56 protein-coding genes and 1 pseudogene (1 of these 57 running past the window's edge) are annotated in these 57,671 nt (G+C 39.4%); 34 read left to right on the top strand and 23 right to left on the bottom strand.

Annotation, left to right across the window (positions count from 1 at the left end):
- Positions 1 to 919 carry the 3' portion of an NAD(P)(+) transhydrogenase (Re/Si-specific) subunit beta gene (locus MKL33_RS07160; RefSeq protein WP_233734423.1) on the top strand. It extends 536 nt beyond the left edge of the window, so the window shows 919 of its 1,455 coding nt (coding positions 537-1,455); the start codon falls outside the window, past its left edge; the stop codon is at positions 917 to 919.
- A 54-nt stretch (positions 920 to 973) separates the two neighbouring features.
- Here MKL33_RS07160 and MKL33_RS07155 read toward each other — a convergent pair whose 3' ends face one another.
- The 6 genes from MKL33_RS07155 to MKL33_RS07130 all read right to left on the bottom strand — a co-directional run bounded on the left by MKL33_RS07155 (position 974) and on the right by MKL33_RS07130 (position 7,866).
- Positions 974 to 1,795: an SDR family NAD(P)-dependent oxidoreductase gene (locus tag MKL33_RS07155; protein ID WP_270906722.1), complete on the bottom strand. Its 822-nt coding sequence runs from the start codon at positions 1,793 to 1,795 to the stop codon at positions 974 to 976.
- Between the two features lie 208 nt (positions 1,796 to 2,003).
- Complete coding sequence (gene rsfS / locus MKL33_RS07150; protein WP_001047580.1) at positions 2,004 to 2,405, bottom strand: ribosome silencing factor; 402 nt, start codon at positions 2,403 to 2,405, stop codon at positions 2,004 to 2,006.
- A gap of 81 nt (positions 2,406 to 2,486) precedes the next feature.
- Positions 2,487 to 3,281 (bottom strand): hydroxypyruvate isomerase family protein, encoded by a 795-nt coding sequence (locus tag MKL33_RS07145; RefSeq protein WP_033849301.1) that lies wholly within the window; start codon positions 3,279 to 3,281, stop codon positions 2,487 to 2,489.
- A gap of 16 nt (positions 3,282 to 3,297) precedes the next feature.
- On the bottom strand, positions 3,298 to 4,164 hold the full coding sequence (locus MKL33_RS07140; protein WP_270906721.1) for an NAD(P)-dependent oxidoreductase: 867 nt from the start codon (positions 4,162 to 4,164) through the stop codon (positions 3,298 to 3,300).
- 12 nt (positions 4,165 to 4,176) lie between these two features.
- Positions 4,177 to 4,965, bottom strand: coding sequence for a crotonase/enoyl-CoA hydratase family protein (locus MKL33_RS07135; RefSeq protein ID WP_019767978.1), 789 nt, complete (start codon positions 4,963 to 4,965; stop codon positions 4,177 to 4,179).
- Between the two features lie 93 nt (positions 4,966 to 5,058).
- Complete coding sequence (locus MKL33_RS07130) at positions 5,059 to 7,866, bottom strand: GacS-like sensor histidine kinase (protein WP_270906720.1); 2,808 nt, start codon at positions 7,864 to 7,866, stop codon at positions 5,059 to 5,061.
- Positions 7,867 to 8,038: 172 nt separating this feature from the next.
- On the opposite strand from MKL33_RS07130, the gene cysM reads away from it, so the two are divergent.
- The 4 genes from cysM to MKL33_RS07110 are packed head-to-tail and all read left to right on the top strand — an operon-like array spanning position 8,039 to position 13,540.
- A complete protein-coding gene (cysM, locus tag MKL33_RS07125) occupies positions 8,039 to 8,971 on the top strand; it encodes a cysteine synthase CysM (protein WP_002117176.1) in 933 nt (310 codons plus the stop codon).
- Between the two features lie 12 nt (positions 8,972 to 8,983).
- On the top strand, positions 8,984 to 9,802 hold the full coding sequence (locus tag MKL33_RS07120) for a 3'-5' exonuclease (protein ID WP_270906719.1): 819 nt from the start codon (positions 8,984 to 8,986) through the stop codon (positions 9,800 to 9,802).
- A gap of 9 nt (positions 9,803 to 9,811) precedes the next feature.
- The gene (gene rlmD, locus MKL33_RS07115; RefSeq protein WP_270906718.1) at positions 9,812 to 11,203 is read left to right on the top strand and encodes a 23S rRNA (uracil(1939)-C(5))-methyltransferase RlmD; all 1,392 of its coding nucleotides are present in this window, start codon (positions 9,812 to 9,814) and stop codon (positions 11,201 to 11,203) included.
- Between the two features lie 30 nt (positions 11,204 to 11,233).
- Positions 11,234 to 13,540: a RelA/SpoT family protein gene (locus MKL33_RS07110; protein WP_002117181.1), complete on the top strand. Its 2,307-nt coding sequence runs from the start codon at positions 11,234 to 11,236 to the stop codon at positions 13,538 to 13,540.
- Between the two features lie 46 nt (positions 13,541 to 13,586).
- Here MKL33_RS07110 and MKL33_RS07105 read toward each other — a convergent pair whose 3' ends face one another.
- Positions 13,587 to 14,360 (bottom strand): SDR family oxidoreductase, encoded by a 774-nt coding sequence (locus tag MKL33_RS07105; protein WP_017399923.1) that lies wholly within the window; start codon positions 14,358 to 14,360, stop codon positions 13,587 to 13,589.
- Positions 14,361 to 14,472: 112 nt separating this feature from the next.
- Here MKL33_RS07105 and mazG point away from each other — a divergent pair, with 112 nt between their 5' ends.
- The 9 genes from mazG to yjgA all read left to right on the top strand — a co-directional run bounded on the left by mazG (position 14,473) and on the right by yjgA (position 21,107).
- Entirely contained in the window at positions 14,473 to 15,279 is an 807-nt protein-coding gene (gene mazG / locus MKL33_RS07100) for a nucleoside triphosphate pyrophosphohydrolase (protein ID WP_075383316.1), read from the top strand.
- Positions 15,248 to 15,652: a ComEA family DNA-binding protein gene (locus MKL33_RS07095; protein ID WP_060465331.1), complete on the top strand. Its 405-nt coding sequence runs from the start codon at positions 15,248 to 15,250 to the stop codon at positions 15,650 to 15,652. Before mazG ends, MKL33_RS07095 begins: the two co-directional genes overlap by 32 nt.
- Positions 15,653 to 15,777: 125 nt before the next feature.
- Positions 15,778 to 17,241, top strand: coding sequence for a polynucleotide adenylyltransferase PcnB (gene pcnB / locus MKL33_RS07090; protein ID WP_002117192.1), 1,464 nt, complete (start codon positions 15,778 to 15,780; stop codon positions 17,239 to 17,241).
- Complete coding sequence (gene folK, locus MKL33_RS07085) at positions 17,238 to 17,720, top strand: 2-amino-4-hydroxy-6-hydroxymethyldihydropteridine diphosphokinase (RefSeq protein ID WP_002117282.1); 483 nt, start codon at positions 17,238 to 17,240, stop codon at positions 17,718 to 17,720. The genes pcnB and folK overlap by 4 nt, the downstream gene beginning before the upstream one ends.
- A gap of 45 nt (positions 17,721 to 17,765) precedes the next feature.
- A complete protein-coding gene (gene panB / locus MKL33_RS07080) occupies positions 17,766 to 18,575 on the top strand; it encodes a 3-methyl-2-oxobutanoate hydroxymethyltransferase (RefSeq protein WP_270906717.1) in 810 nt (269 codons plus the stop codon).
- A 3-nt stretch (positions 18,576 to 18,578) separates the two neighbouring features.
- Positions 18,579 to 19,427, top strand: coding sequence for a pantoate--beta-alanine ligase (gene panC, locus MKL33_RS07075; RefSeq protein ID WP_032057513.1), 849 nt, complete (start codon positions 18,579 to 18,581; stop codon positions 19,425 to 19,427).
- Positions 19,428 to 19,450: 23 nt separating this feature from the next.
- The gene (gene rapZ, locus MKL33_RS07070) at positions 19,451 to 20,302 is read left to right on the top strand and encodes an RNase adapter RapZ (protein ID WP_002117179.1); all 852 of its coding nucleotides are present in this window, start codon (positions 19,451 to 19,453) and stop codon (positions 20,300 to 20,302) included.
- Complete coding sequence (locus MKL33_RS07065; RefSeq protein WP_000567533.1) at positions 20,299 to 20,568, top strand: HPr family phosphocarrier protein; 270 nt, start codon at positions 20,299 to 20,301, stop codon at positions 20,566 to 20,568. The genes rapZ and MKL33_RS07065 overlap by 4 nt, the downstream gene beginning before the upstream one ends.
- A gap of 2 nt (positions 20,569 to 20,570) precedes the next feature.
- Positions 20,571 to 21,107: a ribosome biogenesis factor YjgA gene (gene yjgA / locus MKL33_RS07060; RefSeq protein WP_161282889.1), complete on the top strand. Its 537-nt coding sequence runs from the start codon at positions 20,571 to 20,573 to the stop codon at positions 21,105 to 21,107.
- A gap of 48 nt (positions 21,108 to 21,155) precedes the next feature.
- On the opposite strand, the gene MKL33_RS07055 is transcribed toward yjgA, so the two are convergent.
- On the bottom strand, positions 21,156 to 22,793 hold the full coding sequence (locus MKL33_RS07055; RefSeq protein WP_014208402.1) for an acyl-CoA synthetase: 1,638 nt from the start codon (positions 22,791 to 22,793) through the stop codon (positions 21,156 to 21,158).
- Between the two features lie 393 nt (positions 22,794 to 23,186).
- On the opposite strand from MKL33_RS07055, the gene thrS reads away from it, so the two are divergent.
- The 4 genes from thrS (at position 23,187) to MKL33_RS07035 (ending at position 26,998) form a co-directional block, all read left to right on the top strand.
- Positions 23,187 to 25,109 (top strand): threonine--tRNA ligase, encoded by a 1,923-nt coding sequence (thrS, locus tag MKL33_RS07050; RefSeq protein ID WP_002117224.1) that lies wholly within the window; start codon positions 23,187 to 23,189, stop codon positions 25,107 to 25,109.
- 5 nt (positions 25,110 to 25,114) lie between these two features.
- Positions 25,115 to 25,666 (top strand): translation initiation factor IF-3, encoded by a 552-nt coding sequence (gene infC, locus MKL33_RS07045; RefSeq protein ID WP_075383312.1) that lies wholly within the window; start codon positions 25,115 to 25,117, stop codon positions 25,664 to 25,666.
- A gap of 229 nt (positions 25,667 to 25,895) precedes the next feature.
- A complete protein-coding gene (locus tag MKL33_RS07040; protein WP_002117212.1) occupies positions 25,896 to 26,516 on the top strand; it encodes a glutathione S-transferase N-terminal domain-containing protein in 621 nt (206 codons plus the stop codon).
- 53 nt (positions 26,517 to 26,569) lie between these two features.
- Complete coding sequence (locus tag MKL33_RS07035) at positions 26,570 to 26,998, top strand: YqaA family protein (protein WP_270906716.1); 429 nt, start codon at positions 26,570 to 26,572, stop codon at positions 26,996 to 26,998.
- A gap of 40 nt (positions 26,999 to 27,038) precedes the next feature.
- Here MKL33_RS07035 and nreB read toward each other — a convergent pair whose 3' ends face one another.
- Positions 27,039 to 28,289 carry a nickel resistance MFS transporter NreB gene (gene nreB / locus MKL33_RS07030; protein ID WP_032056076.1) on the bottom strand — a complete coding sequence of 417 codons (1,251 nt, stop codon included), beginning with the start codon at positions 28,287 to 28,289 and terminating at the stop codon, positions 27,039 to 27,041.
- 38 nt (positions 28,290 to 28,327) lie between these two features.
- On the opposite strand from nreB, the pseudogene MKL33_RS07025 reads away from it, so the two are divergent.
- The 5 genes and pseudogenes from MKL33_RS07025 to MKL33_RS07005 all read left to right on the top strand — a co-directional run bounded on the left by MKL33_RS07025 (position 28,328) and on the right by MKL33_RS07005 (position 30,306).
- Positions 28,328 to 28,542: pseudogene (locus MKL33_RS07025) on the top strand (hypothetical protein).
- On the top strand, positions 28,530 to 28,724 hold the full coding sequence (gene rpmI / locus MKL33_RS07020) for a 50S ribosomal protein L35 (protein ID WP_002054552.1): 195 nt from the start codon (positions 28,530 to 28,532) through the stop codon (positions 28,722 to 28,724). Before MKL33_RS07025 ends, rpmI begins: the two are co-directional and overlap by 13 nt.
- Before the next feature lie 11 nt (positions 28,725 to 28,735).
- Positions 28,736 to 29,095, top strand: a complete 360-nt coding sequence (gene rplT, locus MKL33_RS07015; protein WP_000124858.1) for a 50S ribosomal protein L20 — start codon at positions 28,736 to 28,738, stop codon at positions 29,093 to 29,095.
- Positions 29,096 to 29,187: 92 nt separating this feature from the next.
- Entirely contained in the window at positions 29,188 to 29,745 is a 558-nt protein-coding gene (locus MKL33_RS07010) for an NADAR family protein (RefSeq protein WP_069036423.1), read from the top strand.
- A gap of 57 nt (positions 29,746 to 29,802) precedes the next feature.
- The gene (locus MKL33_RS07005; RefSeq protein WP_161282891.1) at positions 29,803 to 30,306 is read left to right on the top strand and encodes a GNAT family N-acetyltransferase; all 504 of its coding nucleotides are present in this window, start codon (positions 29,803 to 29,805) and stop codon (positions 30,304 to 30,306) included.
- A gap of 3 nt (positions 30,307 to 30,309) precedes the next feature.
- Here the strand turns inward: MKL33_RS07005 and MKL33_RS07000 are convergent, their stop codons facing one another.
- Positions 30,310 to 31,302, bottom strand: coding sequence for a hypothetical protein (locus tag MKL33_RS07000; protein ID WP_069036421.1), 993 nt, complete (start codon positions 31,300 to 31,302; stop codon positions 30,310 to 30,312).
- 158 nt (positions 31,303 to 31,460) lie between these two features.
- On the opposite strand from MKL33_RS07000, the gene pheS reads away from it, so the two are divergent.
- From pheS to MKL33_RS06985, 3 genes are read left to right on the top strand one after another with little or no spacing between them, the layout of a single operon-like run.
- On the top strand, positions 31,461 to 32,441 hold the full coding sequence (gene pheS, locus MKL33_RS06995; RefSeq protein ID WP_002117277.1) for a phenylalanine--tRNA ligase subunit alpha: 981 nt from the start codon (positions 31,461 to 31,463) through the stop codon (positions 32,439 to 32,441).
- Positions 32,442 to 32,473: 32 nt separating this feature from the next.
- Positions 32,474 to 34,855, top strand: a complete 2,382-nt coding sequence (pheT, locus tag MKL33_RS06990) for a phenylalanine--tRNA ligase subunit beta (protein WP_119684575.1) — start codon at positions 32,474 to 32,476, stop codon at positions 34,853 to 34,855.
- A complete protein-coding gene (locus tag MKL33_RS06985; RefSeq protein WP_000126166.1) occupies positions 34,852 to 35,148 on the top strand; it encodes an integration host factor subunit alpha in 297 nt (98 codons plus the stop codon). The genes pheT and MKL33_RS06985 overlap by 4 nt, the downstream gene beginning before the upstream one ends.
- A gap of 164 nt (positions 35,149 to 35,312) precedes the next feature.
- Here MKL33_RS06985 and MKL33_RS06980 read toward each other — a convergent pair whose 3' ends face one another.
- Positions 35,313 to 35,573, bottom strand: a complete 261-nt coding sequence (locus MKL33_RS06980; RefSeq protein WP_270906715.1) for a hypothetical protein — start codon at positions 35,571 to 35,573, stop codon at positions 35,313 to 35,315.
- Between the two features lie 94 nt (positions 35,574 to 35,667).
- Between MKL33_RS06980 and MKL33_RS06975 the strand changes: the two genes are divergently transcribed.
- Entirely contained in the window at positions 35,668 to 35,793 is a 126-nt protein-coding gene (locus tag MKL33_RS06975; RefSeq protein ID WP_002117184.1) for a hypothetical protein, read from the top strand.
- 190 nt (positions 35,794 to 35,983) lie between these two features.
- Here the strand turns inward: MKL33_RS06975 and rho are convergent, their stop codons facing one another.
- A complete protein-coding gene (gene rho / locus MKL33_RS06970) occupies positions 35,984 to 37,252 on the bottom strand; it encodes a transcription termination factor Rho (protein ID WP_002117304.1) in 1,269 nt (422 codons plus the stop codon).
- A gap of 322 nt (positions 37,253 to 37,574) precedes the next feature.
- The gene (trxA, locus tag MKL33_RS06965; protein WP_002054512.1) at positions 37,575 to 37,901 is read right to left on the bottom strand and encodes a thioredoxin; all 327 of its coding nucleotides are present in this window, start codon (positions 37,899 to 37,901) and stop codon (positions 37,575 to 37,577) included.
- Positions 37,902 to 38,176: 275 nt separating this feature from the next.
- On the opposite strand from trxA, the gene ppx reads away from it, so the two are divergent.
- From ppx to MKL33_RS06940, 5 genes are read left to right on the top strand one after another with little or no spacing between them, the layout of a single operon-like run.
- Positions 38,177 to 39,697 (top strand): exopolyphosphatase, encoded by a 1,521-nt coding sequence (ppx, locus tag MKL33_RS06960; protein WP_019767962.1) that lies wholly within the window; start codon positions 38,177 to 38,179, stop codon positions 39,695 to 39,697.
- Positions 39,698 to 39,715: 18 nt separating this feature from the next.
- Positions 39,716 to 40,537: an acetyl-CoA carboxylase carboxyltransferase subunit alpha gene (locus tag MKL33_RS06955; protein WP_005066304.1), complete on the top strand. Its 822-nt coding sequence runs from the start codon at positions 39,716 to 39,718 to the stop codon at positions 40,535 to 40,537.
- A 56-nt stretch (positions 40,538 to 40,593) separates the two neighbouring features.
- Positions 40,594 to 41,874, top strand: coding sequence for a tRNA lysidine(34) synthetase TilS (gene tilS, locus MKL33_RS06950; protein WP_394899816.1), 1,281 nt, complete (start codon positions 40,594 to 40,596; stop codon positions 41,872 to 41,874).
- A complete protein-coding gene (gene proC, locus MKL33_RS06945) occupies positions 41,849 to 42,685 on the top strand; it encodes a pyrroline-5-carboxylate reductase (protein ID WP_005804294.1) in 837 nt (278 codons plus the stop codon). Before tilS ends, proC begins: the two co-directional genes overlap by 26 nt.
- A gap of 21 nt (positions 42,686 to 42,706) precedes the next feature.
- Positions 42,707 to 43,276, top strand: coding sequence for a YggT family protein (locus tag MKL33_RS06940; protein ID WP_000501183.1), 570 nt, complete (start codon positions 42,707 to 42,709; stop codon positions 43,274 to 43,276).
- Positions 43,277 to 43,328: 52 nt separating this feature from the next.
- Here MKL33_RS06940 and polA read toward each other — a convergent pair whose 3' ends face one another.
- A complete protein-coding gene (polA, locus tag MKL33_RS06935; protein WP_270906713.1) occupies positions 43,329 to 46,100 on the bottom strand; it encodes a DNA polymerase I in 2,772 nt (923 codons plus the stop codon).
- A gap of 154 nt (positions 46,101 to 46,254) precedes the next feature.
- Between polA and MKL33_RS06930 the strand changes: the two genes are divergently transcribed.
- Positions 46,255 to 49,059 (top strand): DUF2339 domain-containing protein, encoded by a 2,805-nt coding sequence (locus MKL33_RS06930; protein ID WP_161282896.1) that lies wholly within the window; start codon positions 46,255 to 46,257, stop codon positions 49,057 to 49,059.
- Here the strand turns inward: MKL33_RS06930 and MKL33_RS06925 are convergent.
- A complete protein-coding gene (locus tag MKL33_RS06925; protein WP_005066312.1) occupies positions 49,049 to 49,966 on the bottom strand; it encodes a mechanosensitive ion channel family protein in 918 nt (305 codons plus the stop codon). The two genes, MKL33_RS06930 and MKL33_RS06925, sit on opposite strands and share 11 nt — an antisense overlap.
- A gap of 9 nt (positions 49,967 to 49,975) precedes the next feature.
- Complete coding sequence (locus MKL33_RS06920; RefSeq protein ID WP_005804297.1) at positions 49,976 to 50,797, bottom strand: hypothetical protein; 822 nt, start codon at positions 50,795 to 50,797, stop codon at positions 49,976 to 49,978.
- 96 nt (positions 50,798 to 50,893) lie between these two features.
- Here MKL33_RS06920 and gspE point away from each other — a divergent pair, with 96 nt between their 5' ends.
- A complete protein-coding gene (gspE, locus tag MKL33_RS06915; protein ID WP_270906712.1) occupies positions 50,894 to 52,384 on the top strand; it encodes a type II secretion system ATPase GspE in 1,491 nt (496 codons plus the stop codon).
- A 56-nt stretch (positions 52,385 to 52,440) separates the two neighbouring features.
- On the opposite strand, the gene MKL33_RS06910 is transcribed toward gspE, so the two are convergent.
- The 7 genes from MKL33_RS06910 to MKL33_RS06880 all read right to left on the bottom strand — a co-directional run bounded on the left by MKL33_RS06910 (position 52,441) and on the right by MKL33_RS06880 (position 57,389).
- Positions 52,441 to 52,872 (bottom strand): organic hydroperoxide resistance protein, encoded by a 432-nt coding sequence (locus MKL33_RS06910; protein ID WP_005066315.1) that lies wholly within the window; start codon positions 52,870 to 52,872, stop codon positions 52,441 to 52,443.
- A gap of 88 nt (positions 52,873 to 52,960) precedes the next feature.
- Complete coding sequence (locus MKL33_RS06905; RefSeq protein WP_005804299.1) at positions 52,961 to 53,398, bottom strand: MarR family winged helix-turn-helix transcriptional regulator; 438 nt, start codon at positions 53,396 to 53,398, stop codon at positions 52,961 to 52,963.
- Between the two features lie 165 nt (positions 53,399 to 53,563).
- Positions 53,564 to 53,938, bottom strand: a complete 375-nt coding sequence (locus MKL33_RS06900; RefSeq protein WP_005804300.1) for a DUF4951 domain-containing protein — start codon at positions 53,936 to 53,938, stop codon at positions 53,564 to 53,566.
- Positions 53,939 to 53,952: 14 nt separating this feature from the next.
- On the bottom strand, positions 53,953 to 54,777 hold the full coding sequence (locus tag MKL33_RS06895) for a carbon-nitrogen hydrolase family protein (RefSeq protein ID WP_270906711.1): 825 nt from the start codon (positions 54,775 to 54,777) through the stop codon (positions 53,953 to 53,955).
- A 29-nt stretch (positions 54,778 to 54,806) separates the two neighbouring features.
- Complete coding sequence (gigB, locus tag MKL33_RS06890) at positions 54,807 to 55,328, bottom strand: anti-anti-sigma factor GigB (protein ID WP_002117273.1); 522 nt, start codon at positions 55,326 to 55,328, stop codon at positions 54,807 to 54,809.
- 102 nt (positions 55,329 to 55,430) lie between these two features.
- Positions 55,431 to 56,399 (bottom strand): RsbU family protein phosphatase GigA, encoded by a 969-nt coding sequence (gene gigA, locus MKL33_RS06885; RefSeq protein WP_002117221.1) that lies wholly within the window; start codon positions 56,397 to 56,399, stop codon positions 55,431 to 55,433.
- A gap of 111 nt (positions 56,400 to 56,510) precedes the next feature.
- Positions 56,511 to 57,389: an MlaA family lipoprotein gene (locus tag MKL33_RS06880; RefSeq protein WP_032035251.1), complete on the bottom strand. Its 879-nt coding sequence runs from the start codon at positions 57,387 to 57,389 to the stop codon at positions 56,511 to 56,513.
- Positions 57,390 to 57,671 lie beyond the last annotated feature (282 nt).

Genomic DNA, 57,671 nt, shown 5'->3' with positions numbered 1-57,671 from the left:
ACCTGTTCAAGCACTTATCTTTGTTGCGATGTTGGCTTGTGGTTTCTACTTCTTTACAACTGGCAACATGACTGCTTTCTGGGCAATGACAGCACTTGCACTTGCATTTGGTTGGGTTTGGATTGCGCCAGTGGGTGGTGGTGATATGCCTGTAGTGGTATCACTTCTTAACTCATTCTCTGGTTGGGCAGCAGCAGGTATTGGTTTTACACTTGAAAACAACATGTTGATCGTTGCTGGTTCGCTTGTAGGTTCATCTGGTGCGATTCTGTCGTACATCATGTGTAAAGCAATGAACCGTTCGATCATCAATGTATTGTTTGGTGGGGCAATGGGTGGTGCAGCAGTTGCAGCTGCAGATAAAGGTGAACAAGTTCAACGTAACTATCGTTCAGGTTCTGCTGATGATGCTGGCTTCTTGATGTCAAATGCGGACAGCGTTGTGATTGTACCGGGTTATGGTATGGCGCAAGGTCGTGCTCAAAATGCGGTAAAAGAGTTGTGTGAACTTTTGAAAGAACAGGGTGTAACGGTTCGCTTTGCAATCCATCCGGTTGCAGGTCGTATGCCTGGTCATATGAACGTACTACTTGCTGAAGCGGACGTGGCATATGAAGACATCTTGGAAATGGATGAGATCAACTCAGACTTCCCTGCAACTGACGTAGTACTTGTAATTGGTGCAAACGACGTTGTAAACCCAGCTGCAAAAGATGATCCAAGCTCACCAATTTATGGTATGCCGATTCTTGAAGCTCATAAAGCGCGTACAATTATGGTGATTAAACGTTCTATGGCAACTGGTTATGCAGGTTTAGATAACGATTTGTTCTATAACGAAAAAACAATGATGATCTTTGGTGATGCCAAGAAAGTTGTGGAAGATATGACGAAAGCAATTAATGGTACAGGCCACTAAGCTGCTTTGAAGTAAAAAACCACCTTCGGGTGGTTTTTTTATTTACCTCTATTTTTAAAGAAATTTTTCTACAAGATCCATAGATTGTTGATAGAGGTCACGTGCAAGTTGCTGATTTTTAGCATGTGATGATTTCCAGTCTGGCATATGTGCGCTGACATATTCGCCATTACGGTTCTGCCATGCCTCAGAAGTTGCCATTTCTGTAATGAGCTTTGCTGGAACTGAGGTTGGGACTAGGCCTAATTTCATCGCCGCATAGACAGGTTTGGGTAAGTCGCGATAAATATCAGAAGCGACACCGCCTGGATGTAGTGCGTTATTGGTAATTGAACTTCCAGCTAACTGTTCTGCTAATGCATTGCTGAATAGTAAATTCGCAAGCTTTGATTGACCATAATAGAACAGGGGATTGTAAAAACCTTCTGCGCGAAATTTATTGGGTTTAATTGAGCCAACCCAATGAGCAATAGACGCAAGATGAATAATGCGCGCTTTAGGAGACTGTTGTAAAATTGGAAGTAGTTTTTGAGTTAATAAAAAATGGCCTAAATAATTAACCCCAAATTGTTGCTCAAAGCCTTCACTGGTCAACTGTTTGGTTTTGGCAAATAAACCTGCATTATTAATGAGTACGTCAAGGTTGCCATATTTATCTGCAATTTCATCGGCAGCTTTTTTAGTTAATTCAAGACTATTTAAGTCGAGAGAAACGACATCGACTTGTCCTTGGTTAAGTGAGCGTAGTTTGTTTTGTGCCTCTTGCGCTTTTTGAGGATTTCGACATGCCAAAATCACATGTTGCCCTTGTTTAACAAGTTGTTCTGCTGTGGCGAAACCTATGCCCGTATTAGCACCTGTAATTAATATCTTCACTTTCTGTACTCCGGTTATGCTATTTATTGGTGGGGACTTCAAGAATTTGTATAGTGCTGCAAATTTGACAATTTGTCATGTCAAAATTAGTTGTAAGTGATGATTGGTGCTTTGGGGGGAGGGTCTGCGTATTTGAATGTCATTAAAATTGATGTCAGATAAATAAAAAAAGCGGCTCAAAAGAGCCGCTTTTTTTAAAAGCAAAATTTTAAGCAACCGACTCTGGAGCGGTACGCCATAAGCTTTCTAAATCATAGAATTTACGGGCTGTTGGTAGCATTACGTGTACTACAACAAAGCCGAGATCAATCAAGATCCATTCTGCATCTCGTTCACCTTCAACGCCAATCGGGCGGAAACCGGCTTTTCGAGCTTCTTCTGCAACATTGTCAGCAAGTGCTTTGACATGGCGAGTAGAAGTACCACTTGCAATTACAATAGCATCAGCGACATTGCTAATTGAGCTAACATCTAACTGGAGAATATCTTTTGCTTTTACATCAACTAAAGCGTCGTGGACGACTTTGAGACAAGCTTGTACGTCTTTATTTGAGGTGTTCATTGCGAAATCGTGAGAATTAGACACGCTGGGCGATGGTTCTAAATTCATATAGGGTATATTTTCCTGACAATTACTCACTATCTAATATAGTGGTTTTCGCACTAAATTTCAAACAGAAGTCGTAACAGTTTATATATTTACATCATCAGAAAAGTATTTTTTCTTCCATGTAAACGACTGATTTGAAGCATTTTCAGGTTTATATTCCGCTGCAATATAGTTCTGATATGAACTTTGCTTTAACCAAGAAAAAATTTGTTCATAAGGAATTTGAGCTGTATCAGGCTCATGGCGGCCCGGGCAGTCTGCAAATTGAATATGACCAATTAAGTTAATGTTTTCTTGTAAACCCTCAAGTACATCTTCACCCATCATGGCCATGTGATAGCAGTCATATTGCATTTTGAGAGCAGGGTGATTGACTGCTTCTAACATTTCTTGGCCCTGTGCAATGTTCTGTACCAAAAAGCGTGGCATATCCGTGCCATTAATCATTTCGAAAACAGGCTCTATACCATGTTCACTGAGTAAGTTGCAGGCATGTTTTAAATTGGCTGCTAACGTTTTTAAACAAGGAAGTAAGTCAGCATCTAGCGGTTGTTTACCCGCTAAAATATTAACACGAGGAACTTTTAAAGCAGTAGCATAGCTAATGGCCAATTCTAAGGCTTCATGAAAAGCTATCTCTTGGCCGGGAATGCCTGCTAAACCGTTTCCGCCTTGCATAAGATCACCAGCAGGCACATTGATTAGACAGAGATTGAGGTTGTAACGTTCAAGTTGGTCTTGAATCTCGGAAATGGTAAGTTCGTATGGGAATTGGATTTCTACATGTTCAAAGCCCTCTGCATGGGCTAATGCGAAGCGTTCAATTAAAGAAACTTCGGTAAAAATCATGGATAAGTTAACGGCAAGACGACCCATACACAAACTCCGTTTATTATTGCTCTACTACTTGAATCATAGTAGCTAAATCTTTCTCAGCAAAGCCATTTTTTTGGTGAGTTTGTAGCTGTAATAGAGCTTTTTGTGCAACAGGGATATCTAAATTAACATTGTTAGCCAATGTTACCGCGTTGTTAAGATCTTTAGATAATGTTTGAACTTTCCACTGAACAGGCTCGAATGTATGAGTTGCCATGCGTGGTGCAAGTATTTGAAATGGCTTTGAGTCGGCAAATCCACCAGCTAGAGCTGGAGCGAGTAATGTGGTGTCTACACCAGCTCGGTCTGCTAGTGCTACAGCTTCAGCGATAAGAGCACTATTTGCTGCCACAATCAATTGATTACAAATTTTAGTGGCTTGACCCGTACCTATATCACCCATTCGTGTTACACGTTGAGATAAGACATTAAAAATAGGAGCTAATTCCGTAATGGTTTGAGCATCGCCACCTGCAAAAATAACAAGTGTGCCTTGTTCTGCACCAGCTGTTCCACCTGATACCGGTGAATCAATCCATGTAACGTCATGCGTGGCAGCAGCTTGAGCAAGCGTTTTTGTTGCAGCAACAGATAAGCTTGAGAAATCAACAATTACCTGTTTCGCTTTTAAATTAGGCTGAATTTGTTCAAATACTGCTTCTACTGCTTTGTCATCTGCTAGGCAGGTTAAAATAATTGGATACTCATCAATATCTGAAAGTTCTAAAGGTTGTGCGCCGATATCAATCAGTTCTTCACATGCAGAAGGGGTTCGATTCCAAACCGCAACTTGAAAACCAGCCTGAATAAGACGGGTTGCCATGCGGCTCCCCATCAGCCCTATACCTAAAAAAGCAATAGGGGTATTACGATCAAAATTCATAATCTAAGCTCTTTATTTATATTGGCGTGGTAAAAAATTAACTTCCGGATGTTTGTCTTTTTTACGAGCAAGTTTGCTATTTTTACCAAGTAATAATTTAAGTTGCCAGATTTTTTCTAGACGCAATGACTTTTCAGGTTGGTGTTCCATTGCATCAAGTACACGTTTTGCTGCAGTTAGGGCATCAGGTGAGCGTTGTAACATTTCAGCAGCTATTTCATTGGCTTTTTCTAGTGGAGAGTTGCTTAAATGGGTCACAAGACCAATTTCTTTTGCATAATTCCCATCAAAAACACGGGCTGTTAAGGTGAGTTCTTTTGCAAGGTCAACACCAATTAAGCCTTTCAATGAGCGAGTAAGTCCCATATCTGGAACTAAGCCCCAACGGCTTTCCATAATCGACATTTTAGTGTCTGGATGAGAAATACGAATATCAGCTGCTAAGGCAAGTTGCATTCCGGCACCAAAACAATATCCTTCAAGAGCTGCAATCACAGGTACAGGTAAATTTTGCCAAATCAGGAATGCTTTTTGGAAGAGGCTTTGGCCAGGTTTAACAAGCTCCCAAATGGCAAAAGCGGAGTTTTTCGGATTATTCAGATCAGATAAATCAATTCCAGCACTAAAAACTTGTGCTTCCCCTGTCAAAATCACACAGCGGATATCTCTATCTTTTTTAATGGCTTTTGCTGTTGAAACGAGTTCTTTGAGAAGGGCAAAACTCATGGCATTACGTTTATCAGGACGGTTTAGATAAACTGTTGCAATGCCATTATTCTTTTCAATACGTAAAAGTGCCATGAAATTCCCGCTTATTTTTTTATCGATAAGCGGAGCATAGCATGGCTGTAATTTGGAAACATGACAGCTCAGTCATACCATTTGGTAGATATGCTAGTCAGGAATCACTAAGATTTGATGAGCAGCACTTTCAACTTCTTTAACAACAAGTCCTAACTCATCAAAGCGTCTCATAACTTCTTCAATAAACCCTTCATCGGCTATACGGCGTTCTTTGCGTAGTGTTGAAATAAATTGCTCAAAATCACCTGTCACTTGTTGCAGTTTTGGAGTACCTACATAGCGGGTAGCGCCATAAAGACGATGTAAAACATGCTCAAGTTGAGGGAAGTCTTCAAGCTCGATGAGCTGCTGCATTTCGTCTAGCTCAGTTGGGAAACTATCAACTAACATTTTAAGTAAATCTTGGGCAAGATCTTCTTTATTTGCTGCAAGCTGCAAACTTTGTTGCCAGTTTAGAATTTCTGGGTCTAATGCTTCTGCAACGACATGATGGTCTTTATCTAGAGCTTTTGATGTAAAGTTGTTTTTGGTCCATTGCGTTAAAATTTGGATAATTTGTTCCATTTGAATTGGTTTGGTGACATAGTCATTCATGCCTACTTTGAGGAGTTTTTGCTTTTCATCAGCAAGGGCATGCGCTGTTAATGCAATAATTGGAAGCTGCATTTCATCATCTAAAGTCGACTCTAATGAGCGAATAGCGCGAGTTGTATCAATACCTGACATAACAGGCATTTGAATATCCATAAATACCAAATCAAAGGGTTTAAGCTTCTGGTCAATTCGCTCTTGAATCAGATTAAGCGCTTCTTGACCACTGAGAGCTTTAGTTGTTCTAACGTTGAGCTCGCCTAGCAAGGCTTCTAAAACAATTAAGTTAGGTAAGTGGTCATCGACTGCCAGAATGTGTAAACCTTGACCATTAAAATCTTGTTGCTCCTCTTCAAAAATAGGCTGATCATTTAATAATTGAATGAGTCCGCTTCGACTTAATGGTTGATATAAAGGGCGAGCACGATATTCATTGAGCATATTTGGCTCAAGTGTCATTTGATAGCCATAGACTGCCAAATTGCCTTGATAACGACTACGGATTTCTTTTAATAACGCTTCAGTATCGCCGCTGTGATCAACAATGAGCCATGTATTATCTTTTTGATCAAGATGTTTTAAACGACTAAATAAGTCCAGAATCGATTGTGTCTCGATATGAGGAACATGATAGTTCTCAAGGTAATAACGTAAAACACTTGCTGTAGCAGGGTGGGCAAGATAAGACACCACTTGTAAATGTTCAAAGTGCGGGTGTTCAATCTCGTAATCTTCATCTACCACAAATTGTGCTGTAAACCAGAAGGTCGAGCCTTTTTCTGTTGGAGCGCGTTCTTGGTTATCCTCAAAGCCAATTTGGCCATGCATGAGATGGACAAGCTGTTTAGAGATCGCAAGGCCTAAACCTGTACCGCCAAATTGACGTGTAACGGATGCATCACCTTGCGAGAATGATTCAAATAATTTTTTACGATCTGTGCCGCTTAAACCAATACCACTGTCTTGAACACTAAAATGAAGTAGGCATTGTCCGATATCATCATGTTCCATACGAACACGAACAATAATTTCGCCATCTGGAGTGAACTTAATCGCATTTGAAATCAAATTAGTTAGAATTTGTTTAAAGCGTAAAGCATCACCAATCACTTGTTGTGGAATATTGTCCGCATAATAAAAAGCCATTGCGATATGCTTTTGAGCAGCCAGTGGAGACAGCATATCCATGACATCAAAGACAGCTTCTTCTAAATCAAACGGTGCTGTTTCAAGCTCTAACTTACCGGCATCAATTTTTGAGAAATCTAATACATCATTAATTAATGCTAATAAATGGGCAGATGATTTGCGAATAGTTTGCAGATAAAGGTTTTGTTCGTTATTTAGATTTTGCTGACGAAGTAATAAATGAATAAAGCCATCAATACTGTTTAGAGGTGTTCGAAGTTCATGACTAATATTGGCAAGGAAAACTGATTTTGCTTGGTTCGATGAAATCGCTTGGTCACGTGCTTGACGATAAGTGATGTTTTGAACTTCTAAGGTATCTAACGTTCTACGTAAGTCTTCTTCGGTTTGTTCGGTGTGTTCTTTTAACTCTAAAAAGCTAAAGTGTAATCGTTTAACAACGTTTGCAATATCTCGCTGTAATAAGCGTAATTCACCTGTACTGTTAATGACCATATGCTGGTCCAACGTGTCTGCATTTAAACGTTGCAACTGCATGCGAATTTCGTACATCGGTGCAATCCAGCGACGCGAGTAAAAATTCAAGCAAAGTAAAAGTAACAATAAGGTCATTAAGCCAGTAATGACGAGGGCAATCAAAATACGGTAACGTGCCAATTCTAGTGGCTGATTATCCATTTCAATGACGAGCCAGACAGGTGCTTTTCCGGGTGTGTCGCTAATCCGCTGTCCATAAATATTGTTGTGGTTATAAGATATTGGACCAAAAAAATTACTACTTTGCGTAAAGTTTGGCCAGTAGCGATTGTCGCGATAACCGATACTTAAATAGGTCTGGCCATTACTATCAATTAAAGCAGCACGTTTTAGATTTTTTTCACTAAACATGCTTTGCATGATGTGCTGGGCGTGATCATATTCATCGGGCTCTAGTTCAACAAGCTTATATAAATCGATCGCGATTTGATTGTAGCGAGCTAAAATTGCTGAGGCATGATGTAGCTGTTGTTGTTTTACTGAATGTGAGGTTTCAGTTAAAACCAGAAAAGCACCAACACACGTTAAAATCATGATGGGCACAAAAATAAGAGCAATTAATTGTCCATATGCATGATTCAGACGTAAGCGTTTCGATAAGGTTTTATTGAAATTAGACATGGCTACATCAGATTTATCTCTCTGTAGGGCATCTTATCACGCTTTATTTTAAAACAGACGGCATTTTATAAATGACCGAGCTTTAATCGCTTTCATGAAAAAGCATATTGAAATGGGTGCAGTACCGAGCATTTTTTCATACAATAGGCCCACCTCGATATAGGTGTTGATCATGAGTAATACACAACCTGATTTTTTAGCTGACGAATTTTTGTTAGATCACTATGTGGGTAAGACGCCTCTAGTTCGTTTGCAGCGATTAGCTTCTCATACGCAAGCGATAGTTTTAGCAAAATTGGAAGGTAATAATCCGGCAGGTTCTGTAAAAGACCGTCCTGCATATAACATGATTATGCAGGCAGAAAAACGTGGTCAAATTAAACCGGGTGATACATTAATTGAAGCAACCAGCGGTAATACAGGTATTGCGTTGGCTATGGTTGCGGCAATGCGCGGCTATAAAATGAAACTTATTATGCCGAACAATATGAGCCAAGAGCGTAAAGACGCAATGTTGGCTTATGGCGCAGAGCTGATTGAAGTGACACCACAGCAAGGAATGGAAGGTGCACGTGATTTAGCCTTACAAATGGAAAAAGAGGGTAAGGGGCACGTTTTAAATCAGTTTGGTAATCCTGATAATGTTGAAGCTCATTATTTAACAACTGGCCCTGAAATTTGGAAACAAACAGGTGGGAAAATTACCCATTTTGTAAGCTCAATGGGCACAACCGGTACCATTATGGGGGTTTCTAAATATTTAAAAGAACAAAACCCAGATATTCAAATTGTTGGTTTACAGCCTGCAGACGGATCAAGTATTGCCGGTATTCGCCGTTGGCCAAAAGAATACTTGCCTACTATTTTTGATAGTAGCCGTGTGGATCGTATTATTGATATTCCACAAATTGAAGCTGAAAAAACTATGCGTAAATTAGCTCGTATGGAAGGTGTTAGTGCTGGTACATCTTCAGGCGGTGCAGTTTGGGCATCAATCAAAATTGCAGAAGAAAATCCGGATGCTGTTATTGTTTGCATTATCTGTGACCGTGGCGATCGCTACTTGTCTACAGGTCTGTTTTCAGTACAGGACGATAACTCATAATTGAGAGAAATAATGCGTTTCCCTACCTTAGTTTTTGATATTGAAACTTTAACTGATTTAAAAGCGGGTGCGCATTTATATCATCTTGATTTACCTGAGGCCGATGTAGAGCAAGCATTGACGAAAATCCGTCGCCAAGAATCTGGTATGGACTTTCAGCGTTTGCCTTTACATGAAATTGTTTGTATTTCTGGCTTATGGATCGATGAGTCTGGTTTTCGATTATTTTCTTTTAGTCGAGAACAATATTCTGAAGCAGAAATTTTACAGAAATTTTTATCTATTTTTGATAAGCGCCATCCGACTCTAGTAAGTTGGAATGGTTCGCAATTTGATTTACCAGTTATCCTATTTCGCGCTATGTATCATGGGCTATCTGCCCCCGGTCTGTTTGATCAAGGCGAGATTGATAGCCAGAAGCGTTTTAATAATTACCAAAACCGTTATCACCATCGCCATATAGACTTAATGGACGTTATGGCAATGTTTAATGGCCGTAATTTTCAAAAGCTTGACGATATTGCCTGTATTTTAGGTTTGCCGGGTAAGCGTGGTGAGTCGGGTTATCATGTGCCTGAATATGTTCGTAATCAACAGTGGTTAAAATTAACGAGCTATTGTGAAGGAGATGTGCTCAATACGTGGTTTATTTATTTGCGTTGGTTAGTACTAAAAGGCCAATTAAATGCAGATGAACATAACCACTGGATTAGTTTGAGTATTGAATATTTACAGACCATGCCACAGCAGGCTGATTTTCTTGAAGTATGGGAACGCACTTCAAAACATACTGAATTTACTTCTCACTATTTTAATTCTTCAGATTTTTAGGTTCATTCTTTGAAACAACAAGCCAAATCTCGCAACCTTCAACAACCAGAATATATTTTTCAGGTTGAAACACTTTCTCATGAGGGGCGGGGAATTGCGCATTATGGTTCTCATCCAGATCATCCGGCAGATAAGCATGGCAAAAAAGTTTTTATTCGTTATGCATTACCGGGAGAAACTGTAAAAGCTCGGATTACCCATCAAGCGAAGCGTCTTGAAGAAGCTGAAATGTTGCAGTTGTTAGGAGAACCGTCATCACATCGTATCGAGGCAATTTGTCCTCATTATGGTATCTGTGGTGGATGTAGCATGCAGCATATTCACCCTGATGAACAAATCCGTTTAAAACAAAGTGTACTTCAGTCACATTTACAGCATTTTGCAGGTATTCAGCCTGAACAGTGGCTAGAACCGATTCGATCTTTACAAGGCGATTATCGTCGTCGTGCTCGAATCGGTGTGCGCTATTTGCCAAAACCAGATCGCTTAATTATGGGTTTTCGCGAACATCATAGTAATCGTCTAACTTCGATTCATAGCTGTAGTGTTTTGGATAAAAACTTATCAAATAGTCTGCCTGAGTTACGCACTTTACTCCAAAGTCTAAAAGGCAAAGCACATATTGGTCATGTAGAATTAGCAAAAGGTGATCATGAAGTTTCTTTATTGGTTCGTCATGTAGAAAAATTAAACAATTCTGATGTCAACCAATTAAAGCAATTTGCGTTACACAAAGGGTGGCAATTGTATTTGCAACCTAAAGGTCCGGAAAGTATTCATCGTATTGATGATGAACAAGGTGCTTTACGTTTACATTATGCCTTGGAGAGGTTTAATGTAAATTTTGCTTTTTCGCCATTGGATTTTACTCAGGTCAATGCCACAGTAAATCAACAGATGGTTCAATTGGCATGTGAATTGCTTCAGTTGCAACCAGGTGAAAAGGTACTTGATCTATTTTGCGGTTTGGGCAATTTCTCACTCCCGTTAGCACGATGTGTTGGTGAGAGTGGTCAGGTTGTCGGTGTTGAAGGGAGTGAAGAAATGGTGCAGCGAGCAACAGCTAATGCGAAATGCAATAGTTTGGTGCAAGCAACCTTCTTTTCACAAGATTTAACAAAAGATTTTTCGCATCATTCTTGGGCAAATCAAGGATTTGATGCATTATTGATTGATCCTCCTCGTGCTGGTGCATATGAAATTATGCAGTATGTATCAAATTTTGGAGCAAAAAGAATCGTTTATGTATCATGTAATCCAGCTACACTGGCAAGGGATGCGGGTGTTTTGGTCCAATATGGTTACCAGTTAAAAAAAGCAGCAGTGATGGACATGTTTACGCATACCGAACATGTTGAATCCATTGCACTATTTGAAAAAATTCAAGAGATAAACGATTAAAAACATGAGTTACATATTGAGGAGAATGGTATGGTCACAGTACGTGAACAGTTACCTGAACAACTAACCGAGTTGTCAGAGGAAACGACTGTAGAGCATGCCGCCGAAACGCAAATCGGTTTAGCCTCATGGTTGGATCGGGTGCGTGAAATATTAGATGGGGCGGAGCTTGAACAACTTGAAAAAGTCGCTCATTTAACCCTGCAAAAAGAGTTAGATTCAACGGTTAATCATCGTTCCAATACTTTTGCTACAGGCGTTGGAATGGCCGATATTCTGGCACATCTTCACGTAGATGAAGATACTTTATCAGCAGCAATGCTTTATCGTAGTGTGCGTGAAGGCATTACCGATATAGAAGAAGTAAAACAGAAATTCGGAGAGCAAGTTTACAACCTTGTCAAAGGTACTTTGGCAATGGGTAAACTCTCAGAACTTATTGAAAAAAATAAACGGTTAGAAGATCACTTTAATAATAATCAACGAGAACATCTAAGCGGCATTTATAAAATGCTGATTTCGGTGACCGAAGATGTTCGTGTTGTTTTAATTAAACTTGCTGAACGTACTTATTCTTTGCGAGAGCTTGCAAACTCCTCTCGTGAACGCCAAGAACGTGTAGCGCGTGAAATTCTTACTATTTATTCGCCGTTGGCACATCGACTTGGTATTGCTCAGCTTAAATGGGAGCTCGAAGATCTAGCATTTCGCTATTTGGCTCCAGATCGCTATAAAGAGATTGCTTCATTACTCAACGAAAAGCGTTTAGAGCGTGAGCATTATATTCAGTTCGTCATTGACCGTTTGAAAAATGAGTTAGCGTCTTACGGCATTGAAGCTGAAATTACAGGGCGTGCAAAACACATTTATTCGATTTATCGAAAAATGAAGAGCAAAAACCTGAGCTTCGACCAACTTTATGACATTCGTGCTTTGCGTGTGTTGGTCAATAGTGTGCCGGAGTGCTACCACTCTTTAGGTATCGTACATCAAATCTGGCGTCATATTCCGCATCAGTTTGATGACTATATTACAAACCCGAAAGCCAATGGTTACCGTTCTTTGCATACGGCTGTAATTGCTGAAAACAAATCTCTTGAAGTGCAAATTCGTACTCACGAGATGCATGATGAAGCAGAGTTAGGCGTATGTTCACACTTTAACTATAAAGAAGGTTCAAAGAATACCGACCATTCTTTTAATCATCGTTTGCATTCATTACGTGCCGTTTTAGAACATTATCAAGAGCGTAATGAAACGACGGTACATCAAAACGAAGATGAAACAGAAGGCTTTGAACAGTTACAAGACTTTGAAGGCTTTGAGAAGATTTATGTTTTCAGTCGTGATGGTGATATTAAAGAATTGCCGCGTGGCTCAACAGTTTTAGATTTTGCCTATCATGTGCATACAGAAGTAGGGAATAAGTGTTATGCGGCGCGGGTCAACCAGCGTTATGTGCCACTTACCTATACTTTAAAAACGGGTGAACAGGTTGAAATTTTAACTAAAAAAGATCGTGAACCAAACCGTGATTGGTTGGTGAACTCTTTGGGTTATATCAAAACCTCTCGTGCACGTGACAAGTTGCGTCATTGGTTTAGACAGCAAGACCGTAGTAAGAATCTTGAAGTAGGCCGAGAACTGCTTAATAAAGAGTTGGCTCGTCTTGCGATTCACCCAAAAAGTATCGACCTAAACGATTATTCATCACATTTTAATGTGAAGACCGGCGACGACATTTTGGTGAATTTGGTCAGTGGCGATATTAGCTTACATGCCCTGATTAATCAGGTGAACCGCCAAATGCATCTAGATCAGGATGAGCCTGAACTAGTACTTAAACCAACATTAAATCCACGTGCCAGCCATACGCTATCAGCACATGGCATTTTAATTGATGGTTTAGATAATGTAGAGCTGCACATTGCTCAGTGCTGTCAGCCGGTGCATGGTGAATCAATCGCTGGATATATTACTTTGAACCGTGGTGTCAGCATCCATAAAGTCATTTGTTCTGACTATCAGCGTATGATTAAGCAAGAGCCAGAGCGTGCTGTTGAAGCTGATTGGGAAATGCAGCCAACACGTGGTCAAAGCGTTCAGATTGTGGTGGAAGCTTATGATCGTCGTGGTCTGCTTAAAGACTTAACTCAAGTGATTTTCTCTGACCAAATCAATATTCGTCAGGTTAATACAATTTCTGAGGCAGATGGTATTGCCAATATGAAGTTGCTCATTGAGGTTAAAGGTTTAGCACAGCTTTCTCGCTTATTGGCACGCTTAGAGCAGCAACCTGGAATTATTAGTGCGCGACGCATGATTCAAGGCGTTTAATAAATTGAGTAAAAAGGCTGTCAAATGACAGCCTTTTTATTGCAAATTACTTTCTAGATAAATAAATATTGGTTAGTCGATTTAGAAATTGTGGGCTCAACGTTGATAGTTGATAAAGTAGTTTGGTTTTTATACCCACTGGAGTGTGAGTAGGCGTCCAAAAATGAGCCTTTTTCTCTACAAGCGTAAGCACCTGCTGAGCAATATCATTGGGGGTTAAATCTATCCCCATATTTTGAATTGTGCCTGCATCCATATTGTTAACCATTGCAGTTTGCACAAATAGCGGCATCACATCTAAAACACGAATACCATATTTTTTCCATTCCACATCTAAACCTTCAGTAATTCCGCGAACTGCAAATTTACTAGCAGAATAAGAAATCAAATCAGCTTGACCATAAATTGCAGAAGCTGAAGAGAGGTTGATAACACGTGCAAAAGACGCTTGCTTTAAATAGGGTAGAGCAGCGTGACAGCCATTGATTACACCGTTTACATTAATATTTATTGTTCTTTGGTGAGCTTTAATATCAGTCGTTTCAAACGCGCCAGAATATAAAATACCTGCATTATTTACCAAAATATTAAGTTCACCAGCCCATTCGGTAAATTCTTTTAATATGTGTTGCCACTGGCTGTAATCACTTACATCTAGATAGCCGGCACGGGCATTTGGCCCTAAGTCATTTGCTAGTTCCTGAGCAAGCGATTCATTAATATCATAAATGCCTACCTTATATCCTTGTTTGTAGAATACGCGTGCAATTTCAGCCCCAATACCTTGAGCGGCACCACTAATCAGAATACTGTATCTCATCTTTTTTCTCTTTGTCAGTACAATAGTGCGACTGATTTAATCGCTTTGATTTTGATCATAACAAATTAAAATCTTAGATTGACTGACCGACTTTTTAAACTTGAGGGTTACCATGGATAAATTGCTTAAAATCATGCAAGAGTTACGTGAAAAATGTCCGTGGGATCAACAACAAACCCCAATGTCACTGACTAAATATGCGATTGAAGAGGCGTATGAAGTCGAGGCGGCCATCCGTCAAGGTGATATTAATGAAATTAGAAATGAACTAGGCGATTTGTTATTGCAAGTTGTGTTTCAATCACAAATGTTTAGTGAGCAAGGCGCTTTTAACTTTCAAGATGTTGTTGAGGCAATAAGTGAAAAGTTAATACGCCGTCATCCCCATGTTTTTCAGGCAGATCAATTTAATACTTTAACACCAGAACAAGTAAGTGAGCTTTGGAAACAAATTAAGCAACAAGAAAAACAAGGCAAGCCGCAATCAAGATTAGATGAAATAAAGCATGGGCCAGCATTGTTACAGGCACAAGAAATTCAAACAAATGTAGCTAAGGTTGGGTTTGATTTCGAAACGGTAGAAGATGCTTATGAAAAACTAGAAGAAGAGTTGGATGAGTTTAAGCAGGCCCTAAAAAATCAAAATATTGATGAAATTCAAGACGAATTTGGAGATTGCCTGTTTTCATTAGTCAATGTTGGACGTAAACTTGCGATTTCAAGTGAAACATCACTTTTATCGACAATACATAAATTTAGAAGCCGTTTTGCTTTTATTGAAGATCAAGCGCAAAAACAGCAAAGAACATTAGAGGACATGACCCTGTCTGAAATGGATGAATTGTGGAATCAGGCAAAGCGGCAGTTAAAGTTAGGGGAAAAAACACATGCAGCTCAGCATGAATCTTTGGAAGAATAAGCACAACATTTTCATTGTTTTATTTTGGAGCCTGATTTCTTCAAACTTTGTTCAGGCTCAATCTTTTGATCAAAATTTTCAGGAGTGGAAGGCGAAACAGCAGATGTATGATCAGAAGTTGAGCATACAACACGCTTCTCATTCTAGTGTTCCAAAAAGCTCAGCCATGACTGACTCTTCGGGACAAGTTCATTTGAATCAAGCCAATATTGATGAGCTCCAAAAGCTAAAAGGTATTGGTGAGAAAAAGGCTCAGGCAATTGTGGAATACCGTCAAAAGAATGGTGGCTTTAAAAATATTGATGAATTTAAAAACGTAAAGGGCATTGGTCCAGCCATTTTTGAAAAGAATAAAACGCGTTTGACTTTATAAATCATCTGTCTGTCAATTATCATTTCATGCGCAAACTACAGAGAATCAAATTGCCCTTTGTGTGCGTTAGAGCTATGATTAGCGACAACTTGTTATTTACGTCCTGACGTAGGAGACAGCGTCTTTTGCAAACCTTGCGAGCGTCAAAATGTGGTTTGTCCACAGCCCAACTTCCTTCTTCGATTTTAGATGTGATCGATAGCCTGACTAAAGCTGGCTATGAAGCTTATATTGTTGGGGGTGGTGTCCGTGATTTAATGCTAGGGCTTAATCCTAAAGATTTCGATGCAGTCACTAATGCAACACCTTCCCAGATTAAAGAAGTTTTTGGCCGACGTTGTCGAATCATTGGCCGTCGATTTGAATTAGCACATGTCTATTCAGGGCGTGAGCTTATTGAAGTTGCAACTTTCCGTGCTCCTCCAAAAAAAGCAGTCACTAGTGCTTCGGGCATGATTTTACGTGACAATAACTGGGGAACAATCGAACAAGACTTTGCTCGCCGTGACTTTTCAATCAATACGCTATATTACCAACCGCGTAAGAGTATTGTGCTTGATTTCTGCAAAGCAATTGACGATGTAAAAAATAAAACTCTACGTTTATTAGGTGATCCGGCACAGCGCTTCGAAGAAGACCCTGTGCGTATGCTGCGGACTTTACGTTTTGCAGCGAAGTTAAATTTTAAAATTGATTCAGATATTCTCGATATATTTGATGCAGAGATGACGCAACTATTGCGTGATGTTTCTCCGCATCGTTTATATGATGAATCTCAGAAGCTCTTTACAATGGGACATTTGGCGCGTGTTTTGCCAATGTTGATTGAGTTTGGTGTTTGGAAACAACTCTTTGCCGATATTCAGCCTAACCTCACTCCATTTATTTTAAGAGCAGCAAAGAATACAGATCAGCGTATTCAAGTGGGTAAAACAATCAACCCTGCATTTTTCTATGCAGTCTTATTGTGGCAACCATTTTTAGAGCGTTGTGAATTTTATTTATCTAAAGGTGTGGTACCAGCTGAAGCGCGTGCACAAGCTGGTTTAGATGTCTTAAAACGTCAGGCAACACGCACTGTGATTCCTCGTTTTGCAGAAACTTTTATTCGTGAAGTTTGGGAAATGCAGACCCGTTTGCTTAATCCGAAACCACAGCAAATTGAAGCATTGGCTGGACATGCGCGTTTCCGTGCTGGTTTTGACTTCTTGTTACTTCGTGAAAAGTCAGGTGATGACACGACACAGGGAATGGGAAGCTGGTGGGAAGCCTACCAAGAAATGTCGAATGACGAAAAAGAAGCTGCAATTAGCCAGTACAATCGTCAGAAAGCTAGAAACCGTCGTAAAGCCGTTGCTGAACCTGTTGAAAACAATAAAGTTGAGACGGAAATCGAACCTTTGGTTGATATTCCTGAACCACGCAGCCGTCGTGGGAAAAAAGAACGTGCTCGACAAGAACAATCGATGGGTCGTTTCGTTGAAAAAGCCTCTGCTTCAGAAGCTGGGGTGATGAGCGACCATCCGATTTTGAAGCGTAAGCGAGTACAACGCGATTTAAGCCAAGTTATTTTTGGGCCAACGCAATGACAACGAAGACCTATATTGGTTTAGGAAGTAATTTGGGTGATTCGCGCCAAATCTTATCTGAAGCCATTGCTAAGCTTAAAACTTTAGGTGGAGTGAAAGTTTCTAAACTTTATCAAAGTCCACCTATGGGGCCTCAAGATCAACCAAATTATTTAAATGCAGTTGCAGAGCTAAATACAGATCTCATGCCTTTAGATTTGTTAGACCAGTTACAACGATTTGAGCAAGAAGCTGGTCGTGTACGCGTTCGTCGTTGGGGAGAGCGTACCTTAGATCTGGATTTGCTTATATATGGTGATGAAAAAATTCAAAATGAGCGCTTAACTGTGCCACACATTGGAATTCTAGAGCGAGATTTCGTTGTAATTCCTTTATTAGATTTAGACGCTGATTTACATATTAATGATCAGCCACTTAAAAATTTAGAACTCATACAGCAGCCCACGCTGACTGTACTTGCTGATGAGTCTTGGGCTTAAAACCTGACTTATTACGTTCTGCAAACTCCTGTAGAGGATACCATCATGATTAGTCTAAGTGACTTAAGAAAATTTAAAGCCGAAGGACGTAAGTTCTCTTGTCTAACTTGTTACGATGCGAGTATGGCAAAAGCAATGGAACTTGCTGAAATTGATACAATCTTAATTGGTGATTCTCTTGGAATGGCAATTCAAGGTCGTGACTCAACTTTACCTGTAACTGTTGAGGACATGGCTTATCATACGGCGGCGGTGCGTCGCGGTAACCAGCATGCTTTGATTATGACTGACTTACCATTTATGAGTTATGCCACCTTAAATGATGCTTTGCAAAATGCAAGAACAGTTATGCAAGCTGGTGCTCAGATGATCAAAATCGAAGGCGGCGCTTGGCTAAGTGAAACTGTACAAGTGTTAACACGTAATGGTGTACCTGTATGTGTACATTTAGGTTTAACTCCTCAATCTGTACACGTATTTGGTGGTTACAAATTACAAGCTAAAACACGTGAAGCAGCTGATCAACTTATTGCTGACTGTACGGCAGTGGTTGAAGCGGGTGCGGCAGTTCTATTGCTTGAATGTGTTCCTGCTCAGTTAGGACAGGAAATTGCCGAACTATTTCCAAATACACCTGTGATTGGTATTGGTGCGGGTTATGCGACTGATGGTCAGGTACTTGTGGTACAGGACATGTTGGGTTTAACTTTTGGTCGAGTTGCGCGTTTTGTCCGTAACTTTATGAAAGAACAATCTGGTGAAACAGCAATCCTAGATGCTTTTAAAGCTTTTCATGCTGCTGTGCAGGACCAGTCATTTCCAGCCAAAGAACATACTTTCCACGTTGAGCTGTAATTCATGAAAACAGAAACCACCATACAAGGTCTTGCAGCTTCTTTAAATCCTGCTAGAGCTGCGCGTAAAATTATTGGTTTTGTCCCAACAATGGGAAATCTACATGAAGGACATCTCACACTTGTTCGTGAAGCGAAAAAGTTATGTGATGTTGTGGTTGTTAGTATCTTCGTAAATCCAACTCAATTTGGACCGGGTGAAGATTTTGACAACTATCCTCGTACTTTAGAACAAGATAGTCGTCTATTAGCCGATGTTGGTTGTGACATTATTTTTGCACCATCAGTCGAGCAAATGTACGGTACTCAGCCGCGTTTAACCAATATAAGTGTTAGCCAAATTACTGATGCTTTATGTGGTAGTTCACGTCCTGGGCATTTTGATGGCGTAGCTTTGGTGGTCACCAAACTCTTTAATATTGTGCAACCTAACTATGCTTTCTTTGGTCAAAAAGATTACCAACAGTTAGCAGTGATTCGCCAGTTTGTACAAGATTTAAATATCCCGCTAGAAGTAATTGGTGTGCCAATTGTTCGTGCAGCAGATGGCTTAGCTCTTAGTTCAAGAAATGGTTATTTAAGTCCAGAGCAACGTCAGGTCGCTCCGGTTATTTATCAAAGTTTAAAGCAAGCTGAGCAGCAGTTACATCAAGGCAAAGATCTACAACAAGTTTTAGAAGATATCAAAACTCAGTTGACAGATAATGGGTTTGTTGTGGATTATGTCGAAGCTCGTCAGTCAAATCTGTTACCTGCTACTCAGTTTGATCGTGATATTGTGTTATTTGTCGCGGCAAAATTGGGTGCAACACGTTTGATTGATAATTTAGAAGTTGCCTTTACACCCCAATAAACAGATCAAAGGACAGCCATGCCATGAAGCGTATACTTATCGTGACAGGACAGTCTGGTTCAGGAAAATCTTCAGCTCTCCAAGTGTTAGAAGATTTGGGCTATTACTGTATTGATAATTTGCCTTTGGCATTGCTGCCCGAAATTGTTGCAAAGCTAGATCATGAAAATAACCTAGAGCAATTGGCATTAGGTGTGGATGTTCGAAGCACTCGTGCAGATATGCAAGAGTTCGATCATGTTTTTGAGCAACTACAAAAACATGGCACAGTTGATGTGATTTATCTGACTACGCAAGATCAGGATTTGATCGCACGTTTTAGTGCATCACGTCGTCCGCATCCATTAGCCAATCGTTTTAAAAGTCTGTTGCAATGTATTCATGAAGAAAAGCAGTTACTGCTCCCAATTCAGTTCCGCGCTACGGTTCATATTGATACAACAGATAAAAGTGTGCATGATTTAAAGCATATTTTACTGTCTAAATTGGGGCAGTCAGATAAGCTCATCGTGATATTGCAGTCATTTGGATATAAACATGGCATTCCTTTAGATGCTGATTATGTTTTTGATGTACGGCATTTACCAAATCCGCATTGGGATTTAGAATTGAGACGTTTTTCTGGTTTGGATGAGCCAGTAAGACTATTTTTAGAAGCAAGTCCGCAAGCAAACGAAATGTTTGATGATATTCTTCACTTCTTAAAAAAATGGCTTCCAGCATTTGCTGAAGGACATCGTCACTATATGACGATTTCTATTGGTTGTACTGGTGGTCAACATCGTTCCGTTTATATCGTAGATAGACTAAAACAAGCACTTGAGGCAGAATGGTCTGTTCAGGTCTTACACAGAGAAATGAAGCACTGGTCATGATAGACACAACTGTTGATGTAATTAATAAACTCGGTTTACATGCTCGTGCATCAGGAAAACTGATAGAGGTCACTACAAAATTTCGTTCGTCGATCCAAATTGGAAAAGGCGATCATTTAGTAGATGCAAAAAATATTATGTCTTTGCTGATGTTGGGTGCCGGTAAAGGGACCACTTTACGATTGGTCATTGATGGTACCGACGAAGAGCAGGCATTAAATGAAGTACAGGCGTTATTCGCCGCAAAATTTTATGAGGCAGATTAATCGTGGCACGTCGTCCCCAACGTTATACTGAAGAAGATTTTGGCTCTTTAGAAGGACGTGCAAGTAAAACAGAACAGAAAAAAGCAGTTCAACGTATGGCTGCTTTAGGTGAGCAATTAGCACAACTTTCTGTTAAACAGATTCAAAAACTCCCAGTTGATGAACGTTTAATTGATGCGTTAATGGAAGTACAGAACATTAGTTCTTTTGAAGCTCGTCGTCGTCAGTTTCAACGTATTGGTAAATTATTGCGTAATGAAGATGAGACCATTATTTTGTCTTATTTAACTCCGCAGCAAGGCGCAAAAAAGCAGGCTCAATTGATGCGTTGGGTTGATCGTATGATCGAACAAGGCGACCCTGCAATTAATGAATTTAGTAAAATTTATAATGCATCGGAGCGTCACACCTTGCGTCAGCATGTGTTGAGAATCAACCGTGATAAGAGTCAACAAGTGAGTGAGGCAGAGCTTGAGGCATCAAAAGGTAAATTTGTGAACTATGTGCAGCAAATTGCCTTATTGTCTGATCAAGGCTAATTGCTCTTCAATAGTAAAAAGCGACGCTGAAGGCGTCGCTTTTTTTATTTATATATTTTCAGCTCGTTCTTTTGCCCATTCGCGCAAAATGAATTTCTGTAATTTACCTGTCGATGTTTTCGGAATTTCTGTAATAACCACATCTTTAGGCACTTTAAAGCGCGCTAATTCTTTTTGGCAGTGTGCAATAATTTCTTCAGGTGTTGCTGTAGTACCCATCTTTAATTCAATAAACGCGCATGGTACTTCTTGCCAACGTGCATCGGGTTTAGCGACTACCGCAGCGGTTAATACAGCAGGGTGTTTATACAACACATCTTCTACTTCTAAAGATGAAATGTTTTCTCCACCTGAAATAATGATGTCTTTTGAACGATCAGTAATTTTTGCATAACCATCTGGGTGACAAACGGCTAAGTCTCCCGTATGGAACCATCCACCTGCAAAGGCTTCTTGAGTTGCTTTAGGGTTCTTTAAATAGCCTTTCATGACAATATTGCCACGGAACATGATTTCTCCCATGGTTTGACCATCATTAGGCACAGGTTCCATAGTCTCGGGATCTAACACACGCATGCTGTCTTGCAACGGGTAGGGTACACCTTGACGGGAATGAAGTTGGGCTTGTTCAGCAATTGATAGCTCATTCCATCCAGATTGAGAAGCGCATAGAGCAGAAGGTCCATAAGTTTCTGTTAAGCCATATACATGGTTTACGTTAATCCCCATGTTTCGCATCCCTTCAATAATGGCAACAGGGGGAGCTGCCCCAGCAACCATGACTTCAACATGGTGATCAAAGTTCGCTTGTTTTTCTTTAGGTAAGTTAAGAATCATTGAAAGAACAATAGGTGCACCACAGAAATAATCAACTTTATGGGCTGCAATCAATTGCATGACTAATTCTGGATCGACTTTGCGTAAACAAATATTGGTTCCACCACTTGCTGCTATGCTCCATGCAAAACACCAGCCATTACAATGAAAGAGGGGTAGTGTCCATAAATACACAGCACGCGGTTTCATTCCACAAGCCAAGATATTGCTTGCAGCATTAAGATAAGCCCCGCGATGATGATAGACCACACCTTTAGGATTACCTGTAGTTCCAGATGTGTAATTTAAGCTAATCGCATCCCACTCATCTTCTGGTAAATGCCAAGAGAAGTTAATGTCGCCTTGAGCGATCCATTCTTCATATTCAAAAGAACCTAAAAACTGATTTTCACCTTCATATTCTGTATCGGCTACATCAATTACAATAATGTGCTGGTTAGGAATAAGTGAGAGGGCTTCTCTTGCCAAATTCACAAATTCAGGGTCAACCAACAGCACTTTACTTTCTGCATGTTCCAACATAAAAGCGATTGTTTTCGCATCTAAACGTGTATTGAGAGTATTGAGTACCGCACCAGCCATAGGAACTGCAAAATGTGCTTCAATCATGGCTGGAATATTTGGCAATAAGACAGATACCGTATCATTTTTCTCAATTCCCAGTTGCTTGAGCTGAGATGCAAATTGACAGCAGCGCTGATAAGTTTCTTTCCATGAAATTTGACGCTTACCATGAATAATCGAAGCTTGATCTGGGTAAATATAAGCCGCACGCTCTAGGTAGCGTAGAGGTGATAACGCAACAAAGTTTGCGGGTGTGCGTGGTAACTCATCATAAGCACTAACCATGTGAAACAACTCCGTGTTCTATTTTTAATTCATTCTTTGAACATATGATTTAATATTAATCAAAGCATCTATGCTTTAGTCTTAAAGAACGATACCCTCCAGTCAAAAAATGAGCAGAAATGCTATTTTCTTCATCTTAAACCACTTGTGTTAAACATGTTTAAAAATCATCTCAATATATTTTTTAAGTCATTTATTGCTGTTTACGTGATAAGCAAAATGTATTTATGATTTTATGGACTCAAAGGTTTTCACATTGCTTGAACAAGTGTAAAATCTTTCAGGTTTTTTAACTTTGATTTACACCGTTTTTATATTTTGAGGTTCGCCTCGATCATAATCTCGCGGTGAAATGCTCCTTCGTATAGGGCATCACTCCTTAAGGATTTTTTTATGCCAATTATCACATTGCCAAATGGCGATCAAAAGAGTTTTGATCACGCTGTATCTGTTATGGAAGTTGCCCAAAGTATTGGGCCTGGTCTAGCAAAAAATACTGTTGCTGGCCGTGTAAATGATCGCTTAGTTGATGCATGTGACTTAATTACCGAAGATTCGACCTTACAAATTATCACTCCAAAAGATGAGGAAGGTCTTGAAATTATTCGCCATTCTTGTGCACACCTTGTAGGGCATGCTGTTAAACAGCTTTTCCCTGAAGCCAAGATGGTGATTGGTCCAGTCATTGAAGAAGGTTTTTACTACGACATCTGGATGCCACGTCCTTTTACATTAGATGATATGGCAGCTATCGAAGAGCGCATGAAAAAGCTCATCGATCAAGATTACGATGTCGTTAAAAAAATGACACCGCGTGATGAGGTTATTGCTGAATTTACTGCGCGTGGCGAAGAATACAAATTACGCTTGATTGCAGACATGCCTGAAGAAACACAAATGGGCTTGTACTACCATCAAGATTATTTGGATATGTGTCGTGGTCCACACGTACCGAATACTAAATTCTTAAAATCGTTCAAGCTCACTAAAATCTCTGGTGCATACTGGCGTGGTGATGCGAAGAACGAACAGCTTCAACGTATTTATGGTACAGCTTGGGCAGACAAAAAACAGCTCGCTGCATACATCAAACGTATCGAAGAAGCTGAAAAGCGTGACCATCGTAAAATTGGTAAAGCCTTAGACTTGTTCCATATGCAAGAAGAAGCACCGGGTATGGTGTTCTGGCATCCAAATGGCTGGACTATTTACCAAGTACTTGAACAATACATGCGTAAAGTTCAGCAAGACAACGGTTACCTTGAGATTAAAACACCACAAATTGTAGACTTTACATTGTGGGAAAAATCAGGTCATGCGGCGAACTATGCTGACAACATGTTTACAACTCATTCTGAGAATCGTAACTATGCCGTTAAGCCAATGAACTGCCCATGTCACGTGCAAGTGTTCAACCAAGGTTTGAAGTCTTACCGTGATCTACCGATTCGTTTAGCAGAGTTTGGTTCTTGTCATCGTAACGAACCATCAGGTTCTTTACACGGCATTATGCGTGTACGTGGCTTTACACAAGATGACGCGCACATCTTCTGTACTAAAGAACAGATCGGTCAAGAAGTTGCAGACTTTATTAAGCTGACTTTAGAAGTTTATAAAGATTTTGGCTTTGAAGAAGTGCAAATGAAACTTTCTACACGTCCAGAAAAACGTGTGGGTGACGATGCACTTTGGGATATGGCTGAAAAATCTTTAGCAGATGCTTTAGATGCAGCGGGTCTCGAATGGGAATTACAACCTGGTGAAGGCGCGTTCTACGGTCCGAAAATTGAATTCTCATTGAAAGACTGTCTCGGACGTGTATGGCAGTGTGGTACTATTCAGTGTGACTTCAACTTGCCAGAACGCTTAGATGCGTCTTATGTGACTGAAGACAATGATCGTGATCAGCCTGTGATGTTGCATCGTGCAATTCTTGGCAGTTTTGAGCGTTTTATTGGTATACTAATTGAACACTACGCTGGTTTCATGCCACCTTGGTTGTCGCCGTTACAAGCATGTGTCATGAATATTACGGACTCTCAAGCTGAAGCTTGTGAGAAAGTCGTAGCAAAACTCAAAGAAAATGGCCTTCGTGCTATTTCTGACTTGAGAAATGAAAAAATCGGATTTAAGATTCGTGAGCGTACTCTAGAGCGTATTCCTTACCTATTAGTTCTTGGTGATCGAGAAGTTGAAGAAGGTACAGTGAATGTGCGTACCCGCTCAGGAAAAAATTTAGGTACTATGTCAGTAGATGCATTCATTGACTTAGTGAAGTCTGCCGTCGCCGAACGTGGCCGGTATATTGTGGAGTAAGAAAGATTAAACAGCCTGACCGTAACCAACAACAAGGTGCAAAAAGCAACCGTCCAGCAATTAACGACGAGATCCGTGCAAAAGAAGTACGCCTCGTTGGTGCTGATGGTGAGCAAAAAGGAATTGTTTCATTAAATGAAGCACTGCGCGCTGCTGAAGAGGCAGATCTTGACCTAGTTGAGATCGTTGCAAACGCCGAGCCGCCTGTTTGTAAAATTATGGATTACAACAAGCACTTGTTTGACCTTAAGCAGAAGCAAAAAGATGCGAAGAAAAAACAGCATCAAGTGCAAGTGAAGGAAATCAAACTGCGCCCTGCAACTGATGTTGGTGATTATCAAGTTAAGCTTCGTGCTATTTTGAAATTCCTTGAAGAAGGAAACAAAGTGAAAATCACTTTACGTTTCCGTGGTCGTGAAATGGCTCACCAACAACTTGGCTTAGCTCAATTACAAAAAATTGAAGCGGATGTCGCTGAGTTTGGGGTTGTGGAACAAGCACCTAAAATGGAAGGCCGTCAAATGGGTATGTTACTTGGACCGAAAAAGAAAAAGTAATACTCAAAAAAAGCACTGCAAAAGCAGTGCTTTTTTATATCCTTATCATAATAAAAAAAGATGATTTAATTTTCTCTGTTCAGTTTTATTTAAGACAATTGCTATATCTTTTAAAAGAAATTCAATTCTTGAATTTTATGTATTTTTTAGTGTTGGAAATCTCATCGTCCCTCTTAAAACATGCTATAACGCAAGACGCAGTCATGATAACGATGAATAGGAAAATAGAATGATTGATCTATATTATTGGGGAACTCCCAATGGACATAAAATCACAATTGCCTTAGAAGAAATGGGACTGGACTACACTCTTTACCCAATCAATATTTTAGAAAATGATCAATTTCAACCAGACTTTCTGAGAATTTCTCCAAATAATAAAATTCCGGCGATTGTTGACCAAGATGGACCTCGCGGTGAGCCAATTTCAATATTTGAATCAGGCGCTATTTTGCAATATTTAGGGCGTAAAACTGGATTATTTTATCCAACTGATGAGCAAGAGCGAGTTGAAGTTGAACAATGGCTCATGTGGCAAATGGGTGGGCTAGGGCCTATGCTAGGGCAGAACCATCATTTTAACCGTTTTGCACCAGAAAAAATTCCATACGCTATAGACCGCTATGTAAATGAGACTAAGCGCTTATATGGTGTGCTGAATAAGCAGCTCATTGGCCAGAAGTTTGTTGCAGGTGAATACTCGATTGCTGATATGGCAATTTTACCTTGGATTTTGCGCTATGAATGGCAAGGTATTCAGTTAGAGGATTATCCTTATGTACAAGAATATATTGTTCGCTTGACGGCACGTCCTGCGGTACAAAAAGCACTATCAATTAAAGTCATCTAATTCTTATTGGTAGCGTAATGAATAAAGTGAAAGGTGATTTGGTCTAATTTAATATGCTAAGTTACTTTTTACTTTTTTTGAGCGCGTTTGGGGCTGCTACATTATTACCGTTACAATCAGAAGCTGTGCTCGCCACCTTATTATTAAAAAAAGAATATTCTACTTTTCTTCTAATTTCTATCGCCACTTTTGGAAATGTACTGGGCTCGTGTGTGAACTGGTGGCTTGGTTTAAAAATAGAGCATTTTAAACACAAAAAGTGGTTTCCTGTTTCTGAAAAGCGTTTAGAGCAAGCTCAAAGCTTTTATAATAAGTATGGGTTTTATTCGCTGCTGCTAAGTTGGACACCTGTGATTGGTGACCCAATTACTTTAGTTGCAGGTTTATTCAAAGAAAATTTTTGGCGCTTTTTAATTATAGTTTTGATTGCTAAAGCAGGGCGTTATATTTTTATTTATTGGGTAATTACAGACTTTATTTAAAGTAAAAGCATCCGAAGATGCTTTTATTAAAAGGATTTAACTAGTCTTCTGAGCTTTTTGTAATATCGACTTTAAATAAGTCATTGGTTTTTAGCCAACAGAAGGTGACCACTGCAAGTGTCATACAACCACCAAAAATAGTCGCTGCAATTGTTCCTAAATATTTGGCTGCTAAACCTGACTCAAATGCACCAAGCTCATTACTTGATGAAACGAACATGCCATTTACGGCAGCAACGCGACCACGCATATTTTCTGGTGGAAAAATTTGCAAAATAGTTTGTCTAACCACAACTGAAATACTGTCACAAGCACCTGTCATAGCCAACGCAAATAGTGATAACCACATGTTATTTGAGAATGCGAAAAGAATCGTGAAAACACCAAATCCTGCAACAGCAAGTAGCATGTTACGCCAGGCATGCTGAGTTGGTGGAAAGCGAGTTAGAGCAATCATAGTGACAAGCGCTCCAATAGATGGTGCCGCACGCAAATATCCCAGTCCTTCTGGACCGACTTTTAAGATATCTTCTGCGAAAATTGGTAATAATGCGATCACCCCACCAAATAAAACAGAAGCTAAATCAAGAGAAATTGCCCAAAGAACAATTTTAGTTTTCCAGATAAAACGGAAACCATCTCCTAAACTTTCTAAAACATTAGCAGTTTCAATTTTAGGAAAACTACGCTTATGCAATAGGTTAATTAAGATAAAACAAATACCAAGTAAAACTGCAACACTAAATAGACTTGTTTCTCGGCCTAAATAGGCAAGCATGAAACCACCAAGCATTGGCCCGATAATTACACCACTTTGCCAACCGATCGTCGTCCATGTTGCTCCATTTGCATACAGTTCACGAGGAATCAAAAATGGTTTTAAAGATGTTGCAGAAGGATTGTAAAAACCACGAATTGTACCTAAGCCAAAAATAACCGCATAAATACCCCAAGAAAGGAAATTTACGCTGATATGACCTAAACCATGCAGATGGAACAACGACCACAGCACTAAAGGAAGAGGAACCGAGAAAAACAAACAGATTTTCATAATAATCTGTTTATTAAATCTATCTGCAAAATAGCCACCCCAAAGAGAAAGAGCAATAAAAGGGATGGCTTCTGCGAGTCCAATTAAACCTAGAGTCAGAGGGTCTTTGGTGATTTGATAGAGTGAGTAGGCAACAATAATTTCTTGAATCAGAATTGCTAAAGTTAAGCAAAATTGATTAATCGTAACAATTGAGAAATCTCTGTAGCGTAAGGCAGCAAATGCATCATGTTTCTGCATTAGGAATATCGTATGTTGATAATTTGATCGTATTATAAATGGAAAAAAGCACAGGCGCTTTATTTATTATTGATATTGCTGACACTATGAAAGGTGAAAAAAGTCTTTCTTTGCACTCATAAAAACAGTAACTAATAGTTTTAATTTTGCTCAGGTTGCTATAAAATACGCGCTTCCTTACCTGCAGGTCGATTTTGCAATGGTGCGATCGTGCCGAACAGGTGCCCAAAAGAGGTTACTATGGCTAAGTTAAAAACTCGCCGTGGTGCAGCTAAACGCTTCAAAGCGACTGCAAACGGTTTTAAGCGCAAACAAGCATTCAAGCGCCACATTTTGACCAAAAAATCTGCTAAACGTATCCGTCAATTACGCGGCTGTGTAATGGTTCATGTTTCTGACATGAATTCAGTTCGTCGTATGTGCCCATACATCTAAGGAGATTATAAATGGCTCGTGTAAAACGTGGTGTAGTGGCTCATCGTCGTCACAAAAAAATTCTTGCTCGCGCTAAAGGTTACTATGGTGCTCGTTCACGCGTTTACCGCGTAGCGTTCCAAGCGGTAATCAAAGCTGGTCAATACGCTTACCGTGACCGCCGTCAAAAGAAACGTCAATTCCGTGCTCTATGGATTGCGCGTATCAATGCTGGTGCTCGTCAAAATGGTTTGTCTTACAGCCGTATGATCGATGGCTTGAAAAAAGCTCAAGTGATCATCGACCGTCGCGTATTAGCTGACATCGCTATGCATGATGCAGTAGCATTTGCTGCTTTAGCTGAAAAAGCTAAAGGTGCATTAGCTGCATAAGCTTAGAGATTCAAAAAAGAGGCCGCTTTTTAGCGGTCTTTTTTATTTTTAGCGGTTCTATTTTAAAAAGAGATAACAATCAGAGATAAAAGATGAAAGACGAAAAATTTCTTAATGATTTAATTCAAAAAGTACAGCAAGGTCACCAGTTCAAATATCTATATTTCTGGGGACATACTCCTAAGAAAGTTGATATTGTTGATAAAAGCTGTTTTAGCCAGTGGTTTCCTGCGCAATTTGAAATTGAGGGTGTTGAGTACTTTACTGCTGAGCACTATATGATGGTGCAAAAAGCAAAATTATTTAATGATGAAAAAATTTTTGCACAGATTTTGCAAGTTAAACATCCGAATGAAGCAAAGCAACTCGGCCGCAAAGTACGTAATTATGACGAACAGATATGGCGAGAGAACCGTTTTGATATAGTGGTGCAGGCGAATTTTGCCAAATTCTCACAGCATCCTGAGTTGAAGAAATTCTTATTAGCAACGAAAGACCGTATTTTAGTTGAAGCATCTCCAGTCGATAAAATTTGGGGAATTGGTATGGCGCAGGACCATCCACATATTCAAGATCCATCTCTATGGCAAGGACTAAATTTGTTGGGTTTTGCTTTAATGCATGTTCGAGGGCTACTTTTAACTGAGTAGGTTGGTGTGAGACCAATCAATGCTTCACTTTAAAAGTAGTGACGTGAGGGAAGTAAATTGAAATCATTAAATGACATGGATATTCGTATAGCATCACTTAAGGATGCATTATCTATTGCAGAAGTACATGTACAGGGGTGGAAAGAAACCTATACAGGTATAATTAAGCAAGAAATATTAGATGAGCTTAAAATCCTAGATAAGGAGTTATTATGGAAAGAAATAGCAAAAAGCCCTGATCACAAGTTATTTGTCTATACTGAAAATGGGGCAGTGAAAGGCTTTCTCGATGGTTATTTAAACCCAGAAAATAATATTGCTGAAATTATGGCTTTTTATCTTTTAAAAGAAGTTCAAAAGCAAGGCATGGGACGTGAGTTATTTCAAAAGTTCTACCAATACGCTTTAAATCAAGGATACAGTTTTATTCGCTTAGAAGTTTTTAATAAAAATCCAAGTCGTTTCTTCTACGAAAAAATGGGAGCTAAATTAATTGGGGAAGCCGAACTACCTGAGTTCGGCCCCGAAATAACAGAGTTATTTTATCAATGGGAACTCTAATCTTTAAAGTCCAAAATAATAAGCCAAAGCACAAATAATAATCGTTAGAATAACCAGTTTAATAACGCCTGAACCAGTACCTTTATGGGGCTGAGATTTGAGATGCTGTGGATTTTCATTTGATTGCTCAAATGGAGATGATTTAACTACAGGCACCATCTGAGCTGTCTGATAATGGTTGGCAACTTTTACAATAAGCTTGGCAAACAAATCATCAGTTTTTTGTGTAAAGTTTCTTAAATTGATGAGTTGCTCTTGGTCTAGTTCTTCTCCCAAAGGATCATTTGCAAGGCGTTTCTTTTGTTCTAAATAATCAGCTAATGCTTGAGTACGAGATAAAAGTTGATGGGCATAATCTGCGGGATAATTCTCTGGAATTAATGCAAGTTTTGGCTCTAAGCTTTTAATGTTCGTACCATCAAAAAGAGCATTTTGAAGTTCTGGTTCCTCAAAGCCTGCTGCATATTTACTACGAAATAATTCACTATCCATAAAATCAGCTATTTCTTGCCATGGCGGATTTTTTAAATCAGCTTCAATTTTTTTTGATAATTTTTCATTGAGTTCAAAACGCCAGAAAGTTTCTAAACGAAGCTCACAGGTTTGTGAGCCAGGGGCTTCAAACTCATTATCATTGTTATACCATTCGGCAAGCTCATGGCCAAAAATCCAAGCAAATTTCTTATCATTCTGATGACTCACGATAAAATGAGTATAAGGTAAGAGCTCGACATTACTGTTTGGATTTTGCTCTTCATTGAGAAGGCTTGATAAATGTAAGCTGAGCTTTGAGGTACCTTGTTTTTTTAATGCTTCTAGCCAAACTTGGAAGTGTTGGGCCAACAAATGTTGAGAAGTTAAGTCACGAAACTGAAAACTATGATGGTCGAAAATATGATGTTGTCGCCATTGGTTAAAGCTTAAATTCTGACGGAGGTATTCATTACCATATGTCACAAGCGTAAGTTGTTGTTTCCAAATCTGATTAAGCGCCATAATAGTTGATCTCATTGACGATGCTACTATCTTATACGTTTTATCTTTTTGTTGCCTAATACATTTTTCATGATGGATAAACTTCATCAATTCGATGAAAAACTGTTAGAATGCAGTGTTTTATTATATTTTTTAAATTTGTTGCTTTGAGAGTTAATATGTCACTGGAAGCCCTGACCACAGAAGCGCTTGCTGCCATTGCAGCAGCTCAAGACCTTGTTGCACTTGATCAGGTGCGTGTGCAATTTACAGGGAAAAAAAGCCAGCTTGCAGAACAATCGAAAGCATTAGGGAAAATGGACCCTGAAGAACGCAAAGTACAAGGTGCTGCGATTCATGCTGTTCGAGAAACAATTAATACTGCATTAACAGAGCGTCAAGCGGCACTACAACAGGCAGCACTTGCACAAAAGCTAGCAAGTGAAACGATTGATATTACATTGCCGGGCCGTGGTCAACGTATTGGTACAGTTCATCCTGTTACTCAGGTACAAGAGCGAATTTGTCAGTTCTTCACTAAAGCTGGTTTTACAGTTGCAACCGGTCCAGAAGTTGAAGATGACTATCACAATTTCGAAGCATTAAATATTCCTGGTCACCATCCGGCACGTGCTATGCACGATACTTTCTACTTTGATGCCACTCACTTGCTACGTACGCATACCTCTGGGGTACAGATTCGTACAATGGAGACGAGTGAGCCGCCAATTCGTATCGTATGCCCTGGCCGTGTTTACCGTTGTGATTCGGATCAAACGCATTCGCCAATGTTCCATCAGATCGAAGGTTTATACGTTGCTGAGAACACAAGCTTTGCTGAATTAAAAGGTTTATTGATCAACCTACTGAATGAGTTTTTTGAGAAAGATTTAAAAGTACGTTTCCGCCCTTCATATTTCCCATTTACAGAGCCTAGTGCAGAAGTAGATATTATGGATGAGCGTGGACGTTGGTTAGAAGTATTAGGCTGTGGCATGGTGCATCCAAATGTATTGCGTGCTGCGGGTATTGATCCTGATAAATACAAAGGCTTTGCTTTTGGTTTAGGGGTAGAGCGTTTTGCAATGTTGCGTTATGGCATTAATGATTTGCGTATGTTCTATCAAAATGATGTGCGTTTCTTACGCCAATTTGCCTAACAATTTTTCAGGATTAAAAAAGGTTTATAAAGATGAAGATTAGCGAAAATTGGCTACGCACATGGGTTAACCCAGCAATTGATAGTGAAACATTGTCTGATCAGTTAACGATGCTTGGTCTTGAAGTTGATGAACTTGCACCTGTTGCCAAGCCATTTACTGGTGTTGTGGTCGGCGAAGTTTTAACAGTTGAGCAACACCCTGATGCAGATCGTTTGCGTGTAACGACAGTGAATATTGGTTCTGGCGAGCCTTTACAAATTGTTTGTGGGGCACCGAATGTTCGCGCTGGCATGAAAGCGCCAGTGGCAAGTATTGGTGCTGTATTACCGGGTGATTTCAAGATCAAAAAAGGTAAACTTCGTGGAGTTGAGTCACAAGGCATGCTTTGTGGTGCTTCTGAAATCGATCTTGAAGATAAAATCGATGGTTTGCTCGAACTACCAGATGATGCTCCAGTAGGAGTAAATATCCGCGAATACCTCAAACTTGACGATCATGTCATTGATATCAGTATTACGCCAAACCGTGGTGACTGTTTCAGTATCCGTGGTATTGCCCGTGAAATTGCAGTTATTAATAAGCTGCAAATGAATGAACCTGAAATCAAATCAGTTGATGCGACAATTGCTGATGAGAAGAAAGTAGTGATCAGCACTGAAGGTGCTCCACGCTACTTAGGACGTGTAATTAAAAACGTTAATGTAAAAGCTGCTACTCCTGAGTGGATGGAGCAGGCTTTAGCTCGTTCAGGAATTCGCACGCACAGTATTTTGGTTGATGTGACGAACTATGTCCTTATGGAACTGGGTCAGCCAATGCATGCTTTCGATTTAGCTAAAATCGAAGGGACTGTACATGTGCGTCAAGCTCAGCCACAAGAAAAACTACAACTTCTTAATGATCAAGAAGTTGAGTTGCAAGAAGATATAATGGTGATTGCTGATGATCAGAAAGCTTTGGCAATTGCCGGAATTATGGGGGGGTTAGCATCAAGCGTAACTGATGACACAACTGACATTTTCCTAGAAAGTGCATTCTTCGCGCCACTTGCTATTGCTGGACGTGCTCGTCGTTTTGGCTTGCATACTGATTCTTCACAGCGTTATGAACGTGGTGTAGATTTTGAGTTGCCGTTGATTGCCATGAACCGTGCTTCGCAGCTTATTCAAGAGTTGGCAGGTGGTGAATTTGGTCCAATTACTGTGGCTGAAAAAACTGAAATTTTACCAAAGCGTGAAGCAATTGAACTGAAACAAGCTCAGGTAGACCAATTGTTGGGATATCAATTGACGGCTGATTTCATTGCAGATGCTTTAACTCGACTAGGGTGTGAAGTAACTGTTAAAGCTGAAGGTGAGTGGAATGTAGTACCTCCATCACATCGCTATGACATGGCTATTTATCAAGACTTAATTGAAGAAGTGGCACGTATTGATGGTTATGACAATATCCAAATTAGCTTACCAAGCATGGATGTTCAATTAGCTAAATATCAAGACCGATTTGAAATTGCAGAGTTACGCCAAACCATCGTGACTTTAGGCTATCAAGAAGCAATTAGTTTTAGCTTTGCTGATGCAAAACTTGAAAAACAATTGAACCCGCAAGTAAACCCGTTAATGCTAGCAAATCCAATTTCAAGTGATTTGGCTGCGATGCGTAGTACTTTACTTTCAAGTTTAATCCCGTGCGTACAATATAATCTCAACCGTCAACAAAGTCGTGTTCGTTTCTTTGAATTAGGACTTCGTTTTGATTATCAAGATGCTAAGAGTATTGACGATCTAAAACAGATTCCAACTTTAGCTCTAGTGGCCGTTGGCTCGCAACAACCAGAATCTTGGCATGTGAAGCCTCAACCAATGGATTTCTTCGACTTCAAAGGAGAGATTGAAGAGATTTTAGCTGCTGGTCGTGTCAAAGTTGAATATTTACGTTCAGAGCGTGCATGGTTGCATCCAGGGCAGTCTGCTGAAATTTTAGTTGATGGGCAATCAATTGGTTACTTAGGCCGTCTGCATCCATCTTTAGAAAATGAGCTAGATTTAAGCACAACTTGGGTTGCTGAACTTAATCAAACAGCCGTTTTGCAATCTTATGTATCTAATTTTACAGAATTATCACGTTTTCCTTCGATTAGACGTGATATTGCGCTTTTAATCTCTGATAATATAAATGTTAGAGATATTCAGCAGTTAATCGAAAAAACTGGTGGAGAGCTTTTAGACTCTACATGGTTATTCGATGTGTATACGGGGCAGGGTGTCGAAGAAGGTAAGCGCTCATTGGCGTTTGCATTATTATGGCAACATCCTTCACGTACGCTTGAAGATGCTGAAATTAAATCTGGTATGGACAATATAATCCAAGTGTTGGAAAACACTTATCAAGCGACATTGAGGGCCTCATGACAGCATTAACTAAAGCAGACATGGCTGATCATTTAAGTGAGTTAACCAGCTTAAATCGCCGTGAAGCAAAACAAATGGTCGAGTTGTTCTTCGACGAGATTAGCCAAGCGCTTATTGCAGGGGAGCAGGTTAAGCTTTCTGGTTTTGGTAATTTCGAATTAAGAGATAAACGCGAACGCCCAGGACGTAACCCTAAGACAGGTGAAGAAATTCCAATTTCAGCACGTAGGGTAGTGACCTTCAGAGCGGGTCAGAAGTTTAGACAACGCGTTGGAAATGAGCAGATCGATTGATCTGCTTTTTTTACCTATACTTTTAAATGGCTTTATATAATTTTAATTGGCAGCAATATTGATTTTTTAAATATTGATAAATAAAAAAATTATATTGAGAACTCAAAACTTAAACATAAAAAAAGAGGACAAATGTCCTCTTTTTATCTAATCTAAAATATAGATTATTGTGCAGCAGAAGCAGCAGCAACGTCAGAAGCAGCAGCAGCAACGTCAGAAGCAGCAGCAGCAACGTCAGAAGCAGCAGCAGTTTCAGCAGCAGCAGCGTCAACAGCTACAGCTGCTTCAGAAGCAGCAGCAGTAGCTTCAGAAGCAGCAGCTACAGCTTCAGAAGCAGCAGCAGGAGCTTCTTCTTTCTTAGAACAACCAACGAAAGCTAAAGTAGCAGCAACAGCAGCAGCAACAGCGAATTTTTTGAATAACATGGCATCACTCTCACAAAAAAGATTTGAGATTAAAAAAACCTAAGTTGGACTGTTTTGCTTTTATTATTCCTAAAACGTAGCTAGGTAACAACGCATGGAGCAGTCTAACTGGTCTGCCGCTATGCTATCATTGCAAATGCTGAAATACTACTGTCGTCTATCAAAAAAACGTATGAAAAAGAGAAAAACAGACTGTTTTTTAACAGAAAAAAACAATTAATCAGCTCGTATATATTGGAAAAGGTAGAGATAAGCTACTAAAAAAACTAAGCTTTTTTATGCAAAAATATTTATTATCAAAAGCTTATAAATAATTTTACATAAAAATAAGCAAAATGTATTTTTGTGTAAAGCTTGTCAACCAAATAAAAAGCCACTCAAAAGAGTGGCTTTTTTGAAGGCTTAATCACTTAAGTTGAAGCTTTACGTTTCATTTGATCAAAGAAATCATCATTTGTTTTGGTTTCTTTCATACGGTCAAGTAAGAATTCCATTGCTGCCAACTCATCCATAGGGTGAAGTAGCTTACGGAGGATCCATACTTTACGTAATTTATCTTCATCCATTAAACGCTCTTCACGACGTGTGCCAGATTTTTTGATATTCATAGCAGGGAAGACACGTTTTTCAGCAATACGGCGATCAAGCGTAATCTCTTGGTTACCTGTACCTTTGAATTCTTCATAAATTACATCATCCATTTTACTGCCTGTTTCAATCAAAGCAGTAGAGATGATCGTAAGTGAACCACCTTCTTCGATATTACGCGCAGCACCGAAGAAACGTTTAGGGCGCTCTAATGCATGAGCGTCTACACCACCAGTTAACACTTTGCCTGATGACGGGATGACTGTGTTGTAAGCACGTGCAAGGCGGGTAATAGAGTCAAGAAGAATCACAACATCTTTTTTATGTTCAACAAGACGTTTAGCTTTTTCAATTACCATTTCTGCAACTTGTACATGGCGGGCCGGTGCTTCATCAAATGTTGAGGCAATAACTTCACCGCGAACAGTACGCTCCATTTCAGTTACTTCTTCTGGACGTTCGTCAATTAATAGAACAATCAAGAATACTTCTGGATTGTTTCTAACAATCGATTGAGCAATATTTTGAAGTAACATTGTTTTACCCGCTTTCGGCGGTGCAACAATAATAGAACGTTGGCCTTTACCAATTGGCGCAACTAAATCAACGACACGAGCAGTTAAGTCTTCTGTCGTACCATTACCTAATTCCATAACCAATTGTTCGGTCGGGAAAAGGGGGGTTAAGTTTTCAAATAAAATTTTATTTCGAGAATTTTCTGGCGTGTCATAGTTAATCTGGTTAACTTTGAGCAACGCAAAATAACGCTCACCTTCTTTTGGAGGGCGAATAGTACCTGTGATGGTATCACCTGTACGCAAGTTAAAGCGTCGGATCTGTGAAGGACTCACATAAATATCATCCGGACCTGCTAAATACGAACCTGCGGCAGAACGCAAAAAACCAAAACCATCAGAGAGAATTTCGAGAACGCCGTCACCAAAAATTTCTTCGCCATTCATCGCATGGCGTTTCAAAATGGCAAAAATAATATCTTGCTTTCTGTTACGAGCCATACCTTCCAGGCCCATAAATTCAGCAATTTTAATTAGTTCGCCGATTGGTTTTTTCTTGAGTTCAGTTAAATTCATAAGGGTCAGAATTAGGAAAGAGTAGAGTGTGGTTTAAAAAGGAGAAAAATCGCTCGCATACAAAAAAGATTATCGCAATTGTATTTACACAATAACAATTCAGAAGTCTGATTAATTGTTTCGAAGAGAAATGTGAAAAAACAATTTCTGTTGCCGAGTGGCGATCTTTATGTTTGTGTCTTGTAAGAAGCCGGACGAAGATGATTCCCTTCAGTGCCTCTTGAGCATGCAATATAAGCCAGCCTAGCAAATTTGTCAATTTATAGGCGAAAAAAATACGCTATAAAAAAGTATAGCGTATTTTCTTTTTTAGCATTTTGACTTAAACGTTTTCATCAATAAAGCTAACAAGTTTAGAGCGAGGTACAGCACCAATTTGTTGAGCTACAACTTCACCATTTTTGAAAAGTAGTAAAGCAGGAATGTTACGGATGTTGTATTTCACTGCTGTATCTTCGCAAGAAGTCACATCAACTTTAACAATTTTTACTTTACCAGCATATTCACTTGATAGGTCTTCAAGAACAGGTGCGATCGCTTTACAAGGTGCACACCATCCTGCCCAGAAGTCAACAAGTACAGGGGTTTCAGCATCTAAAACATCTGCTTGGAAGTTATCATCAGTTGTATTTACAATAGTCGCAGACATGGTACGGCTCCAATTTTTAGAAAAAAGTGCTATTACAGGAGAAATTATCTCTATCAGTATTACATAGCTACTTAGTTCAATGTAAGGGTTTGATGCTATTATTCAAGGCTTAACTAAATTTGTCTAATGGATGCTCACGATATTCATCATCGACTTGTACAATCAACTAATAAATAGAAAAATTTAAATCACAGCTAATTGTTGATGAAAATGGCTTTTCAATTGCATTCTTGTGAATTACTCTAGGCGTGAATTGTTATGGGTTTAGTTCAATAATGTCTGACTTTCTGATTGATGAAGAATTACTTGCCGCCATAGATATGGGGTCGAACAGTTTTCACCTTGCAATTGCACGGGTAGATCATGGCGAAGTTAAAAAAGTTGCTTCGATGTCAGAAAAAGTACAGCTCGCAGCTGGTTTAGATGAGAATAAAAACCTAACAGAAGCCGCTCAGCAACGAGGCTTAGCCTGCTTGGCTCGTTTTGTTGGAAGATTAAGTTCTGTTCAACCAAATCGTTTAAGAATTGTGGCGACCAATGCCTTGCGTCAGGCAAAAAATGGTCATGAATTTATTCAAAAAGCAGCAGAAATTTTGCCTAAACCTATTGAAATTATTGCTGGGCGAGAAGAAGCGCGTCTGATTTATCTTGGTGTATCGCATACCATGGCAAATGGTGGTCGACGTTTAGTTGTAGATATTGGTGGTGGTTCTACTGAGTTCATTATTGGTGAAGAGTTTGAGCCTATTTATACAGAGTCATTGCAAATGGGATGTGTGGCTTATACAAAAGCCTACTTTGCCGATGGCGAAATCACACAAAAAGCCTTTGATAAAGCAGTAGTTGCTGCCCGTAAAGAACTTTCAGCTATTGCAACAACGTATAAAATGGAAGGTTGGGATACTGTCGTTGGTTCTAGTGGAACGATTAAAGCTTGCCGCCAAATTATGGTGAATATGGGCTTGAGTGATGAACAAGAAAACGTCACTCGAGAAGGGTTATATAAACTCAAAGATAAATTACTTAAGTTTAAAAATATTTCTGAAATTGATTTTGAAGGGTTAAGAGAAGACCGACGAGCAGTTTTGCCAGCCGGATTGGCAATTTTGTACGCAGTTTTCGAAGTTTTAGAAATTGATCGTTTGGCATATTCTGATGGTGCATTACGTGAAGGAGTCATGTATGACCTATTAGGTCGTTTTAAACATGAAGATATCCGTGATCGTAGTGTACAGGCCTTAATGGGGCGTTATAACGCAGATCCAAAACAAGCAGAACGGGTTGTAAATACAGCACAGCAATTATTTGATGGTGTTGCGGAATCTCTTAATTTAACGAGTGAAGACAGTGACTTACTGCGTCGAGCTGCCTATTTGCATGAAATTGGTTTAGCAATTAGCCATGGTGGTTATCACCGTCATGGTGCTTATTTATTGCAGCATTCTGATATTCCAGGCTTCTCACAAATTGATCAAAATCACCTTTCACATTTAGTCGCTCACCACCGTCGTAAATTGCGAAATGATATAAAAAATGAAATTTTGAAGGCTGGTGGTAATAAATTACTTTATCTATGTTTATTACTTCGCCTAGCAGTTTTACTCAACCATAGTCGAAGTGATCAGATGCTTCCTGCCATTGAACTGACCATCATAAATGATCAACAATGGCAACTTAGTGTTTCTGGTGATGCCAAACAATGGCCATTGTTAGTTGCCGACTTGCATGATGAGCAAGAGCAGTTTAAGCATTGGGACATTGAATTGAATATTCAGTCGGAAAAATTTATCGATTAAAGGGATAATATTCGACCTATGAAAAAAGCTACTCAGTCCAAAGCGTGGACAACGGTTCAAATTGCACGTCATCCTGATCGTCCGCAGTTTCTAGATTATGTCGGTGAAATCTTTACAGAGTTTGATGCCTTGCATGGTGATCGTTTGTTTGGTGACGATGGTGCGATGGTAGGTGGTCTTGCTCGTTTTGATGGTCAACCTGTGATGGTTATTGGCCAACACCGTGGTCGTAGTACCCGTGAAAAATTAAAGCACAACTTCGGTATGGCTAACCCAGAAGGTTACCGTAAATCTCAACGCCTATTAGATATGGCTGAGCGCTTTAACCTTCCGGTCTTCACATTTATTGATACTATGGGTGCTTATCCAGGTGTTGGTGCTGAAGAGCGTGGACAAGCTGAAGCAATTGCAACTAGCCTGGCTCAACTTTCAAGTTTGAAAGTTCCTGTTGTTGCAACAGTACTCGGTGAGGGCGGTTCTGGTGGTGCTCTAGGTATTGGTGTTGCTGACCGAGTAATTATGTTGTCGCATAGTATTTATTCAGTGATTTCACCAGAAGGCTGTGCATCTATTTTGTGGAAAACTGCTGAAAAAGCGGCTCAAGCAAGTGAAGCTTTAGGTTTGACAGCAGATAAATTACAATCTCTAGGTATTGTTGAATATGTAGTAGATGAAGGCGAAGGTGCTCATTTAGACCCTGAGCAAGTCATGCAAAACCTAAAAGTAGTTTTGAAGCAAGCTTTGGATGAGTTGCTACCAATGGATGCAAATGAACGATGCGAAGCACGTTATCAACGTTTAATGAAGTTTGGCAGCGAAAATTTAGGCATCGCGTCTTAAAACAGGCTCAAGAGTTTTCAGAAAATAGTACTTTTCTTATTGGATGTAGTGGCGGCATGGATTCAATGCTGCTACTACATTTGATGTCTCAAATTTTCCCTCATAAGATCCGAATAATTTATATAGATCATCAACTGCAATCAAAAAGTGCAGAGTGGGGCGAACTCGTTGCTAAACAAGCGACTCGTTTAAATATTCCTTATACTATTCAAAAAGTTCAAGTTACTGACGGTAATTTGGAAGCTCAAGCACGTCAGGCACGTTATCACGCTTATCTACAACATTTACAAACCAACGAAATTTTAGCGCTTGCTCATCACCAGCAAGATCAAGCTGAAACAGTAATATTACGTTTATTGTCGGGGGCGGGTGTTGATGGGCTTGCTGCTATGCAGTGTATTGATCATCGTGTAGATATGACAATTTGGCGCCCTTTTTTAGATTTAACCCGTGAGCAGATTGCCGAGTGGACTACTCAACTTGAAATTGAGTATATAGATGATCCTACAAATTACGATATCCATTATGATCGGGCGTGGTCGCGTGAAGAACTTTGGCCCTTCTTACAAAACCGTTTTCCAAAAATGCAGCAAGCACTTAGTCGTACCAGCTATCTGATGCAAGATGCTTCTGAAATTTTAGAAGAAGTTTTAAAAGTTGATTTGCAAAATTGTGGTACGGACGAATGTTTGGACTTAAATCAGCTATTAAAACTATCTTCTGCCCGTCAGCGTCAATTGCTTTCGGTTTGGATGAAAGGTGATGGGCAATATCGACCTGCATTTGAAATGGTTGAGCGTTTAAAAAATGAAGTAATTGATTCAAAATCTGATGCACAAGCGGCATTACACTGGAACCAGTTTTATTATGTTCGTTATCAACATCATCTTTATAGATTGAGTAAGCAAGTTTTTCTTGTTGAAAAATTAAATCCAGTTGAAACCGAGATGGAGCATTATTTTCAACTAGGGGAAATAGTGCACTGTGCTTCAGGACAATTTCAAATTACTCAAAAAAATATGGGTTTGTCTGCATCTTTATTAAATAAAAAATTAAAAATTATTCGACGCCAAGGTGGTGAAAAGGTCCATTTATATGGTCGTGTTGGGCAATGGCCATTAAAAAAAGCAATTCAAGAAGCACATATTTTGCCTTGGCTTCGTCATACAATTCAAATATTAGTCATAGATAATGTTATGCTTGGGGTTTTTACACCGAAAGGATTTTGGTTGGCTCAGTCTCCGTATTGTGAGCAAGGAGGATGGCAACCAGATTTAATTTCTTATTCTTGTAATCTGGTAAATGGCGAAGATGGTTATGACAAGTGCAGTAAATAGTAATATCTGTTTTATTGGTGGTGGTAATATGGCCCAAGCTTTGATTGGTGGGCTCATTTCAAGAGGTTTACCGCCAACACGTATTACCGTTTCAGATCCTGTTGAGCAAATACGTCAATTATTGCAAGAAAAAGAAGTCCATGTGACACAAGATAATGTAGCTGCAATTAAAAATGCTGATGTCGTTGTACTGGCAGTAAAACCACAAGTTTTGGCGACTGTTTTACGTCCTTTAAAAGGACTGTTATCAGATAAATTGGTTATTTCAATTATTGCTGGTGCTGAAATCCAAACGATATCAAACTTAATTGATAGCAATCGAATTGTTCGAGTTATGCCAAATACGCCAGCTCTAGTTCAGACGGGTGCACATGGTATCTATGCAAATGATGTAGTAGGTACTTCGGATCGTGAATTAACAAGTCAGATTTTAGCAGCCACAGGCTTAACAATTTGGGTAAACTCCGAAGCTCAAATTGATGCGGTAACAGCGGTTTCTGGCTCAGGTCCTGCATATTTCTTCTATCTCATGGAAAGTATGATCCGTGCGGGTAAAAATTTAGGACTTGATGAAAAAGTTGCAACTGCGTTGACTCTTCAAACGGCATTAGGTGCAGCTCAAATGGCAATTACGAGTTCAAACACTCCTTCTGAACTTCGTAAGAATGTGACATCGCCAAATGGCACAACTCAAGCTGCACTTGAAGTTTTTGACCGTGCACAAATCTCCCAAAATATTCAATCTGCATTGGCTGCTGCACAGAAGCGTAGTCAAGAATTGGCTCAAGAATTGAGTGACAGTGCGAAATAGCTTAAATAGGATAAGACAACTATGGGTGCAAATTCTGCGCTAATTTTTGGAATTTTAATTAATGTCGCGATTTTATTGGTCTTTTTCCGTTTTTTAATGCAATTGGCGGCAGTAAGTCCTTATAATCCTGTGGTTTTATCGACCGTAAAGGCGACTAAAATTGTTGATATTTTTGGCCGAATTTTTCCGACGGTCGCAAAAGGCCGATTTAATTTGGCTGCGTTGGTTCTTTTAATTATTTTATATTTGCTGAAAATTTTTGGCGTGATGTATCTTTCTGGTTCTATGCCAAATAGTCCGGTTCACTTAGTGATTCTGACATTTGTGACTATGATTCAGGACCTAATTCGTTTCTGCCGTTATTTAATTTTCGCGACAATTATTTTGAGTTGGGTGGTTATGTTCACTCAATCGCGTTCACCTTATATTGAAGTGATTCAAGATTTAGCTGAACCATTACTCGCACCATTCCGTCGTTTATTGCCTAATATGGGAATGATTGACTTATCTCCAATTTTGGCGTTTTTGGCGCTTTATATTGCCGAGATCTTAATGAATGAAGTTGCAAAAGTTCTTTTAACAGGACTTTAAGTTAACGCAATAAAAAGGGCTGTTAATACAGCCCTTTTTTTATTTCTACTAATTAATGGGCATCATCCCAGTTTTGCCCTTGCCCAACTTCAACAACTAAAGGCACAGAAATTTTTACTACAGATTCCATGACAGTCGCGATTTGCTTAGAGAGCTCCTCGGCAATGTTTTGATCTGCTTCAAATACTAATTCATCGTGTACTTGAAGAAGTAACTTGGCTTGATCTTTTGGCAAGATTTTATCGACTTCAATCATTGCGAGTTTAATGATATCAGCAGCACTACCTTGTAAAGGCGCATTAATTGCAGCACGTTCGGCAGCCTTACGTACCATTACATTTCGTGCATCAATATCTGGTGTATAAAGACGACGACCTAAAATAGTTTCAACAAAACCTTGCTCTGATGCAACTTGACGTGTGCGTTGCATATATTCATAGATGCCAGGATAGCGTTGGAAATATTGCTTAATATAGTTTTGTGATTCTTGACGTGTAAAGCCTAATTGGCGAATCAAACCAAACTCAGACATACCATAAAGTAGGCCAAAGTTAACTGCTTTCGCTTGACGGCGTTGGTCATTGGTCACATCTTCGATAGCAATACCCAATACTTCTGCAGCAGTACGGCGGTGAACATCTTGTCCGTGCTGGAACGCATGTACTAAAGCATCATCTTGAGAAAAATGAGCCATTAAACGTAATTCAATTTGCGAGTAATCGGCAGCCAATAATACTCGACCTTCTGGCGCAATGAATGCTTTACGAATTTGGCGCCCAATTTGTCTACGAATTGGAATATTTTGTAAGTTAGGATCTGAAGAGGAGAGGCGACCTGTTGCTGTAAGTGCTTGGTGATAACTTGTATGTACACGATGCGTGTCGTTATGAGATTGCTCAACTAGACGATCAGTATAGGTACTTTTTAGCTTTGCTAAACCACGATGCTCTAGAATAATTTCCGCTAAAGGATGTTCAATTTTTTCTAAAACAGTTTCACTGGTGCTGTATTGTCCAGTTGCAGTTTTTTTACCGCCTTTGATTCCTAATTTATCAAATAGTATTTCGCCTACTTGTTTAGGAGATGCAATATTAAAAGTTTCATCTGCAATTTCCATCGCCTGATTTTCAAGCCCTTCCATTGTTTTTGCAAATTCAACGCTTAATTTATCTAAGAAGGCATGATCTAGACGAATTCCATCTTCTTCCATACCCGATAAAATACGGGCAACTGGCATTTCGATGTTATATAAAATATTTTCTAGCTCAGGAAATGGCTTAATTTTGTTTGAAAGCACTTCATACAAACGATAAGTCACATGAGCATCTTCTGCAGCATAGTGAGCAGCAACTTCAATCTCAATTTGATTGAAAGTCTTTTGTTTGGCGCCCTTACCAGCAATTTGTTCAAAGGTGGTGGTTAAGTGGCTTAAGTAGACACGAGCTACGTCATCCATGCCGTGACGAGTGGCTGCTGCATTCAATACATAAGATGCAAGCATGCTATCGAAATACCAGCCTTTAAGTTCTATGCCATGATTGGCAAAGATATGAGCATCATATTTAAGGTGATGACCAATTTTTTTAACTGCTTCATTTTCTAGCACAGGCTTAATTTGAGCCAGAATTTGATCACGATCCAGTTGCTGTGGCGCATTTTCATAATCATGCGCTAATGGAACATAGTAGGCATCTTTCGCATCAAATGCGATTGAAAAACCAACCATCTCGGCAATACGGTAGTCCAGACTTGTAGTTTCTGTATCAATAGCAAAATGATCGGCATTTTGCATACGTTGCCAGAGCTGATCCCATGCTTCTTGGGTTAAAACAGTATGATAATTTGCAGTTCCAAGCTGGTCATCTTGACTAGTTAAGCTTGCTTGATCTTCAGTTTCTATAGATTCAGCAGGTCTAACTTCATTTTGCACAATAGTCTGTGAAGCTTGTTGTTTATAGCTTGAGCTATTTGGATTGTTTGGATGATCAAGCGACTGTAATTGGTTTCTAAACTCAAGCTCAGTATAAAGATTACGTAGAGCCTCAACATTTGGATCAGTAAGCTTTAACTCATGCCAATCGAGTTCTAAAGGAAGATCACAGACAATGCTAGCTAACTGGTGATCAAGCTTAATATTGTCTAAGTTATCTTTAATATTTTGGCTAAGTTTGCCTTTAAGTTGGTCTGCATTGGCAATAATATTGTCTAAAGTGCCATATTCAGTTAGTAACTTAGCTGCTGTTTTTGCACCAACGCCAGGCACACCCATGATGCCATCAGACGCATCGCCCATAAGGGTTAAGTAATCGATAATTTGATTTGGCCAAACACCAAATTTTTCAAATACCCCGTCGGTATCCATGACACGATCTTTAAAGCTATCTTCAAGTTTTACATGATCATTGACGAGCTGAGCCATGTCTTTATCGCCGGTTGAGATAAGTACATGATGGCCTTCGAGTACGGCGCGTTTAGCGAGTGTACCGATAATGTCATCTGCCTCTGCACCTGGAAGACTATATAAAGGAATCCCTTGAGCTTTAATCAATGCATGCAAATATGGAATCTGTTGAGATAACTCTTCCGGCATGGTTGGGCGATCACCTTTATAAATAGGTGAAAGCTTGTGACGAAAAGTTGGTTCAGGCGTATCAAAAATGACGGCCATATGTGTCGGTTGCATACGGCGCATTAATTTTTGAATGGCAGAAATTGCCCCACGTATTGCATTGGTATGTAACCCTGTAGAGGTCGTCAATGGTGGTAATGCATGATATGCACGAAATAAAAAATAGGACCCATCAACCAAGACAAATGGTGGCATTGAACAATTCCTTAATCTGAATTACGGGTATTTTACGTGAAAACGGCTATGAATGCAGGTTTATGATTTTTGCAGTATTTTGTATGTATAAATATACGCTTGTATTGGCTTGAAGTAAGATGACCTGTAATGAAGGTGTCATATTGCTAAGCCCATGTATAAAAAAGACAAACAGGGAATGATCATTGTTTTGATCGCGTTGACTTTGTTTTTAGCCATTTCAATTGGTTTTAAATTTCAGAGTGCTGTTATTGCTTTATCTATTGCACTTACTGTCATTCTAGTTCAATTACTGTCAAATCTGCATGAGCGTTTAACTCATTTAGAACAGCAGTTTTCTCAGCAGAAAACGCCACTTTATTCTATTCACATGCAAAGAACAGTGATTTATGCAGCGGCCTTGGTTGCATTAGTTGCTTATATCAATCATTGGATGTGGATTGCTGGTGGGGCTTTACTGGTTTTATTGCTATGTTTGATTCAAACCATCAGTGCATTTCATACTCGACTATTATACCTCGAGTCAGCAAAACAAACTGTTCATGTAAATGAGACCATACAAACAGAAGTTATAAATCCTGTAATAGAACAAGTTAGTTCCAATAATACAGACACGCTAGTCCCAGCGGGAACGGCACCTTTAAATCAAACAGAACAACCAGCACATGTTCAGACCGCATGGTGGCAACCAGCCGTAGATTGGATGATTCATGGTAATCCAATCTTAAGAGTTGCTGTTGCTGTGCTTATGGTTGGGGTAGTGTTGCTATTACGTTTTGCAAGCGAGCATTGGCAACTTAGTTTAGGTGTGAAACTTGGATTTATTGCGATTGCTGGAGGTGTGTTAACGGCATTTGGGTATACATTGCAAAAGAAAAATCAGCTGTTTGCTGTGGCATTGCAAGGTGTCGGGCTGGCTGTTGTATTCCTGACACTTGTGTTCTCACATCATTTTGGTGTAATTGCCAACCTAACTACAGCGAGTATTCTGTTTACGATTTTATTAGCTATTACGGTATTCCTGAGCTTAAAACAACAAGCTATTTATTTGGCAATATTAGCACTGGGTATGGCTTATGCGGCTCCTTTAGTTATTCCTCAATATCGCCCTGATGTAACCTTCCTATTTAGCTACTACTTAGTAATTAACTTAGCAGTTGCTGCAGTTAATTTTATTCAGCCTTGGAAAATCTTAAATCAAATTGCTTTCTTTGCCACAATGTTTATTGGTGGTAGTGCAATCGCATTTTATGCAGAACCCGAAAAATTTAATACATTAGACTGGATTTTGTGGTGCCATATCGCACTGTTTATTTGGCTTAGTGTTCGTTATAGCCAAAATATATCTCGGACGTCAGCAAGTGAAAAACAAGAAGGCATTCGTTTACCTCCACTCTTGGATGTTGGTCTTATTTTTAGTGTGCCAGTACTGGGCTTTACCCTTCATGCCTACTTGGTACATGAGTCTACACAAGCATTGACGATTGGTGCAGCCGTCTTGGCAGGTACCTATGCAGTATTAACTTTCTGGATTAAAAAAACTCATCCACAGCTTTCGGTCCTTGCAAAAAGCTTTTTCATTCTCGCGGTTGCATTTTTTGCCTTAATTTTCCCGCTTGCAAAAGGAGCACATTGGACAGCAATTGGTTGGGTTGCTCAAGGTACGGCTTTAATTGTGTGGGGAGTAACTGAGCGCTACCGTTTAAGCCGATATATTGGTGTGGTTTTAGTTTTACTTAGCTCTATTGCACTGTTTTATCAGGTGTGGGCAAATGAAGAGTTCCCAACCCTAAGCACAAGCATCTATGCAATTGCTCAATTTATTTCTGCCTTTTATTTATTGCAATACAACAGTAAAGAGCAACGCTATTTTAGCGCAAGCATGTTTAGTGGCATTTTCTTGTGTTTAGGGATGTATGCAGGTGCTGTAGCTGGTGTAGAAATAATGACATGGCATCATCATTCTTTGAGTCCATATTTGATGTTCGCCGTAGTTCTCATCGCAATATTTAGCGCAGTCGTTCACTATAAACTTCGTGTGCAATGGCAAAGTTTGCAGTTAATTTTAATTAGCCTGTTACTGTTGTTAGTTTTGGGTGAAGCCTTTACCAGTCAAGTATTCATTCTGTTTAAATGGACCGATCTATTACAGCAGAGTTCTTTCCTAGTCGCTACCATTATTCTAAGTGCCTTATTTCTTATGGCTCAACCGCAGTCGGATGAGTCTGGGTACTTAAATGTCTGGGCTGGTTTAAGCTGGTTGGTGTTAGCGATAGTTGGTTTGGCAATCTTTCCACAAATGCCAGTTGTTGCTCTGGCTTTTGTTCCTGTGGTTTATTCACTTTGGGCGTATAAGGCTCATAAAACGACACTATTGCATCAAATTCCAGTTTGGTGTTTAAGCTTAATTTGGTTGTTAGTTGTAAGTGTTGATCGACACTCTGCTGAGTACCTTTATTTTGTTCCTTTATTTAACTTAACTGATTTTCTTTCTATTGTAATATTTGCAGGTCTGCTCTTTATTATTTATCAACATGCTTTTGATCAAGATAAATCACTAGAGTGGACTTTTAAAATTACAACAATTTTAGCTGGGTTATTGGTATTCAGTAGTGTGGTCGTTAGGGGCTTACATCATTACTGGGGGACACCACTATGGAGCTTAGCAATTTGGACGAATGGTGAAGTGCAGTTAAGTTTGACATTGCTTTGGGTCATTTTGGCATTTGTATTAACTACATTCTCAAGCCGTAAAATGATTCGTCAACTCTGGTTTGTAGGTGCTGCGCTTTTAGGTATTGTGGTATTAAAGTTGATTTTGCTTGACCTATCACAAAGTGCGACATTAACTCGAGTCATTTCGTTTATTGGGGCAGGTGGAGTAATGTTAATTATTGCTTATCTTGCGCCATTACCCCCGTCATCTACCGCACACAAGAATCAAGAGCCTAAGCTTTAGGCTCTCTTTTTAATTCTTTTTGATTGCTATATTGATCGATATCGTCTTCAGCAAAACCGGTAGACGGCCGATCAATCAAGCCCATTTTAGGAACAGGAATTTCAATTCGGTTATCTAAGAATCCATTTCGGATTCGTTCTTGCATTTCATCTCGAACTTTTAAAGAGTTCTCTTGTCGACACCACATTGTGAATAAAAGCTCAATTGATGATTCCCTGAATGCGGTAACCGTAACTGCAGGTTTGGGATCATCCAGTACAAGTGGATAATGAGCTGCTACATTCAGTAAAACCTCACGAACTTTAATAATGTCTTCGTGAAAGTTAATTGCCAAAGTAATTGGAATACGTCGTATTGGATATTTAGATAAGTTGTGTACAGGCGCACGAATAAGCTGTTCATTCGGCAAACGAATATAGACATTGTCGAGTGTAAGTAATTTTACCGAAAGCAAATCAATTGAAATGACCTCGCCTTCAATGGTATTACCACGAATGAGAGTAATCTGGATCGTATCACCGACTTCAAATGAACCTTCACCAATCAAAAATAAACCGCTAATCAAGTTACTGGCAGATGTTTGCGATGCAAAACCGAGTGCTACAGTTAAAATCCCTGCTGCACCGAGGAATACACTAAGTTTGAACCCAGCTTCTTTCAAACTTGTCATGATGAAGAGTAAGAAAATGAAATAAAAAATACCGCGGCGCCATACAAGGCGTTGGTGAGCATTAAAACGTGAGCCAATGGTTCTAATAAACGTATTCGAAATAATACGAGCAAGAACAAAGCCAATGAAACACAGTACAACAGCGACTAAAATTTCACTAATACGTTCGGTATTGATATTGGTAAATATACTTTTGAGGCTATCAGCGATATCTTTTGGAATATTTGAATCAGCCATATAAACCTCTTAAAAGAATGAATCAAACATATTGAATAATGCTCCACCAGGTGAGCGTGGTGGGTGAACATAGGTCACTTCACCAGCAAGAGGTGGCGTACGGTTTTCAATACGAATACGTGCCGGACGATCAGAACCCTCATAATAAACTTTAATTTGAGAAGTCCACAAACGACCTGTACTTTCACTATAAAAAAGAGGAAGGGCGGTAACTGGCACATTCATACGATCAAAGCGTAATTGATGATTACTTGTGTTGTGAAAGTCGATTGGAGTAACAGCACGGAAAGCGCGTGGTGTTAATAGATTCAAATCAGTACGGCCATCCACGGAAGTGGCATAACAGATTTCTCCTTGCTGGGCATTTGGACCAAACCACGTATCTTTAGGCTGAATCACAGGAATCTCAAACAAAGGTTCATGCTGACTTTCAACTAAGCCAGCAATCCATAATGGTGTGCTGATATATAGAGTCCCACGTTGACCTGCTGGAATATAAATAGGATCGACTGGTTTAATAACCACAGAACGATCTGCCAGACGTGGCATCAGTAAAAATTCTGGGTTGGTCTTTCGAAACATGTAACGTTCTACTTGAACCGTATGCGGAAAGGCAAAATGTGGATCTGCAATGGGGTGCCAATCTTGTTCATTATCGTCTTGGAGAGACGGACGATAATATTCGATGCGCCATTCTTTTATGCCACGTGTTAAACGAAAGAGCATTGAACCGAATTGCCATGCTTTGGACTGGTTAATTTCAAAGTGCTGTTCACCCCACCATTTTAAAGAATTCTGGGGGTGAGGCTGATATTCATTATTTTCAAACAAGACGCAAAATTCCTCTACCGAGTTGTTAAACAGACTTCACGCTGTAATCTGCTTAGAGTACACTCAAAATCATCTTACTCATCATTATAAATTGTGATGCAAATATTGAAACAAATACAAGTTCCATATAGTTTTGCCAAGCGTCATGGTGTTTTATTTCGTTATGACGGTGATCAGGTATTTATTATTAGACGTCAAAACACTGAAAAAATTGCATTACAGGAAGCAAGACGCATCTTGGGTAAGCCAGCTCATTATCAATTATGTACTGAACAAGAATTTAATATGCTCTTAAGTACGAGTTATGCAGGTGATACAGGGGAATCACAACAAGTTGCAGCTGGTTTAGAAGATCATCCGGATTTATTGAGTTTGGCCGATCAGGTTCCCGAAACAGAAGATTTGATGGATCAAGAAGATGACGCACCTATTGTTCGTCTGATCAATGCACTTCTCTCTGAAGCAATTCGAGTAGGGGCTTCTGATATTCATATTGAAGCTTTTGAAAAGAAACTATCTGTACGATTACGTGTAGATGGTCAACTACGTGAGATTGTACAACCACGCCGTGAGTTGGCGCCTTTACTCGTTTCTCGTATTAAAGTTATGGCGAAGCTTGATATTGCTGAAAAACGTGTACCACAAGATGGACGTATTTCTTTACGTCTTGCTGGCCGTGAAGTGGATGTGCGTGTTTCAACTTTGCCATCGTCACATGGGGAAAGGGTCGTTATGCGTTTGCTTGATAAACAAGCGGGCCGTCTTAATATGACTCATTTAGGCTTAATGGCTAATGACTATGAGCGTTTAACTCAGTTAGTGCATCGTCCCCACGGTATTATTTTGGTCACAGGCCCTACAGGTTCGGGGAAAACGACCACCTTATACGCAGCCTTGTCTGATCTAAATGACAATACTCGTAATATCTTAACTGCTGAAGATCCAATCGAATATCAACTCGAAGGCATTGGTCAAACCCAAGTGAATACCAAAGTGGATATGACATTTGCTCGTGCTTTAAAAGCAATGTTACGTCAAGATCCTGATGTGGTGATGGTGGGGGAGATCCGTGATCTGGAAACTGCTGAAATTGCGGTTCAAGCATCTTTAACAGGCCATTTGGTTTTATCAACACTACATACCAATACAGCTATTGGTGCAGTTACTCGTCTTAAAGATATGGGGATTGAACCCTTCTTGTTATCAAGCTCTTTAATTGGGGTGATTGCTCAACGTTTGGTTCGTACTCTATGTCCACATTGTATGACATGGCGTGAAGCCGATACTTTTGAGAAACAGGTTTTTCAACATATTAATAATGAACCATTATTGCAGTTACCTGAAGCCAAAGGGTGCGATCATTGTTCACATTTAGGTTTTAATGGGCGTACAGCGATTTATGAAATCGTACCAGTTGATGAACCCATGCGCCGTCTGATTCATGGTAACGCAGCTGAATATGAATTAGAAAATCATGCTCGTGAGTATTCAGGTTCTATTCGTGATGATGGTTTGCGCAAAGTACTGGCGGGTAAAACTACACTCGAAGAAGTGCTTCGTGTAACTAATGAGGCAAGTGAAGCATAATATTTAAGATGTAAAAAATGCCCGATTTGATTCGGGCATTTTTTAAATATCAAAACTTATTCAGTCACAATATTAAACGTCACATCAATATTATTGCGAGTTGCATTTGAATATGGGCAAACAATATGAGCTGCTGCAACTAACTTTTCAGCTTCTTCACGATCCATACCCACTAAGTAAACATTTAAAGTCGCTTCGATGCTAAAACCTGTAGGAATTGGACCAATACCTACTTCACCTTCTACATAAGCGTCTTTACTAATATTAAATTTATCGCGGTTTGCAACAAATTTTAAAGCACCTAAAAAGCATGCTGAATAACCAGCTGCGAATAGTTGCTCTGGATTTGTTACAGCACCGCCTGCGCCACCCATTTCTTTAGGCACACCAAGCTGTACATCTAATACGCCGTCTGATGAAGTAGCACGGCCATCACGACCACCGGTTGCTTTAGCTTTTGCACGATAAACAACTTTTTCTAATGACATCGTTTTTATTCCTAAAATAAATTGAATAAAAATATATCGTACACGACTTAATTATTTTGACAAGTATATTTTTTAAAAAAATTGCTGTTTATTTGACTAAGTTTGTACGGAGTTTAGTAAGTTGATCTTTAAGGCCAAGTAGTGTTGTCATATCACATGAACTTGCTTCTAATACGCCTGATGGAATATGGATTGCTTGATCTTTTAATTTTTTTCCTTCATCACTTAGCGTAATAATCACTTGTCTCTCATCTTGAGTTGAACGGGTACGATGAAGTAAATGCGAGGCTTCTAACTTTTTCAAGATAGGAGTGAGGGTAGATGATTCTAAAAAAAGTTTAGCTCCAATTTCTGAAACAGTCACTTCATCCTGCTCCCATAACACTAACATCACTAAATATTGGGGATAGGTAATGCCCAAAGGTGCTAGAAGTTTTCTGTAGAGTTGATTAAGCGCTAAATTCGTTGAATAAATGAGGAAACATAATTGATTCTCAAGCTTTAAGTTTTGACAGTCTTGGTCCATATATTCCTCAAAGAAACTAGTATTGCTTTTGTAGTATATCGCTTTCTATTCAGTTTCTTAAATGTTCATCAGAATAGTTTATGAATAAAATAAATGAGGGTACATAAAAAATGGAATAATTAGATCAATTATTCCATAAGATAAAAATATTTTAGAACACTGTATTTACCACAAATCTGCAATCTTTTTCATTAAGCGAGCACGATACTTCGCAGTAGGATTATTTGCATTGCGTTGCTGCTCTTGTTCATAAAAATCTTGCCATGCAGTAATCATTTCAAGCGTAGTTCCTTGTTTTTTAATTACAGAAACATCTGCTGGCTGAATATTTTCTAAACGTTGTCTTGCACCTTCTGCGCCTGTACCCCAGCCAATAATTCTTTGGCCAAAAGCGGGCAAGGGGATATTTTTAGGGGTTGCTGGAAGAATATCTGAGTTGAGCTGTGCAGCAGGCGAAACAAAATGGTTTGTTGTACCAAACTCTGCATAACAATGAATATTTGCCCCCAAGCAAAAAATGCTAAATAAGTATTTCCACATGAATAATTAAACTTTTAATAATGAATCAATTTACGGTGAGTCATCAGAGGCATTGAAGAGCGGACGAGTTCTTGTGCTGTTAAATCAAAGGGTACAGTGATTAAACCACTCCCTTCATATCCAATCATACTTAAAATTTGGCCACGACTATCTGTTGCCCCAGAGTGTCCCCAGGTTTGTCGTTTTTCACCATGCCAGCCCTGTTGTGCTGCGCCTAAAACATAACATTGGCTATCCATTGCCCGAGCTTGTAGCAAAAGCTGCCAGTGCATTTGTCCAGTTGTATAAGTAAATGCAGCAGGAGCAGTAAGAATATGAGCGCCTTGTTGTCTCAGAGTTAGAGCAAGCTCTGGAAAACGTAAGTCATAACATACCATTAAGCCAATATTGCCAAAAGGGGTAGATGTGACTACTACGTCTGTTCCAGGTTCAAAGAAACGAGACTCTTGATAACCACCGACAGTATCACCCACTTGTACATCAAATAAATGGATCTTGTCATAACGTGCTTCTGTACGCTCAGGACTAATACAAAGACTAACCGTCCGGACTCGACCATCTTGAATGGTAGATCCATCTGGACGAAATGGACATGGTAAGGTACCGGCCACAATCCAGATTTGATATTGATGTGCTAGTTTCTCAAGCCGTTGTTGAATAGACTCAAATTGCTCAGCTGTTTCGCGTTGTTTTCCAGCAGCAAAACATACAAAGTTTTCGGGGAAAACAATCAGGCTAGCATTTTGCGCCTTACTTTGTTGAATCAACGACTCAATGACTTGAAAATTATTTTCAATATCATCTTGAGAGTTCATTTGAGCAACAGAAATAAGGGTCATATTCTAATAATCCGGCTTAATGATTAAAGTCAGGCATTTTGCTTATCTGATACCTGTTCAAGCGTATCTTGTTCTTTCTGTAACTGCTTCACAAGTGGCTCAAACATGTTCTGATTGTTTGCATTGAGTTTCATTAATGTCTTATGTGCATCCAGAACTGTTCTTAGCATTGCATTATGAGTGATCTGTTCATCAGTTAACGTTAATGTGCAAACGTTAGGATCGCCACAGTAATTCAAAATGACAAAAACCTGCCCTAGCCCCATACTGTTGGCTAAGGTTGTGATATCTGGATTGGTAGATAGCATCACAGCTTGAATATGATGAGTTTGTTTAAGCTTTAAACCTAGCTTAGCCAGGATGCCTAACACCGTACTATCAATAAATGTTGTTTGGGTTAAATCAACGATTGCACCAACAACATTCTCTTGCTGTTCAATTCTGTTTAAAAGTTTGTCTAGACTTATACAAGAATGGGCTCGCACTTCACCAATAAGTTTGAAAATATGCGTTCCATTTAAACTTGCATATTCAACATGACCTGTTGACATATAAATGCCATTTTCAGAGAAGGATAGAAAAATTATCACATAGTGCCATCGCAGACTCAAGAGTCCTTAAGTCGTATATTATGTAATTAATTGATTCATAAATTAATTCATTCGACAAAGACTGAAGATGGCAATGTCATCAGCCACATGATCGGGTGCTTGGAATGATTGATTTTGCAAATGATGAACCAATTGTTGGAACTGATCATTTAACCCACCATCAAAAGGTTCAAGTGCTCCATCTGAGCAAACAATGAAGCGTGCTTGGTGGTTTAACGTACAAACATGCTCTTCAACTTCGAGTTCATCAGTCAAGCCTAATGGGAAGCTACTTGTTGTTAGAATTTTTGGAGCTTGATTAGGTTCAAAAATGATAGGGGGAGGGTAGTGCCCAGCACTTGACCAGCGAAGTGTATGTGTTTCAAGGTTTAAAATACCCACCACAATCGTAATGTGCTTTTCAATATTCTCTTGAACCAACATTCCATTTAATTTTTTTATTAATTGTCTTGGGGTCTTAGAGCGGCCATGGAAAGCTGCCATCCAAGAGGTTAATAAGCTGCTAGTTACGCCATGTCCTGAAACATCGGCAAGATAAAATAAAACTTCCTTATCATTTAATTTCCAGTAGTCATACCAATCACCAGAAAGATAAGCTGAAGGCTGAAAGAAAGTTTCGACTTGATAATTTAATAAATCAATTGGATTAGGTAATAGTCTTTTTTGTAGTTCAGCAGCTGAAGGTAAATCACGACTATCTTGATTACGTTTATATTGAGCATCGATTCTTGATAATGCTTTATTTAAATCGTTAGGTAGTTGATTCCATACCCAACCTGCAAGAGCACCCGCTTCCCAAGCTTGAGCTAAAGCGCTACCTTCATGTTCAAAAGCAATGACAATCGTTGGTAAATTCCATTTATATGTCAGGAAATCTTGTACATCTGCTATTGCAATGATGGTTGGATCATATAAATCTAAATCATCTATGTTAATGACTTGTAAGCCTGGCAATTTGTCCAAAGCTTGCTCTAAATAAGGGATAGAGCGTGTCGGTTTAATAAAATACATAGAAGAGATGGTAGTCCTTTTATATGATCACTTTATTCATCATAGAGTATGTATGATCAAAATCAAGGTATTGCCCAACTCTTAATCCAAGCAATACCTTGATTTCATCTTTTAAGGGTTTTGATTCTCATCTGGCGTATCTTCTGAGTCATCATCAATGAAAGATACATCAGCTGAGTCGCCCTTTTTCTCTGCAATTTGGAATGCTTTACGTTGGAGATATAAATCTCGAATCATGGCGTATTGATCACCTTGTAAGGTTTGATCTAGATCCAGATATTGAGCGCGCGTATCAACTGCTTGTAACATATTACTTGACCAATAAAGACCCTCTTGATCATCCATAACATATTTCTGTGGACGTGCTTGGGCGTCTACTGCTAAACCAAAACCATCACGTAAGGTACTTGGACCGAAAAAAGGCAACATCAGGAATGGGCCAGAAGGAACACCATAGTAACCGAGAGTTACACCAAAATTCTCTTCTTCAGTCGGTAAACCTAAACGGCTGGCAGGGTCAGCTAAACCAAGAGTACTTAACGTATTAATTGTAAAGCGACCTAGGGTTTTTGCCGCACGACCAGGGCGACCTTGAATAAGCTGGTTAACAGCATTCCAAGGTTCTCCAAGATTTTTACGGAACTGACGATAAGAACCACGGACATCTTCTGGAGTCTTTTCTCTATATTGCACAGCAACTGGGCGTAAAAAATTTCGATCCAACATGTCATTAAATGAGTAAATTGGACGATTTAATGATTGTAATGGGTCTTTTACAGGATCTGGTTGTGCTGCATTCGCATTAATTTTTAAATCTTTAACTTTAATATTTTTTAAATCTTTAATAATTTGTGAGCGCGTATGAGTCGGTGCTGTTTCTTCTAATGAGCTAGCATCAGAAGATTCACTTATAGTATTTTCTTGAGCATATAGAGAGGTACAAACACCTACAGATAATACGCTTAGTAAAATTAAATTAGAATAATTCATATAATTCCTTAACCGCCAGCCAGGCTAATACTTAAATGTGCAGTTGGGTGGAGATATGTTTTAATACAAAATTGATAACCTATTATCAATGTAAAATTGATCAAATAATATAGATAAAATGCTAAAAAGCTTAAAAAGTGTCCAGTTGATGATATTGATTTAAAAAAAGGGTTGCAAAGGGGATGGGATGGTCTATAATGCACATCCATCGGCGGTGATGCAGATAGAAACTTGTTGAAAAACAGTTACTTGTGATTAAGTTGATTGCTTTAGGTGATGAAT

Source organism: Acinetobacter sp. AOR43_HL (genome assembly GCF_027854635.1).
Taxonomy (GTDB): domain Bacteria; phylum Pseudomonadota; class Gammaproteobacteria; order Pseudomonadales; family Moraxellaceae; genus Acinetobacter; species Acinetobacter pittii.
Note: the sequence above shows the minus strand (reverse complement) of the source record. Positions and strands in the feature narration are given on the sequence as shown.

What these genes read in the sequence shown, in the direction of transcription:
- MKL33_RS07095 (WP_060465331.1), top strand. Translation starts at nt 15,248, where the DNA reads ATGCAGCTCAGCATGAATCTTTGGAAGAATAAGCACAACATTTTCATT.
- MKL33_RS06880 (WP_032035251.1), bottom strand. Translation starts at nt 57,389, where the DNA reads ATGAATTATTCTAATTTAATTTTACTAAGCGTATTATCTGTAGGTGTT.
- panB (WP_270906717.1), top strand. Translation starts at nt 17,766, where the DNA reads ATGATTAGTCTAAGTGACTTAAGAAAATTTAAAGCCGAAGGACGTAAG.
- MKL33_RS07010 (WP_069036423.1), top strand. Translation starts at nt 29,188, where the DNA reads ATGAAAGACGAAAAATTTCTTAATGATTTAATTCAAAAAGTACAGCAA.
- MKL33_RS07130 (WP_270906720.1), bottom strand. Translation starts at nt 7,866, where the DNA reads ATGTCTAATTTCAATAAAACCTTATCGAAACGCTTACGTCTGAATCAT.
- MKL33_RS07055 (WP_014208402.1), bottom strand. Translation starts at nt 22,793, where the DNA reads ATGGTTAGTGCTTATGATGAGTTACCACGCACACCCGCAAACTTTGTT.
- proC (WP_005804294.1), top strand. Translation starts at nt 41,849, where the DNA reads ATGGTTATGACAAGTGCAGTAAATAGTAATATCTGTTTTATTGGTGGT.
- MKL33_RS07145 (WP_033849301.1), bottom strand. Translation starts at nt 3,281, where the DNA reads ATGGGTCGTCTTGCCGTTAACTTATCCATGATTTTTACCGAAGTTTCT.
- MKL33_RS07035 (WP_270906716.1), top strand. Translation starts at nt 26,570, where the DNA reads ATGCTAAGTTACTTTTTACTTTTTTTGAGCGCGTTTGGGGCTGCTACA.
- MKL33_RS07000 (WP_069036421.1), bottom strand. Translation starts at nt 31,302, where the DNA reads ATGGCGCTTAATCAGATTTGGAAACAACAACTTACGCTTGTGACATAT.
- MKL33_RS06895 (WP_270906711.1), bottom strand. Translation starts at nt 54,777, where the DNA reads ATGACCCTTATTTCTGTTGCTCAAATGAACTCTCAAGATGATATTGAA.
- tilS (WP_394899816.1), top strand. Translation starts at nt 40,594, where the DNA reads ATGGATTCAATGCTGCTACTACATTTGATGTCTCAAATTTTCCCTCAT.
- MKL33_RS07040 (WP_002117212.1), top strand. Translation starts at nt 25,896, where the DNA reads ATGATTGATCTATATTATTGGGGAACTCCCAATGGACATAAAATCACA.
- nreB (WP_032056076.1), bottom strand. Translation starts at nt 28,289, where the DNA reads ATGCAGAAACATGATGCATTTGCTGCCTTACGCTACAGAGATTTCTCA.
- gspE (WP_270906712.1), top strand. Translation starts at nt 50,894, where the DNA reads ATGCAAATATTGAAACAAATACAAGTTCCATATAGTTTTGCCAAGCGT.
- gigA (WP_002117221.1), bottom strand. Translation starts at nt 56,399, where the DNA reads ATGTATTTTATTAAACCGACACGCTCTATCCCTTATTTAGAGCAAGCT.
- MKL33_RS06905 (WP_005804299.1), bottom strand. Translation starts at nt 53,398, where the DNA reads ATGGACCAAGACTGTCAAAACTTAAAGCTTGAGAATCAATTATGTTTC.
- cysM (WP_002117176.1), top strand. Translation starts at nt 8,039, where the DNA reads ATGAGTAATACACAACCTGATTTTTTAGCTGACGAATTTTTGTTAGAT.
- MKL33_RS06925 (WP_005066312.1), bottom strand. Translation starts at nt 49,966, where the DNA reads ATGGCTGATTCAAATATTCCAAAAGATATCGCTGATAGCCTCAAAAGT.
- folK (WP_002117282.1), top strand. Translation starts at nt 17,238, where the DNA reads ATGACAACGAAGACCTATATTGGTTTAGGAAGTAATTTGGGTGATTCG.
- MKL33_RS07140 (WP_270906721.1), bottom strand. Translation starts at nt 4,164, where the DNA reads ATGAATTTTGATCGTAATACCCCTATTGCTTTTTTAGGTATAGGGCTG.
- pheT (WP_119684575.1), top strand. Translation starts at nt 32,474, where the DNA reads ATGAAGATTAGCGAAAATTGGCTACGCACATGGGTTAACCCAGCAATT.
- MKL33_RS07065 (WP_000567533.1), top strand. Translation starts at nt 20,299, where the DNA reads ATGATAGACACAACTGTTGATGTAATTAATAAACTCGGTTTACATGCT.
- MKL33_RS06985 (WP_000126166.1), top strand. Translation starts at nt 34,852, where the DNA reads ATGACAGCATTAACTAAAGCAGACATGGCTGATCATTTAAGTGAGTTA.
- polA (WP_270906713.1), bottom strand. Translation starts at nt 46,100, where the DNA reads ATGCCACCATTTGTCTTGGTTGATGGGTCCTATTTTTTATTTCGTGCA.
- rsfS (WP_001047580.1), bottom strand. Translation starts at nt 2,405, where the DNA reads ATGAATTTAGAACCATCGCCCAGCGTGTCTAATTCTCACGATTTCGCA.
- pheS (WP_002117277.1), top strand. Translation starts at nt 31,461, where the DNA reads ATGTCACTGGAAGCCCTGACCACAGAAGCGCTTGCTGCCATTGCAGCA.
- MKL33_RS06900 (WP_005804300.1), bottom strand. Translation starts at nt 53,938, where the DNA reads ATGTGGAAATACTTATTTAGCATTTTTTGCTTGGGGGCAAATATTCAT.
- MKL33_RS06910 (WP_005066315.1), bottom strand. Translation starts at nt 52,872, where the DNA reads ATGTCATTAGAAAAAGTTGTTTATCGTGCAAAAGCTAAAGCAACCGGT.
- MKL33_RS06980 (WP_270906715.1), bottom strand. Translation starts at nt 35,573, where the DNA reads ATGTTATTCAAAAAATTCGCTGTTGCTGCTGCTGTTGCTGCTACTTTA.
- panC (WP_032057513.1), top strand. Translation starts at nt 18,579, where the DNA reads ATGAAAACAGAAACCACCATACAAGGTCTTGCAGCTTCTTTAAATCCT.
- MKL33_RS07135 (WP_019767978.1), bottom strand. Translation starts at nt 4,965, where the DNA reads ATGGCACTTTTACGTATTGAAAAGAATAATGGCATTGCAACAGTTTAT.
- rapZ (WP_002117179.1), top strand. Translation starts at nt 19,451, where the DNA reads ATGAAGCGTATACTTATCGTGACAGGACAGTCTGGTTCAGGAAAATCT.
- MKL33_RS07120 (WP_270906719.1), top strand. Translation starts at nt 8,984, where the DNA reads ATGCGTTTCCCTACCTTAGTTTTTGATATTGAAACTTTAACTGATTTA.
- MKL33_RS06930 (WP_161282896.1), top strand. Translation starts at nt 46,255, where the DNA reads ATGTATAAAAAAGACAAACAGGGAATGATCATTGTTTTGATCGCGTTG.
- trxA (WP_002054512.1), bottom strand. Translation starts at nt 37,901, where the DNA reads ATGTCTGCGACTATTGTAAATACAACTGATGATAACTTCCAAGCAGAT.
- rplT (WP_000124858.1), top strand. Translation starts at nt 28,736, where the DNA reads ATGGCTCGTGTAAAACGTGGTGTAGTGGCTCATCGTCGTCACAAAAAA.
- MKL33_RS07105 (WP_017399923.1), bottom strand. Translation starts at nt 14,360, where the DNA reads ATGAGATACAGTATTCTGATTAGTGGTGCCGCTCAAGGTATTGGGGCT.
- thrS (WP_002117224.1), top strand. Translation starts at nt 23,187, where the DNA reads ATGCCAATTATCACATTGCCAAATGGCGATCAAAAGAGTTTTGATCAC.
- MKL33_RS06940 (WP_000501183.1), top strand. Translation starts at nt 42,707, where the DNA reads ATGGGTGCAAATTCTGCGCTAATTTTTGGAATTTTAATTAATGTCGCG.
- MKL33_RS06975 (WP_002117184.1), top strand. Translation starts at nt 35,668, where the DNA reads ATGGAGCAGTCTAACTGGTCTGCCGCTATGCTATCATTGCAAATGCTG.
- rho (WP_002117304.1), bottom strand. Translation starts at nt 37,252, where the DNA reads ATGAATTTAACTGAACTCAAGAAAAAACCAATCGGCGAACTAATTAAA.
- rpmI (WP_002054552.1), top strand. Translation starts at nt 28,530, where the DNA reads ATGGCTAAGTTAAAAACTCGCCGTGGTGCAGCTAAACGCTTCAAAGCG.
- ppx (WP_019767962.1), top strand. Translation starts at nt 38,177, where the DNA reads ATGTCTGACTTTCTGATTGATGAAGAATTACTTGCCGCCATAGATATG.
- MKL33_RS07110 (WP_002117181.1), top strand. Translation starts at nt 11,234, where the DNA reads ATGGTCACAGTACGTGAACAGTTACCTGAACAACTAACCGAGTTGTCA.
- MKL33_RS06955 (WP_005066304.1), top strand. Translation starts at nt 39,716, where the DNA reads ATGAAAAAAGCTACTCAGTCCAAAGCGTGGACAACGGTTCAAATTGCA.
- gigB (WP_002117273.1), bottom strand. Translation starts at nt 55,328, where the DNA reads ATGTCAACAGGTCATGTTGAATATGCAAGTTTAAATGGAACGCATATT.
- mazG (WP_075383316.1), top strand. Translation starts at nt 14,473, where the DNA reads ATGGATAAATTGCTTAAAATCATGCAAGAGTTACGTGAAAAATGTCCG.